Origin of the sequence: Corynebacterium tuberculostearicum (assembly GCF_032821615.1) — a bacterium.
Classification (GTDB): Bacteria; Actinomycetota; Actinomycetes; order Mycobacteriales; family Mycobacteriaceae; genus Corynebacterium; species Corynebacterium tuberculostearicum_H.
The window spans coordinates 1-56,966 of the sequence record NZ_JAVBIF010000010.1 but is presented as its reverse complement, the minus strand read 5'-3'; the positions used below and the strand labels follow the sequence as shown (position 1 = coordinate 56,966).

Annotated in this window: 53 protein-coding genes, 2 rRNA genes and 1 pseudogene (1 of these 56 running past the window's edge); 17 read left to right on the top strand and 39 right to left on the bottom strand. The window is 59.9% G+C overall.

What is annotated here, in order from left to right; genetic code table 11:
- The 12 genes from RAE09_RS08440 to RAE09_RS08385 all read right to left on the bottom strand — a co-directional run.
- Nucleotides 1-2,086 carry the 5' portion of an alpha/beta fold hydrolase gene (locus RAE09_RS08440; RefSeq protein ID WP_316981464.1) on the bottom strand. It extends 2,621 nt beyond the left edge of the window, so only the first 2,086 of its 4,707 coding nucleotides appear in the window; its start codon is at nt 2,084-2,086; its stop codon lies off the left edge, out of view.
- Nucleotides 2,087-2,165: 79 nt separating this feature from the next.
- Nucleotides 2,166-3,878, bottom strand: coding sequence for an AMP-binding protein (locus tag RAE09_RS08435; RefSeq protein WP_200435606.1), 1,713 nt, complete (start codon nt 3,876-3,878; stop codon nt 2,166-2,168).
- Between the two features lie 59 nt (nt 3,879-3,937).
- Nucleotides 3,938-4,852, bottom strand: a complete 915-nt coding sequence (locus RAE09_RS08430; protein WP_316981463.1) for a cutinase family protein — start codon at nt 4,850-4,852, stop codon at nt 3,938-3,940.
- Nucleotides 4,853-4,874: 22 nt separating this feature from the next.
- On the bottom strand, nt 4,875-5,309 hold the full coding sequence (locus RAE09_RS08425; RefSeq protein WP_284821352.1) for a hypothetical protein: 435 nt from the start codon (nt 5,307-5,309) through the stop codon (nt 4,875-4,877).
- 2 nt (nt 5,310-5,311) lie between these two features.
- Nucleotides 5,312-7,258: an alpha/beta hydrolase-fold protein gene (locus RAE09_RS08420; protein WP_316981462.1), complete on the bottom strand. Its 1,947-nt coding sequence runs from the start codon at nt 7,256-7,258 to the stop codon at nt 5,312-5,314.
- A gap of 137 nt (nt 7,259-7,395) precedes the next feature.
- Nucleotides 7,396-8,796, bottom strand: a complete 1,401-nt coding sequence (locus RAE09_RS08415; RefSeq protein ID WP_316981461.1) for an NAD-dependent succinate-semialdehyde dehydrogenase — start codon at nt 8,794-8,796, stop codon at nt 7,396-7,398.
- Nucleotides 8,797-8,817: 21 nt separating this feature from the next.
- On the bottom strand, nt 8,818-9,963 hold the full coding sequence (locus RAE09_RS08410) for an HNH endonuclease signature motif containing protein (RefSeq protein ID WP_316981460.1): 1,146 nt from the start codon (nt 9,961-9,963) through the stop codon (nt 8,818-8,820).
- Between the two features lie 160 nt (nt 9,964-10,123).
- Nucleotides 10,124-11,137: an alpha/beta hydrolase gene (locus RAE09_RS08405; protein WP_150850360.1), complete on the bottom strand. Its 1,014-nt coding sequence runs from the start codon at nt 11,135-11,137 to the stop codon at nt 10,124-10,126.
- Nucleotides 11,138-11,274: 137 nt separating this feature from the next.
- Complete coding sequence (locus RAE09_RS08400; RefSeq protein ID WP_316981459.1) at nt 11,275-12,969, bottom strand: hypothetical protein; 1,695 nt, start codon at nt 12,967-12,969, stop codon at nt 11,275-11,277.
- Between the two features lie 53 nt (nt 12,970-13,022).
- Nucleotides 13,023-14,003 carry a decaprenyl-phosphate phosphoribosyltransferase gene (locus RAE09_RS08395; RefSeq protein ID WP_250409107.1) on the bottom strand — a complete coding sequence of 327 codons (981 nt, stop codon included), beginning with the start codon at nt 14,001-14,003 and terminating at the stop codon, nt 13,023-13,025.
- Nucleotides 13,996-14,511, bottom strand: a complete 516-nt coding sequence (locus RAE09_RS08390) for a phosphatase PAP2 family protein (RefSeq protein ID WP_005325407.1) — start codon at nt 14,509-14,511, stop codon at nt 13,996-13,998. Before RAE09_RS08390 ends, RAE09_RS08395 begins: the two co-directional genes overlap by 8 nt.
- A complete protein-coding gene (locus tag RAE09_RS08385; RefSeq protein ID WP_316981458.1) occupies nt 14,501-16,453 on the bottom strand; it encodes a glycosyltransferase in 1,953 nt (650 codons plus the stop codon). Before RAE09_RS08385 ends, RAE09_RS08390 begins: the two co-directional genes overlap by 11 nt.
- A gap of 106 nt (nt 16,454-16,559) precedes the next feature.
- Between RAE09_RS08385 and RAE09_RS08380 the strand changes: the two genes are divergently transcribed.
- On the top strand, nt 16,560-17,822 hold the full coding sequence (locus RAE09_RS08380; protein WP_239228417.1) for a hypothetical protein: 1,263 nt from the start codon (nt 16,560-16,562) through the stop codon (nt 17,820-17,822).
- Here RAE09_RS08380 and RAE09_RS08375 read toward each other — a convergent pair.
- The 3 genes from RAE09_RS08375 to glf form a co-directional block, all read right to left on the bottom strand.
- A complete protein-coding gene (locus RAE09_RS08375) occupies nt 17,819-18,406 on the bottom strand; it encodes a three-helix bundle dimerization domain-containing protein (protein ID WP_316981457.1) in 588 nt (195 codons plus the stop codon). The two genes, RAE09_RS08380 and RAE09_RS08375, sit on opposite strands and share 4 nt — an antisense overlap.
- Before the next feature lie 76 nt (nt 18,407-18,482).
- Nucleotides 18,483-18,671, bottom strand: a complete 189-nt coding sequence (locus RAE09_RS08370; protein WP_005325400.1) for a hypothetical protein — start codon at nt 18,669-18,671, stop codon at nt 18,483-18,485.
- Between the two features lie 40 nt (nt 18,672-18,711).
- Entirely contained in the window at nt 18,712-19,908 is a 1,197-nt protein-coding gene (gene glf, locus RAE09_RS08365; protein ID WP_040425343.1) for a UDP-galactopyranose mutase, read from the bottom strand.
- 146 nt (nt 19,909-20,054) lie between these two features.
- Here glf and RAE09_RS08360 point away from each other — a divergent pair, with 146 nt between their 5' ends.
- Nucleotides 20,055-22,001, top strand: coding sequence for an N-acetylmuramoyl-L-alanine amidase (locus RAE09_RS08360; RefSeq protein ID WP_316981456.1), 1,947 nt, complete (start codon nt 20,055-20,057; stop codon nt 21,999-22,001).
- Here the strand turns inward: RAE09_RS08360 and RAE09_RS08355 are convergent.
- From RAE09_RS08355 to serS, 6 genes are all read right to left on the bottom strand, one after another.
- Complete coding sequence (locus RAE09_RS08355; RefSeq protein WP_316981455.1) at nt 21,998-22,828, bottom strand: HAD family hydrolase; 831 nt, start codon at nt 22,826-22,828, stop codon at nt 21,998-22,000. The genes RAE09_RS08360 and RAE09_RS08355 overlap by 4 nt on opposite strands.
- A gap of 22 nt (nt 22,829-22,850) precedes the next feature.
- Complete coding sequence (gene glpK, locus RAE09_RS08350) at nt 22,851-24,398, bottom strand: glycerol kinase GlpK (RefSeq protein ID WP_316981454.1); 1,548 nt, start codon at nt 24,396-24,398, stop codon at nt 22,851-22,853.
- Nucleotides 24,399-24,426: 28 nt separating this feature from the next.
- The gene (locus RAE09_RS08345; protein WP_005325393.1) at nt 24,427-25,164 is read right to left on the bottom strand and encodes an MIP/aquaporin family protein; all 738 of its coding nucleotides are present in this window, start codon (nt 25,162-25,164) and stop codon (nt 24,427-24,429) included.
- A 3-nt stretch (nt 25,165-25,167) separates the two neighbouring features.
- Nucleotides 25,168-26,892 carry a glycerol-3-phosphate dehydrogenase/oxidase gene (locus tag RAE09_RS08340; RefSeq protein ID WP_302258747.1) on the bottom strand — a complete coding sequence of 575 codons (1,725 nt, stop codon included), beginning with the start codon at nt 26,890-26,892 and terminating at the stop codon, nt 25,168-25,170.
- Nucleotides 26,893-27,189: 297 nt separating this feature from the next.
- Entirely contained in the window at nt 27,190-28,803 is a 1,614-nt protein-coding gene (locus tag RAE09_RS08335; protein WP_316981453.1) for a lysophospholipid acyltransferase family protein, read from the bottom strand.
- A 23-nt stretch (nt 28,804-28,826) separates the two neighbouring features.
- On the bottom strand, nt 28,827-30,083 hold the full coding sequence (gene serS / locus RAE09_RS08330) for a serine--tRNA ligase (protein ID WP_005325389.1): 1,257 nt from the start codon (nt 30,081-30,083) through the stop codon (nt 28,827-28,829).
- A 65-nt stretch (nt 30,084-30,148) separates the two neighbouring features.
- Here serS and RAE09_RS08325 point away from each other — a divergent pair, with 65 nt between their 5' ends.
- The 3 genes from RAE09_RS08325 to RAE09_RS08315 are packed head-to-tail and all read left to right on the top strand — an operon-like array spanning nt 30,149 to nt 32,355.
- On the top strand, nt 30,149-30,898 hold the full coding sequence (locus RAE09_RS08325) for a GntR family transcriptional regulator (protein ID WP_005325388.1): 750 nt from the start codon (nt 30,149-30,151) through the stop codon (nt 30,896-30,898).
- A gap of 36 nt (nt 30,899-30,934) precedes the next feature.
- A complete protein-coding gene (locus RAE09_RS08320) occupies nt 30,935-32,008 on the top strand; it encodes a septum formation family protein (RefSeq protein ID WP_250413043.1) in 1,074 nt (357 codons plus the stop codon).
- Nucleotides 32,008-32,355 carry a metallopeptidase family protein gene (locus RAE09_RS08315; RefSeq protein WP_005325385.1) on the top strand — a complete coding sequence of 116 codons (348 nt, stop codon included), beginning with the start codon at nt 32,008-32,010 and terminating at the stop codon, nt 32,353-32,355. Before RAE09_RS08320 ends, RAE09_RS08315 begins: the two co-directional genes overlap by 1 nt.
- Here RAE09_RS08315 and RAE09_RS08310 read toward each other — a convergent pair.
- Nucleotides 32,352-33,005, bottom strand: coding sequence for a histidine phosphatase family protein (locus RAE09_RS08310; protein ID WP_316981452.1), 654 nt, complete (start codon nt 33,003-33,005; stop codon nt 32,352-32,354). The genes RAE09_RS08315 and RAE09_RS08310 overlap by 4 nt on opposite strands.
- A 9-nt stretch (nt 33,006-33,014) precedes the next feature.
- Nucleotides 33,015-33,911: pseudogene (pheA, locus tag RAE09_RS08305) on the bottom strand (prephenate dehydratase).
- A gap of 33 nt (nt 33,912-33,944) precedes the next feature.
- On the opposite strand from pheA, the gene RAE09_RS08300 reads away from it, so the two are divergent.
- The 3 genes from RAE09_RS08300 to RAE09_RS08290 all read left to right on the top strand — a co-directional run bounded on the left by RAE09_RS08300 (nt 33,945) and on the right by RAE09_RS08290 (nt 37,077).
- Nucleotides 33,945-35,081 (top strand): amidase, encoded by a 1,137-nt coding sequence (locus tag RAE09_RS08300; RefSeq protein ID WP_316981451.1) that lies wholly within the window; start codon nt 33,945-33,947, stop codon nt 35,079-35,081.
- Complete coding sequence (locus RAE09_RS08295; RefSeq protein WP_316981450.1) at nt 35,078-35,776, top strand: CPBP family intramembrane glutamic endopeptidase; 699 nt, start codon at nt 35,078-35,080, stop codon at nt 35,774-35,776. Before RAE09_RS08300 ends, RAE09_RS08295 begins: the two co-directional genes overlap by 4 nt.
- A gap of 62 nt (nt 35,777-35,838) precedes the next feature.
- Nucleotides 35,839-37,077, top strand: a complete 1,239-nt coding sequence (locus tag RAE09_RS08290; RefSeq protein ID WP_316981449.1) for an LCP family protein — start codon at nt 35,839-35,841, stop codon at nt 37,075-37,077.
- Nucleotides 37,078-37,127: 50 nt separating this feature from the next.
- Here the strand turns inward: RAE09_RS08290 and RAE09_RS08285 are convergent, their stop codons facing one another.
- From RAE09_RS08285 to RAE09_RS08275, 3 genes are read right to left on the bottom strand one after another with little or no spacing between them, the layout of a single operon-like run.
- Nucleotides 37,128-38,048: a DUF5926 family protein gene (locus tag RAE09_RS08285; RefSeq protein WP_316981448.1), complete on the bottom strand. Its 921-nt coding sequence runs from the start codon at nt 38,046-38,048 to the stop codon at nt 37,128-37,130.
- 20 nt (nt 38,049-38,068) lie between these two features.
- A complete protein-coding gene (locus RAE09_RS08280; protein ID WP_005327032.1) occupies nt 38,069-38,773 on the bottom strand; it encodes a glycerophosphodiester phosphodiesterase family protein in 705 nt (234 codons plus the stop codon).
- Nucleotides 38,773-39,720: an L-lactate dehydrogenase gene (locus RAE09_RS08275; protein ID WP_150850386.1), complete on the bottom strand. Its 948-nt coding sequence runs from the start codon at nt 39,718-39,720 to the stop codon at nt 38,773-38,775. The genes RAE09_RS08280 and RAE09_RS08275 overlap by 1 nt, the downstream gene beginning before the upstream one ends.
- A gap of 87 nt (nt 39,721-39,807) precedes the next feature.
- Here RAE09_RS08275 and RAE09_RS08270 point away from each other — a divergent pair, with 87 nt between their 5' ends.
- Nucleotides 39,808-41,550 (top strand): alpha/beta-hydrolase family protein, encoded by a 1,743-nt coding sequence (locus RAE09_RS08270; protein WP_316981447.1) that lies wholly within the window; start codon nt 39,808-39,810, stop codon nt 41,548-41,550.
- Here the strand turns inward: RAE09_RS08270 and msrA are convergent.
- Complete coding sequence (gene msrA, locus RAE09_RS08265; RefSeq protein ID WP_316981446.1) at nt 41,547-42,194, bottom strand: peptide-methionine (S)-S-oxide reductase MsrA; 648 nt, start codon at nt 42,192-42,194, stop codon at nt 41,547-41,549. The genes RAE09_RS08270 and msrA overlap by 4 nt on opposite strands.
- Nucleotides 42,195-42,358: 164 nt before the next feature.
- Here msrA and RAE09_RS08260 point away from each other — a divergent pair, with 164 nt between their 5' ends.
- Entirely contained in the window at nt 42,359-42,961 is a 603-nt protein-coding gene (locus RAE09_RS08260) for a superoxide dismutase (RefSeq protein ID WP_005325362.1), read from the top strand.
- 41 nt (nt 42,962-43,002) lie between these two features.
- Here the strand turns inward: RAE09_RS08260 and RAE09_RS08255 are convergent, their stop codons facing one another.
- Nucleotides 43,003-43,857 (bottom strand): LysR family transcriptional regulator, encoded by an 855-nt coding sequence (locus tag RAE09_RS08255; protein ID WP_200436299.1) that lies wholly within the window; start codon nt 43,855-43,857, stop codon nt 43,003-43,005.
- A 71-nt stretch (nt 43,858-43,928) separates the two neighbouring features.
- On the opposite strand from RAE09_RS08255, the gene RAE09_RS08250 reads away from it, so the two are divergent.
- Both RAE09_RS08250 and RAE09_RS08245 read left to right on the top strand, forming a co-directional pair.
- A complete protein-coding gene (locus RAE09_RS08250) occupies nt 43,929-45,080 on the top strand; it encodes an MFS transporter (RefSeq protein WP_316981445.1) in 1,152 nt (383 codons plus the stop codon).
- 10 nt (nt 45,081-45,090) lie between these two features.
- Nucleotides 45,091-46,389 carry a copper oxidase gene (locus RAE09_RS08245; RefSeq protein ID WP_316981444.1) on the top strand — a complete coding sequence of 433 codons (1,299 nt, stop codon included), beginning with the start codon at nt 45,091-45,093 and terminating at the stop codon, nt 46,387-46,389.
- Here RAE09_RS08245 and RAE09_RS08240 read toward each other — a convergent pair.
- Nucleotides 46,376-47,809: a TM0106 family RecB-like putative nuclease gene (locus RAE09_RS08240; protein WP_316981443.1), complete on the bottom strand. Its 1,434-nt coding sequence runs from the start codon at nt 47,807-47,809 to the stop codon at nt 46,376-46,378. The genes RAE09_RS08245 and RAE09_RS08240 overlap by 14 nt on opposite strands.
- A gap of 69 nt (nt 47,810-47,878) precedes the next feature.
- On the opposite strand from RAE09_RS08240, the gene RAE09_RS08235 reads away from it, so the two are divergent.
- The gene (locus tag RAE09_RS08235; RefSeq protein WP_316981442.1) at nt 47,879-48,511 is read left to right on the top strand and encodes a DUF6474 family protein; all 633 of its coding nucleotides are present in this window, start codon (nt 47,879-47,881) and stop codon (nt 48,509-48,511) included.
- A 189-nt stretch (nt 48,512-48,700) separates the two neighbouring features.
- Complete coding sequence (locus RAE09_RS08230; protein WP_302258765.1) at nt 48,701-49,012, top strand: histone-like nucleoid-structuring protein Lsr2; 312 nt, start codon at nt 48,701-48,703, stop codon at nt 49,010-49,012.
- Here the strand turns inward: RAE09_RS08230 and RAE09_RS08225 are convergent.
- Together RAE09_RS08225 and RAE09_RS08220 are read right to left on the bottom strand one after the other, a co-directional pair.
- Complete coding sequence (locus RAE09_RS08225; RefSeq protein ID WP_023020112.1) at nt 49,009-49,647, bottom strand: LuxR C-terminal-related transcriptional regulator; 639 nt, start codon at nt 49,645-49,647, stop codon at nt 49,009-49,011. The genes RAE09_RS08230 and RAE09_RS08225 overlap by 4 nt on opposite strands.
- A 37-nt stretch (nt 49,648-49,684) precedes the next feature.
- Entirely contained in the window at nt 49,685-50,848 is a 1,164-nt protein-coding gene (locus tag RAE09_RS08220; RefSeq protein WP_239191892.1) for a sensor histidine kinase, read from the bottom strand.
- On the opposite strand from RAE09_RS08220, the gene RAE09_RS08215 reads away from it, so the two are divergent.
- On the top strand, nt 50,847-51,383 hold the full coding sequence (locus tag RAE09_RS08215) for a DUF2020 domain-containing protein (protein WP_316981441.1): 537 nt from the start codon (nt 50,847-50,849) through the stop codon (nt 51,381-51,383). The genes RAE09_RS08220 and RAE09_RS08215 overlap by 2 nt on opposite strands.
- Here RAE09_RS08215 and RAE09_RS08210 read toward each other — a convergent pair.
- Nucleotides 51,380-51,532 (bottom strand): hypothetical protein, encoded by a 153-nt coding sequence (locus tag RAE09_RS08210; RefSeq protein WP_049377502.1) that lies wholly within the window; start codon nt 51,530-51,532, stop codon nt 51,380-51,382. The two genes, RAE09_RS08215 and RAE09_RS08210, sit on opposite strands and share 4 nt — an antisense overlap.
- Nucleotides 51,532-52,194: a class E sortase gene (locus tag RAE09_RS08205; protein WP_005327018.1), complete on the bottom strand. Its 663-nt coding sequence runs from the start codon at nt 52,192-52,194 to the stop codon at nt 51,532-51,534. Before RAE09_RS08205 ends, RAE09_RS08210 begins: the two co-directional genes overlap by 1 nt.
- Before the next feature lie 33 nt (nt 52,195-52,227).
- Between RAE09_RS08205 and yidC the strand changes: the two genes are divergently transcribed.
- Entirely contained in the window at nt 52,228-53,172 is a 945-nt protein-coding gene (gene yidC, locus RAE09_RS08200) for a membrane protein insertase YidC (RefSeq protein WP_005325343.1), read from the top strand.
- On the opposite strand, the gene RAE09_RS08195 is transcribed toward yidC, so the two are convergent.
- The 4 genes from RAE09_RS08195 to RAE09_RS08180 form a co-directional block, all read right to left on the bottom strand.
- Nucleotides 53,129-53,737 carry a TetR/AcrR family transcriptional regulator gene (locus tag RAE09_RS08195; protein ID WP_179387150.1) on the bottom strand — a complete coding sequence of 203 codons (609 nt, stop codon included), beginning with the start codon at nt 53,735-53,737 and terminating at the stop codon, nt 53,129-53,131. The two genes, yidC and RAE09_RS08195, sit on opposite strands and share 44 nt — an antisense overlap.
- Nucleotides 53,738-53,815: 78 nt before the next feature.
- Nucleotides 53,816-54,064 (bottom strand): GlsB/YeaQ/YmgE family stress response membrane protein, encoded by a 249-nt coding sequence (locus RAE09_RS08190; RefSeq protein ID WP_179387149.1) that lies wholly within the window; start codon nt 54,062-54,064, stop codon nt 53,816-53,818.
- Between the two features lie 119 nt (nt 54,065-54,183).
- Nucleotides 54,184-55,083 carry a universal stress protein gene (locus RAE09_RS08185; protein ID WP_179387148.1) on the bottom strand — a complete coding sequence of 300 codons (900 nt, stop codon included), beginning with the start codon at nt 55,081-55,083 and terminating at the stop codon, nt 54,184-54,186.
- Nucleotides 55,084-55,124: 41 nt separating this feature from the next.
- On the bottom strand, nt 55,125-55,268 hold the full coding sequence (locus tag RAE09_RS08180) for a hypothetical protein (protein WP_005325337.1): 144 nt from the start codon (nt 55,266-55,268) through the stop codon (nt 55,125-55,127).
- On the opposite strand from RAE09_RS08180, the gene RAE09_RS08175 reads away from it, so the two are divergent.
- The gene (locus RAE09_RS08175) at nt 55,249-56,259 is read left to right on the top strand and encodes a pseudouridine synthase (RefSeq protein ID WP_394372004.1); all 1,011 of its coding nucleotides are present in this window, start codon (nt 55,249-55,251) and stop codon (nt 56,257-56,259) included. The two genes, RAE09_RS08180 and RAE09_RS08175, sit on opposite strands and share 20 nt — an antisense overlap.
- A gap of 340 nt (nt 56,260-56,599) precedes the next feature.
- Here the strand turns inward: RAE09_RS08175 and rrf are convergent.
- Nucleotides 56,600-56,717: ribosomal RNA gene (gene rrf / locus RAE09_RS08170) — 5S ribosomal RNA — on the bottom strand.
- Between the two features lie 131 nt (nt 56,718-56,848).
- Nucleotides 56,849-56,966, bottom strand: a 23S ribosomal RNA gene (locus tag RAE09_RS08165); the annotation flags it as partial.

Here is a 56,966-nt window from a genome sequence, read left to right as displayed (position 1 = left end):
CAAAGGAAGCGAACAGGTCCGTCAATGCAATCTGAATGGCGGTAATGGCCACCTGGGCGGTCTCGGTGTCATAGGTTTGGGCATCGTCGTTGACGATATCCAGGATGGACCAGCCGGACTCAAAGTCCACGATGGCATCCAGCTCTTCCAAGCGGGCCTTGAACTGCGGCGAGAGCGCAATCATGTCCTTCGCCATCTTGCGGTGCTGGGATCCGAAACCGGAGTAAACAAATACCGGGCCCGGAACCTGCGGGGAATCCGCAGCGGCGATGCCAACGGAAACCTTGCCCTCCGCTACCTGGCGCAGGCGCTTGACTGCTTCCTCGGTGGAGCTAGCCGTCACGACGGCACGGGAACGGGAGTGGTTGCGGCGGGCGACGGTGCGGGCGACGTCGACAAGCGCGGGCTTTTCCGCCTCAATGAAGTCTGCCAACAGGGCCGCAGCGCGTGCCCGGCGCGAAGGCAAGAGGCCAGAGACCGGCAACGCCACCGTGTCGGTGGAAAGCTGCGGCGCGCGTTCAGCCGGGGTGCCGCGGTAATCGGTGAGCACGACGTGCGCATTGGTGCCACCGAAACCAAAGCCGGATACGCCAGCGACCTTATGGCCGGAGTACTCGGGCCACTCGCGCGGATCCTCGACTACCTCGAGGTGCTCGGCCTCGAAATCGATATAGCGATTCGGCGCCGAATAGTTGATATTCGCCGGAATCACGTCATTGCGCATGGCCTGAATGACCTTGATGAGGCCGACCACGCCCGCGGCGGATTCAGAGTGGCCGATATTGGTCTTGGCAGAGCCGAGCAAAATTGGAGTTTCGACCCCGCGGCCCGCACCGAGCACGCGGCCCAGGGCGGAGGCCTCGATCGGATCGCCCAAGATGGTGCCGGTGCCGTGGGCCTCGATATAGTCCACGTCCTGCGGATTTACACCCGCATCAGCATAGGCGCGGCGCAGCACATCCTCCTGCGCTTCCGGGTTCGGGGCGGTCAGGCCATTGGAGTGGCCATCGGAGTTAACGGCCGAGCCCTTGATGACGGCGAGGATATCGTCGCCGTCCGCTTCCGCGTCTTCCAAGCGCTTAAGCACGAGGACGCCGGCGGCGTCGGCACGCACGATGCCATCGGCGTCGTCAGAAAAGGCGTGAATGGCGCTCGTCGGAGAGGTAACGCCCAACTCCGAGAACGCCGTGGACGCATGCGGGGCGGACAGAATATTCACGCCGCCTGCCAGCGCCACGTCCGCGCTACCCGTGCGCAAATCCTTCATCGCCTGGTTCACCGCCACGAGGGAGGAGGAGCAAGCCGTATCCACGTTGATGGAAGGGCCGCGGAAATCCAGGGCGTAGGAAATGCGATTAGCCACTACGGCGGAAGAAATGCCGGTCAGCGCATACGGGTGCATCTCGGCGGAATCAGCACCGATGAGCATGCCGTAGTCATTATTGGTCGAGCCCATGTACACACCGGTCTGCGTTCCCCGCAGCTCATTAGCGGGAACACCAGCGTTTTCTAGCGCTTCCCACACCAACTCCAACAGGATGCGCTGCTGCGGATCCATATTGGCAGCCTCAAGTGGGGACAGGCCAAAAAATTCCGCATCAAAGGACGCGATGTCTTCGATATAGCCGCCGTCGGTATTCTGCTGAGCGATCTTCTCGCTCATGACCGGATCGGCGGAGTACTCGGACCACCGGCCCACTGGCAACGGGCCGGTGCCCGCGCGGGATTCCGCCAACATAGACCAGAACTCTTGGGCGTTCTTGGCGCCCGGGAAGCGTCCGGAAAGACCAATGACCGCAATGTCGGATCCCTGCGCGATCCGCGGGGCGCGCTCTTCCGGCTGGGGCGCCGCCGGTGCGTTCAGCAGGCGGTCCGCCAGCAGCTCGATGGTGGGATACTCATATGCCACGGTGGCATCGAGGCGGGTGCCCAGAAGGTTTTCCAGCTCGCCGGATAGCACTACAGCATCCCGCGAGGAGAGGCCATAATTTTCCAAAGGCTTGGAATCTAGGATCTCTTCGGCGGAAACACCGGTGGCCTGGGCGACCCAGTCACGCAGCCATGCTCGCAGTTGCTCGATGGTCATAAAAAGGTCTTTCGTTACGGAAAAATACTAAACGGCATAGGGGTATATCGCTATATTTTGTCACTTTGTTAGCGATATATCAGAATCCCACATAATTCTTCTTGGCTACGCGGCGCGCAATCTTGCCGGAGGACGTGCGGTTAATTTCGCCAGGTGCCTTCCACACGATGTCATCCGGAGTGATGCCGTGGTGGGCAGTGACCGCGGTGCGAATGGCCTCGGCTGCCTCGGCATCGCCGGACGGCTGCGCATCATCGGCGCGCTCCACCAGCAAAACGAGGGACTCAGAGTCATTGCCTTCCACGGAGAAGGCAGCAACGGAATCCGGGCGAACCTGCGCGGAAGCTGCTTGCACCGTGCCCTCAATATCCTGCGGATAATGGTTGCGCCCAGCAATGACGATGAGATCCTTCAGGCGGCCGGTGATATACAATTCCCCATCCACGATGGTTGCCAAATCTCCGGTGGCCATCCAGTAATCGTCTTCCGGCAGGCCATCTTGTTGACGCTCACCCAGTGTATTGCGGAAGGTCGCAGCAGTTTCCTCTGGGCGGTTGAGGTAACCGGTGGCCATATTGGGACCGTGGACCCAGATTTCTCCGATAACGCCGTCCTTCACCTCGGCGCGAGTTTCCGGATCCACAATGGCGAGGTGCTGATGCGGCACGCACTGTCCATTGGAGGCGTAGGCAACGGTGTCTTCGGATTTATCCTCGATGACGGCGCGACCTGCAGCTAGCTCCGCGCGGTTAAAGTGCGCGATGACCGGGCGCTTGTCAGTTTGCGGGGTAGACACAATAAGCGCCGCTTCTGCCAGCCCATAGGACGGACGCAGTACGGAACGATCCACGCTGAAGGCATCGAGGAAGGAGTCCACGGCCGATTCGGTCACCGGCTCGGAACCGATAATGATGCCGGCCACGTGCGAGAAATCTGCATCCTTGGCATGGCGCGCAGCGAGTTCCAAGGCAAAGTTCGGGATGGCGGTATAGGTGGCCTGCTTGCCCGCGGTGAGGCGCCGGACCCAGCGATCCGGGTGCTGGATAAAATCGCGCGGGGTCATCACCTCGAAGTCGAGGCCCAAAATGGTGACAAATACGGCCAGGATGATGCCCATATCGTGGTGCATCGGCAGCCAAGAAACGATGCGGGCAGGCATCTGCAGCTGCAGGGCCTGGAAGATCTGCGCCACGTTGGTAATAATCGCGCGATTGGTGAGCTCCACACCGGCCGGGGTGCGGGTGGAACCGGAGGTATACTGCAGAAAGGCAGTGTCCTCTGCGGTTCCCTCCACAGGAGTCCAGGAGGACGCCAAAGAATTAGGAAGGGCGTCGAGGGAAATGATGCGCGGGCGCTCGCGTTGAGCGGAAAAGTACGTGCGCACTGCCGCCGCCGATACGCGGTTAGTCACCACAATGGACGGTTCGCAGTCACCAAATACGGCCTTTAGGTGGTCCGAGTGCCCCGGTTCGTTGGGGTCATATAGCGGAATCGGCACCATGCCCGCATAAAGAGCACCCAAGAAGCCGAAGACATATTCCGGTGAATTACCAGCCAAGATGGCCACGCGGGTACCAGGCTCTGCCACCTGCTGCAGGCGCGCCGCCACCACCTTGATGCGGTTATTGACCTGTGCGCGGGTAAGCTCCCGGCAGGTTTCTTCCTCCCCGTAGATCCACTGGCGCATCACCACGCGGTCTGGGTCGGTCTCCGCTTGGAAGAGATTCTCTGCCAACTGAGCCAAGGTGAACTCGGGCGCTAGAAACTGCCCCATCTGCGCTTTCAGATCCATCGATTCTCCTTAGGTAAATGGTTTCGGTAATAAAACTATCGGAGTTGGGGGAATGGTTGTTACGCGGCGTCGATAAGCTGGCGGGCCCAGCCCACTACCCACTGGTTGGCAGTCGTGCCATCGATAACGCCACTATTGGAGGCGTATTGCGCATGCACGCCATTCGCGGCAATCAAACCCTGCGCCCGCTCAAGTGCATTGGTCACGTTTGGCGGGGCATCACAAACCGAATCATTGGGCGCGCAAATCTGGAAGGTGCGATCCGCGAGGCTACCGAACCCATTCTGGCGCGCACCACGCATGGAGGCACCTGGCACGATGGGCTGAACCAGTCCGGATACCGGCTGAAGGGCAATTTCCGCACCGACACCACCAACCTTGCGACCCGGGTTTTGCCCGACGCCATTTTGACGGCGACCGTCCGCGATAAGGGCCACACCTGCAATGCTTTCCGCCGGCACCACACTTTGGCCGCCACCAATCTCATCGGCAACGTCGCCAGCAATCACCGCACCCTGAGAAAAGCCGCTCAAAATAAATTTGGTAGCTGGGCAGCTTTGGTGAACGCTACGTAGCTCGTCATTCATCTTGGCGGTTCCCTCAGTGCGGGAATCGTCGTAGCTCATTTCGTGCTGCGCATTAATATTTTTGAATTGCGCGGTATAGGGAAGGGTCCAAACCTTCACGTCATCCCCGTAAGCCTCCTGCAACGGCTTCGTAATAGACAGCATGAACGAGCGCGGGTTGGCAGAAGGATTGATGGGGTCGTCGTCAGCCGCGGACTCCCAAGTACCCGGGGCAGAAATGAACTCCACACGGGGGCACCACTCGGGCTGCTGCGGTTGCGGCGGCGCGGCCTGCTCCGTGGTATGCGGAGCCGGGGAATCAGTGCCTTGGTTGAAGTAACGCGACGCGCCCACGCCAATGACAGCTAATACGACGAGGGCCGCGACAACGGTAATAGTTTTTCGCATGGATTAGTTGTACCAGGTAAACCTAGCAAATCCCTGAACGTGCAGAATCCTTGATGAGCTGGGAAAGCTCCTCAAAACTCTGCGTGGTGCGCTGCTGCTCGATGAGCTGGCCGGCAACCGCAGAAATGGTGACCTCATTCTCGTCGCAGGCCGCTTTGCCGGCTCCGAGAAGCTGATCCTCTACGCCATCGACGTTAACGCCGGCGTCCTTGAGCTTGTCCAAGTACTTGGCGTCCGGTTCCGGCACCTCAGCGGACGGGATTTCAGAGATCTCGCGCGCACCGCGATCTTCTTGCGACTTAGAGGTGGCACTCTCCGAAGAAGAGGAAGGAGCATCGGACTCGCGCTCGAGGGGCGCGACCTCGGTCTCTTGCGGCGGTTCGCTATCCACCGTGGCGGAATCGCAGCCCGCAAGACCCAAGCACAGCGCCGCGCCCACAACTACTAGCTTGCGCATAGCTACTTCTTCTCGGTCCGAACCTGGCCGAGGACCTCGCTGATCTTGCCGTGCTGGAATTCCTGGCTCAGGCCGCCAGCGGCAATCTCGGAGTAGTCAGAAGTAGGCCAGCCGAACTCGCCCTGCTCCCAGCCAGCCTGGCCCCAGCGGTCCATGATCTTGCTCTTCAGAATGTAGTGCGCGCCAGTCTTCGGGGACCAGTAGATGCTGCCCTTCTCAAAGGTCTGGAAGAAGCCGCCATCGACGGCGTTCTCACCGGACGTCGGGAAGCCGAGCGCAGATTCAGCGCCGCCCATGTCCTTGTACTTGGCGCCGATAGCACCGTGGACTACCTGGTTGGAGCCATCCGAGTTACGGGTCAGGATGCCATCCTGGAATTCCTGCATGTAGCCCTCGCCGACCTTCTTGACCGGGCCGGTCGGGTACTTCAGGTCGCCCTTTTCGTAGCCATTCTTGCCCCAGGCCTGGAACATATCGCCGGTAATCTCCCAAGCGCCGGTCTCCGGGGACCAGTAGATGGAGCCGTGCTCAAAGTGCACGAAGCGACCCTTGCCGTCCGGGGTCTTAGACTCGCCGGTCTTAGGGAAGCCCAGCCAGGAGGTAGGCCCGCCGATTTCGGCGTAGCGGGCACCAATGCGGCCGAAGAGGGCGTGCGCACCGGTATCCGGGGACCAGTAAGCGGTACCGGACTCGAAGTCCTGGGCCTTGCCCTTCTTGGCGACGTCGTACTCGTTATTCAAGCAAGAGCCAATGACGCCGCTCTTGGTTTCCTTGGCGATGGCACCAATGGCCTCACAGTCCGCACCGCGATCAGCCTTGTCCATCTCGAGGGCATCTGCGATGTAGGGCCATGCCTGCTGCATCTCAAACTGCCAGTATTCCCAGCTGTGCACGCCGGATGGGCGGAACTTAATCACTGGGTTAATCTTGGCGCGCTTTGCGTAGTCCACATAGGTCTGGGTGGACATGCGGGAAATGACCTCCAAGCCCATACCGGCAAGGTTGGCCTGACCCTTGGCTACGGAGTTGGCGTTACCAAAGTCATCCTTGCCCGAACCTGCAGAGACATACACCTTCATGTCCTTCAGGTTTTCAATGCCCAGCTTCGGATCGTGGTCGATCCAGTTTTGGGAACCTGGCTCGCCCCACATCTTGCGGGAATCATAGCCGCCGGCATCTCGTTGCGCCGCCATGATGGCTTCCGGCATGCCGCGTGTAGTGGTGTCCAGGTAGCCGGAGAAGGAGCCCACGAAGTTAAACAGGTGCGGGTTACGCTCAGCCAAGTTCATCGCGGCGGTGCCGCCCATGGACAGGCCGGTGACCGCACGCTTGTGGTTCGAGCGGTACTCATTGTCCAAGATGGGGATCAATTCCTTGGTCAGGAAGGTCTCCCACATGTAGCGCTGACCGCGGTCTGCCTGCTCCCAGTCCGAATAGAAGGAAGATTCGCCGCCTACCGGCATAACTAGGTTGACGTTACGGTCAGCGTACTGGTTCAAAATATTGGTCTCGATGGTCCAGCCGGACTCATCGTCACGGGCACGTAGGCCGTCGAGCGCCCATACCTCTGGGAACTTCTTCTCCGGGTGGGAGTACCAGTCACGAGCAAGCTGGATTTGTACCTTCTGCTCTTTATCCGGCATAGCCGCGGACTTGATGTAGACCATCAGGTGGCGGTTGGTCAGGTACTCCACACGGTTGATCTTCACGCCCTCCGGCAGGCCCTTAACATCCGGGTATTCGGTGTTCAGCGGGGTGCGGGCGGGCGGTTCCTTCGGTGCGAAGTGATCGGACAGGCTGGAATCGCCGCCGATGGCGGAAGAGAGATCGCCTACGGAAGATTGTGCGGTGGCGTTTGGCAGCAGAGCCAAACCCACGGCAATAGCGGTAGGTACTGCGGCCACTGCAAGGCCCTTGCGAGCTTTGCTCGGGGAAGTGCTTTTGCGCATAGGTAAACGTCCTTGAAGATTTGCCGCGGTACCTTTCCGAGGGTTCCCCTCCCCCGGACCGATGCCTGCGGCGTGAGCTGTCTATCGTGTGCTCAAGTTTAAGTTGAACTTGAGACTTACGCTAGACTGACACGCCGCTACATTGCCGGGGAGTTGCCCGGGTTATCCTGTCCGCTCACGCGGTACAGGTGCTCGTTAACAAACTCGCCGACGCCCCAGCGTGCCAGCTCCCGGCCGTAGCCGGAGCGGTTCACGCCACCGAATGGCAGGCCTGCTGCGGTTACCGACGCCTCGTTGACGAACGTCATGCCATCGTTGAGCTGGTTTGCCACCTCAAACGCGGCATCCAGGTCGGTGCCCCACACGGAGCTGGACAGACCATACTCCGAGTTATTGGCAATTCCGATGGCCTCTTCAACGTCCTTGGCCTTGTAGACAATAGCCACAGGGCCGAAAATCTCGTTGCAGCCAACGTCGGTGGATGGGTCGACGTCGGTAAGCAGCGCAGGCTCCATGTAGGCGCCCTCGCGGTCAATCTTCTTGCCGCCTACACGGATCTTGGCATCACCATTGGCCGCAGCCTTTTCCAGGCGCTCCACGATCTCATCGCGAGCACCGATGGAGGACAGCGGACCAATGTCGGCATTCTCGTCGTCATAAGTGCCGACCTTCATGTCCCCAATCTTCTTCTCCAGGTACTCCACGGTGCGGTCGTAGAAGTCCTCCAAAACGATGAGGCGCTTTGGCGCGTTGCAGGCCTGGCCGGTGTTGTACATGCGGATTAGGTTGTACTGATCCAGTACCCACTCTAGGTTCTCATCATCAATAACCAGGAACGGGTCGTTGCCGCCCAGCTCCAGCACGGACTTCTTGTAATTTTCACCGGCGGTCTTGGCCACGGCAGAGCCTGCACCCTCCGAACCGGTCAGCGAAACACCCTTGATGCGCTTATCCGCTACAAAGGCATCCATCTGGGAACCGGAAGCGTAGATGTTGATGTACGCATCCTTCGGCAGACCAGCCTCTTCCAGGATGTCCTGGCACGCCTGGGAAGACAACGGGCAGATGGAAGCGTGCTTGAGCACAATGGTGTTACCCAGCAGCAGGTTAGGCGCCGCGAAGCGGGCCACCTGGTAGTACGGGAAGTTCCACGGCATGATGCCGAGCAACGGGCCGATCGGCTCCTTGCGCACTACGGTCTTGTCGGCATTCTGTGCCGGCAGGTACTCGTCGGCAAGCAGCTCGTGCGCGTGCTCGGAGTAATAACGGTAAATATCGGCAACAATCTGTACCTCGGCCTTGGCCCAACGGGTCAGCTTGCCCATCTCGCGGCCGATGTGATCCGCTAACTCATCAATGCGCTCTTCATAAAGATCAGCTGCGCGGGACAAAACCGCAGCACGCTCCTCGATGCGAGTGCTACGCCATGCATCGTAGGCCGCGGTGGAACGGTCTAGGATGTCATCGCGCTGCGAATCATCGATACGTTCAAACTGGTCTTCACTCTTGCCTGTGTTTGGATTCTCAATAGCGAACATGCGCCCCTGTATAGTCCCAACTCACAAACCTTGCAATGGCCCCCTCCTGAGCTTGAGGAATCGCTCCCACGTCAGCTTCCAATGAATATTCCGGGGCGCCAGAGGACCTGCCGCTCGGTCCACCTCATAGGTGCCATCCTCAAACATCCAGACAATATCTCCGGTAAACGGGTCCATGATGTATCGCACCCGACCATCCGTCTTCACGTTATGGTGATGCTGACACAAGCTCACCAGATTTCCCACACTGGTAGGCCCTTTGTCGCCGTACTCCACTCGGTGATCCAATTGACAATAGTGTGCTGGCATCGAGCACCCTGGCCACCGGCAGGTCGCGTCCCGTCCCTGCACCCAGGCACGGATTTCTTCTGAGGGGACATACTTTTTGACGTCCTCGGCGGTTAGAGTTCGCACCGCAGAGTCATGTGCTAAGTCCTCCCCCAGATCGCACCATCCCGCGCTAGGAATGAAGACGCGGGAAGGATCCTCCCCGGTGCGATAGGTGTTAATCACCACCTTGGTACTAGTGCGGTTGAAGATCAGACTTTCCAGCGCTTCTGCCTTTGACACCCCGTCTTGTGCTGCCGCTTTATCAACATGCCTGAAGATTGCCGCCGCAGTGGCCTTATCCGTCTTCAATACAATCGTGGCTTGTCCACCCGAATAGGACACCGACACTGCGCGCTCGATCTGCGCCGACAAATCTGGCTTCAGCAGCCCATCAATGAATCCACGCAGGAAATTTCGGATTTCCGGTTCCGTCGGCACGTGCTGTCCTGGGTCTTTGGGCGTGAGGAAATCTGCCAAGGCCGCATCAACCAGTTGGATCTGCGCTTCATCCTCGCCGAGGGGACGCAATTCCACGTCAATGACCTGGAGTCGCGGAAGGTCCAAAATCCAGTGTTCCGTTTGTACCGCGGTAGTAAGCGGCAGCTCGCGCATCCGAAAGTGGGCTTGGATCGCACTTGATACCCGCCATCGCGAAAGACCGAGCCTCTTAGACAATATGGCCAGTGTGCAATCAACGTCGTCTTCTAACTGTGGCAGCACTGCCTGGAACAGTTGCCATGATTGAATTCTTTGCACCATGGCCATGACACACACGGTGTCTTCCATGTCATTGGTAGAAAAATACGCCTGTTTTGGTGGTGCGGTAGCAGTAGTCACGAAAGCTCCCCCTCTAAATAGATTCGCACACCCAATCGAACTGACACCCATAGATTAACGCAACGCCGAGACACCCGCAATAGTTAGACGCATATTTGTTCGATACCCGCCGCAAAAGAAAATCCCCCTTCCATCAGGAAGGAGGATCAGGCCGCGAGAATTACCAAGCGTTCATAACGTTAAGTACCTGTGGCTTAGAGCGGTTGAGCTGGTAGCCGAACTGTTCCCAGTTGTGCAGACCCTGTGCTGGGTAGTCCACGGTCGGGTTCAGGCCCTGCAGGCGAGCGGCGCCCTCCCACACGCGGGTGGTGATATTGGAGCCGAACTCGAGTGCAGCACCTGCCGCTTGGTGCTCCGGCAGGTAGTGGCTATCGCCGGCGCCTGGGACACCAGAAGCTGCGGAGATGTACAGGTTGGTATTGCGCAACTGCGGAATAAGCAGCAGCGGATCGTTCTGGAAACGCTTCGGGTTAAACAGGGAACCGTACATAGCGTTGATGTTGAATCCGCCCGCATCCAGCATGGCAAAGCGCATCATGGTCTGAGCGCCCGGAACCGTGGTGGTCAGGAAGCCGGAGTAGGACAGCGCCTGACGGAACTGGTTCGGGTGCTTAGCAGCCAGGGTCAGAGCGGCACCGGCGCCCATGGACAGGCCAGCAATGGAGTTATTGTTGCGGGCAACACCGAAGTTACGCTCCAAGTAGCCAGGGAGCTCGCTGGTCAGGAAGGTTTCCCACTTGTAGTTGACCGGATTTTCCAGGTCGTAGGTAGCAGGACCCTGCCAGTCAGCGTAGAAGGAAGCGGCACCACCGACGGGCATAGCGAGGGTGATGTTGTGCGGCTCGTAGGTCTTGGCAGCATTAACGTCATTTACCCATGCGTTAGTGCGATCGGTGGCACGCAGGCCATCTAGCAGGTAGAGGGCAGCATTGCCGCCGCGCTTTGCCGGCTGAACCTGCACCGGAATGGTGCGGCCCATAGCCTGGGACCAAACGTCGCAACGCTGGACCCACCAGCCAACCTTGTCCCACTCACACGTACCAGTGGCGTCACGGCGCAGCCAGTCGCGGTTGGCTGCCTCTGCCGGCTGGGAACCCGCCACGACGGCCAGGCCCAAAGCTACGGCAACTGCCATGATGACTGAAAGGACGCGACCCTTGATGGATGCAGTCATCTTTCTCCTTCAAACTACTCGGTGATTGTCACTAAGTTCTATCGTCCGGAACCTGTATACCGTTAACGTCACGGATCGATAACAATGTCACAGAATAGTGTAACTTAGGTTCTCCCTAAAGTCTGCATTTAAAGGGATTAATGCAGGTAGTCAGAGGGATCAGAAGAAAAAGTGAGGGTCCGGCCATCGGTCAGGGAGAATTTAATATTTTTCCAGAAACGGTCCCAAGTTAGGGGTTCCCTGTATGTGGCGAAGAGTTTCTGAAAATCGGCGTCGGCAAGCGCGGCGCGAGCCTTGGCTGCCTCGTACTTATCAATCCACGCCGGGATCTCGTCAATATCGGCCGCGGAATCTGCCACCTGCCACGACATATCCAAGCTCTTGTCGTGCCCAATGCGTCCGCCCTCGATGCGCGGCTGGCGCGCCGCCAAGGGGTTGCTAAGGCCGATATTGTCCAGCACGCGAATATCCAGCGGCGCATTCATGGAAGACAGGCCCAAATTGAGCAGGTAAACGGTCGGCGGATCGGTGCGCGAAGGATCCGCAGGCGTGGCCGTCCACGAGAACCGATCTTCGCCCTTGATATAGCGGAAGGTCATGGCGTCGCCGGCCTCTAGCTCGTCGATGCCCTCTTGGTAGTCCTCCATAAACTTGGCGCCGAGGAATTCTTCAGCGCGCATGGGCGGATCCTGGCGCTGGGTGGCATAGGTCCAGAAATCACGCTCGTCCACGATGGAAATCTCATCCGCATAGATGCTGCGATCCACCGGATGGCCGCGCAGAACGATAACCAGCGCCCACACCGCGCAGAGGACGGAGACGATCCACATGCGTACGCTAACGACAAAGATCGGAAGCAGAAACGCAAAGAGCGGCAGCAGCAGCATGCGGCCGTGCATAAAGTCTCCGCCCACGCGCAAGACGTAAAGCGTATGGATGAGCGCCGCGCCCACAAAAAGATACGTGGCAGTGGCGGTGGATCGCAGAGCCGTGGGGCGCAGGTCCACCTTCCATAGACCGGCAATGGCCAGCACGATGAGCGGCAGGAAGAGCCAGTACGGCCCGGCAAAGTCCGCCAGGTAGGTAAAGCCCTTGCCCCATTCGGAACCAGCCGCGGACTTAGCCACGGCCGTGTGCGGGGTCAGCAGGCCGTAGTAGCCCATGCGGAAAATCTCATAGGCCAACGGCAGCGGCACTGCGACGGCAAGAATCTTCCACCAGCGGTGGGATACGAGCAGCACGATTCCCACCAGGCCGCCGTACAGAGCGAGCTCTGGGCGCACCAGCCAGGACAGCCCGGCCCAGAAGGCGAGCCAATAGGCGTCGCTATTGCTCCCGGAGTGGCGGCGCGGGCGCGACCACCGCAACAACAGCCACCACAGCACCGCAAGGTAGAAGATGCACAGGCCCCATTCCAGGCCGGAGGTAAAGAAGTCGCGGGCCGGTGGCAGGGCCAAATACACAAGTGCGCCGGCCGGAAGGACGGCTCCAGAGCGCATGCTTGCCGACGCCCCCGTGCCCACAACCATTGCCGCTACAGCCAAGAAGAGGCCGAAATAAATGGCGATGCCTTCCAGGTTTGCGTGGGACACCCAGCGCACAAGGAAGATAAGGTACTGCCATAGCGTGGAGGTATTGGCCTCCACGCGCTCGCCCATATTGAACACGGGCCCGTTACCGGCTTCGAGGTTGCGCACGGTGCGCAGGACGATGAGGCCGTCATCAGAAATCCAGCGGCGAGCGAAGCCGCCCCAGAAAGATAAAACACCGATCACAAGAATGACCGCTGGGGTACTCCAGCGGGCGATACTCTTGTGGTCGGTGTTAAGCACGGGGAGAAAGTTTATCAGCCCCGCAGAAAATTTCTATATCGATTCCGCTGTGTCTAGAACAACGGCATGATATAAACCGCCATGGCAATGCAGGCGAGCCAGGCCAAGGCGAGAACCTGCAAAGTGCGGTCCTCGAGTGCAATCTCGTCCGGTGCGCCGCCCTGGCCGCGGTCCACATCGGCCGCGTAGCGCAGGATGGCGATAGTAAACGGCACCATGGAAATCTGGTACCACACGCCACCGGTCTGAGCGTCGTTAGCGAGCTCGAAGCCCCACAGGGTGTAGCAGATGACCACCGCGGTGGCGGCTAGGGTCCACACGAAGCGCAGGTAAGTGGGCGTATACCCCTCCAGGGACTTGCGGATTTTCGCGCCGGTCTGTTCTACCAACAGGATCTCCGAGTAGCGCTTGCCGGAGGCCATAAACAGCGAGCCGAAGGCCGCCACCAGCAGGAACCACTGGGATAGCTCGATGCCTGCGGCTACGCCACCGGCCATGGTGCGCAGCATGAAGCCAGAGGAAACCAGGGCAATATCGATCACCGGCATATGCTTCCAGCCAAAGCAATAGCCCAACTGCAACGCGATATAAATCGCCATCACGATAGCCAGCTGCGGCCCAGCGGTGGCAAGGAAAGACAGGCCGATGGACAGGCCGATGAGCACCACGGCCATGACATAGGCGAGCTTAATCGGCAGCACGCCCGAGGCAATCGGGCGGAAGCGCTTGGTCGGATGCTCTTGGTCCTCTCGCCAATCCTTCGCATCGTTAATCAGGTAAATGGAGGAAGCACCGAGGCAGAAGACGACGAAGGCCAAGAGGACGTCGAGAAGCACGCGGCCATGGAACAGCGCATCGGCGCCGGCCGCGGCGGGGGCAGCCAGCACCAGGACGTTTTTGACCCACTGCTTGGGGCGCAGGGCCTTAATCATGCCATCGACAAGATTCTTCGGCGGCTTGCGCTTGCGGCCGGTATCTACGCCGGAGGTGTGCGGTTCCGAATGGAAAAAGTGCTGGTTTCCATCATCACTCATGCTTCATTCCTTTCATCACGACCTCCGCGGTAGCAGCGCCGATGGCCGCACCCACGGCCGTGTCTGTTGGATAGTGCACTCCGAGCACCATACGCGATGCCATCATTACCGGCACGCCGAGAAGGGGCGCCTTGCGGCCGGTCAGGCGGCTTACCGCCACCAGGAATGCGGTGGTCGAAGTCGCGTGCGAGCTAGGGAAAGACAATGTGGAGGGCGTCTTTACCCCCACGCGCACGTACGGATAATCCGGGCGCTTGCGGCGCACGATGCGCTTGAGCACCACACTGGCGGCGTGCGCGAGGAAGGCGGCGGCCCCAACACGGACCCAGCCTTCGCGGCGGCGCTTGTCGATGCCCGCCCCTACCGCAGCGCTGCCCATCCAACCTAAGGCATGCTCGCCCCAGTGGCTAAGCCCGCGGGCGGTGGGAAGTACGCCGGGCACGTCGAAAGCCGCACCCTGGATGGACTCGAGGACGCGCGATTCGGCTACGGAAAGCTTATTGGGCATCGAAGACCTTCTTCCACGACTCGCGCGAGGTCAGCTCCGGCTGGGCCGCGCGGTATTCGGCGCGCAGGTCGTCGAAGTTCTCTTCGATTTCCTTCAGTAATTCGCGGGTCTGGGCCACGAGGTCCTTGGCTAGGTCGCGGTCACGCTTGCGGAAGGCGACGCCGGTGCCACCGGCGGTGGACACGGTGGCCGAATCTACGCGGGACAAGGTGAACCAGCGGGCCTCGTCCGGGGTGAGGTTGAGCTGCGGCGCCTCATGGTGCGCAGCATCTTCCTTGCTGACGAGATGCTTGAGGCCCTTGATGGCCCACGGGATCTTCTTGATCTTGGCCAGGCGGCCGCCGATATTGCGGGTGGGCACGCCCGGCGCGCCGGTGGGAGCTGGCAGCTCATCGGCGGATTCCAGGATGACGGCATCGGAGTAGTTCTTGCGGATCTGCGCGATGCGCGGCAGCGAAGACTCCAGGATGTCGAAGAGATGGTCCGGCCCGGCCAGGAAGTCTCGCATAGCCTCAATCTGGATGGCCATGGTGGAGTATTCCATGCACATGGTGTGCTTGAGAGTGGACTTAAAGATGGACTTGGTAATGCCCTTGGCCGGCCCCTCGTGGTACATCGCGGCCACGATGAGGCGGTTGCGCAGGTGGAAGTAGGCCTGCCAGTCAATGGCATCGTCCTTATCCGCCCAGGCCATGTGCCAGATAGCGGCGCCCGGCCAGGTCACCGTGGGGAATCCGTTGCGCGCCGCGCGCAGGGAGTACTCGGTATCGTCCCACTTGATAAACAGCGGCAGCGGCTGGCCGTTGGTTTCTGCCACGATGCGCGGGAAGAGGCACATCCACCAGCCGTTGTACTCCACGTCAACGCGGCGATGCAGCGCGCGGGAATCGTACTTCTTGGGATCCAGGTGAGTCTCGCGGGTGCCGATGGCGCGCAGCGGGTACTTGGCAAAGTCGTGGTCGTAGACGGCGTGCGGCGCCGCGCCCCACATGAAATCGGCACGGTTGACCTGCTCGCCGGTGGTGCGCAGCTGGGAGCGCTCCTGCAGGTTGAGCATCTGGCCGCCGACGATGATGGGCTTGGCCGCGTAGCGGGCCGCCTGAACCGCACGCAGCACGGAGTCCGGCTCGATGGCGATGTCATCGTCCATGTACAGGATGAAGGGCGAATCGGTATTTTCCAGCGCCTCGTACATGATGCGGGAGTAGCCGCCGGAGCCGCCCAGGTTGCCCTGGCGGAATTCGCGGAAGCGCTCACCAAAGTGGGCCACCGCCTCGTCGTAACCCGGCTCATCGGCGGGGTGCTGGTTGCCTTGATCCGGCATGAGGACGAAGTCGATGATCTCATCTACCACCGGGTCCTCGGCCAGCGCTTGAAGCGCTGCCACGGCATCGGTGGGGCGGTTAAAGGTGGGAATGCCAACCGCCACGCGCTTGTCCTGCGCCGGCTGCTCGGTGCCGTCCGGCAAAAGCTGTGGGCCGGGGGCGTGGGGGGAGCACCAGGCGGCGTCGGCAAGCGTGGTTTCCTGCTCGGCGGTGATATCGAACCACAGCCAGCCGCCATCCTCGAAGTTTTTAAGCGGCAGCTCAAACTCGTGGTGGCCGGTGCCTACCAGGTGGTTGGCCACGGAAATGCGCTGGCCATCCTGCTTGGAGCGGTAGAGGGAAATATTTGCTTGACCCTCAATGTCCAGGCTGAGGATTACGGAGCGCAGCTGGGACCAGCGGCGCCAGTAGGAGGCTGGGAAGGCATTGAAGTAGGTTTCAAAAGATGCTTCCTCGCCGGCCGGGATGGTGACGGAGGTGCGGTTAAACCAGCTGAGGCGTTCGCGGTTTTGCTCGGCCTCGATGAGGTAAAGCATCCGCACATCAAAGGGCTCGCCGCGCTTAGGCAGCAGGATGCGCTGCAGGGGCTCATGGGCCTGGGTGTTGTTGGCAGTCACGATAGCTTCGATTCTCCAAACGGTATAAACAGTAGTCAGCGATTTAGCGTAGTTGCTTTTGCATAAGTACTACGGTTTACACGCGGAGCCCGTAATATGGAACATCATGAGATGGGTTCCTTGCGCGGCAGCAGTAGGTCTTCTCGCTGTAGCCAGCGCGCCCGCCGCTATCGCAGAGGAAAAGCCCGCGGTGGAGTTTCTGGACCACGCCCAAATCCTTAGCACTTCGGACGAAGAGGCCATCAAATCGCAAGCCCAGTCCATGCATTTGCCGGATTCCGTGCACGAGGTCCTCTACGCTACGTACCCGAATTCGGGCGAGGAATTTTCCCGCACCCTGTTCCATGACTTGGAACGCGAGCATCCACAGTTCATCAGCGGAAGTGGGCTACAGAAAAATGTGCTCGTCATCGCGGTAGGTTTTGAGCCCAATAGTATGGCCGTGCACTGCGGCACAGAGGTGTGCCAGGACATCAAGATTTATGACGAGGGCCGCGTGGACGGCATCTTGGACCAGATGCGGTCGGCGTTGGCGGACGATGACTATACCATCGGCATGATCTTGGCCACTCGCGCCGCCGCGGATACCACCGTGCGCCGGCAATATACGCAGGATATGCCCACGTGGTCCGTATTCATCGCGGCCACTATGGTGCTCGTGGTTCTGGGCGCGGTTGGCCTCATTACCTACTTGTTCATCCGCCGCGCCCGAGTGCGCAAGCGCTTCGATTATATTAAGGGCGCTCGCGACGGGGCTGAGGAACTCATCAAGCGCACGGAAGCACGGATTGACGCCCTGCATTCCCCCTTAGCGGGCGACTACCTGAAGGTACAGTGGCGCTCTCTGGTCAATCAGTACACCGATGCGCGGCCGACGCTCAAGGCGCTGGAGGACATCCAAGACTATTCGCTTCACGCTGCCTCCATCAAGGAGGCGTACAAAGCGCTCAAGCAGATCAATACGGCCGCAGCGCAGATAGATTCCCTGGAAAATTTCTGCGCCGGCGATACTGCGGTGCGCGCGGGCGAGGTGCAATGGCTGCTTGGCGACGCCCAAGCGGCCCTCTCCCGCCAGCCCGACAACGCCAGCTTGCGCCAGATAACGCAGCGCATTAGCGACCTGTCCCAGGATTTGTCGCGGGAAGACTTCGATTCCGCCTTCGCTCGCGTCCTCGAGGACTATCACCCCATGGTGGGCGCGCTGCCAGAACGGCTATATCCGCAGCGCGACCGCAAAACTCCCCCACTGTTGGGCACGCCGGAATGGCGCCCCGGCATGGGCACGCACTACATGCCCTATAGGTTTGCGGGCTTCTGGGTGGCCAATAATAACGTCTCCTCCCAGCTGCCCAACCCGTATCGCTTCTAGGCGTTGACCGGCTCGGTTACCGGATCGATGCCCAGCTTATTGAGCATGTAGAGTACGCGGGCTTCGAGGTCATCAGCCAATTCGCGCGCCTCCTCCACGGTATCCGCGGCAGGAATATCCCAAATCTTGATGTCCTTGCCCGCCTCATCGCGTTCTACCTCGCGGCCCAAGAACACGATGTAATCCGGCATCGCTACCGTGCGCACCTCATCGAGGTACTTATTCGGGGCCTCGCCCATGCCGCGCTCGTTCATGACGTGGGCAAGGTGGCCTTCCGCTTCGTTTTCTGGGTGAGCAACGGCGGTATCTACAAAGAGGGCTTCGCCGGCATGCTTGCGGGTCAGTTCCGCTGCGGCTTGGGCCAGCGCATTATTGGTACCGGCGGCAAAACGTACGTGCAGGCGGTGAGCACCGAAGTAATCGCGCACCTCACGCTCCACCAAAAGCGGCACGAATTCATCGAGCTCCGCCTTCTTGGTGTGCTTGGCAATAACCTCATCGAGCCTGGCATCGATTTCCACGGCCGTGTACTCGTGGCCGTAGTTCTCGTGCAGATCCTGGCGCAGGGTTTCAAACTGGTTCATTGTTATCCCCTTTCTCGGATTATTGTCCCGTTTGCTAATTGTTAACCTGTCGTTAACTTTAATGGTTAACGTTGGGTTAAGTCAAACGGTTGGGTATAACCCAATAGTTTTCTGCACCGAAAAGCGGAAAGGCCCGCCGGGAGTTCCGGCAGGCCTTCTTGGACTGTTCTTTCTTTTTATCGGGAATGCGCGATGCGCGGCTACGTAATTTCAGATGTTCCTGCAGCCGCTCCGGCGACATTTTCCACATGCGGCGGTCAGCCATGCCGTCACCTCCTTTCCTCAGAGGTGATCAAGCATAGCGCTTAGTGGCCACGCTCCTGCTCAATGGCCTTGCCTTCGTTCCAGAAGGGCGCGAGCTTATTATCAAACATGGACAGCGCCGAACCGATAGCCATGTGCATATCCAGGTACTGGTAGGTGCCCAGGCGGCCACCGAAGAGAACCTTATTATCCTTCGACTCCTGGGCGGCGAGCTTACGGTAAGCCTCCAGCTTGGTGCGGTCCTCTGGGGTATTGATGGGGTAATACGGCTCATCGCCCTTATCAGCGAAGCGCGAATACTCCTTCATGATGACCGTCTTATCCTTCGGGTACTTATCCTTGCGCTCCGGGTGGAAGTGGCGGAACTCATGGATGCGGGTGTAGTCCACGTCCGCATCGTTGTAGTTCATCACCGGAGTGCCCTGGAAGTCGCCGGTATCCAGCACCTCCAAGTCAAAGTCGAGGGTGCGCCAGCCCAGCTCGCCCTCAGCAAAATCAAAATAGCGATCCAATGGGCCGGTGTAGACAACGGGTGCATCAGGGGACTCGGCGCGCAGCTCTTCGCGCACCTCGAACCAATCGGTATCCAGGCGGACCTCAATATTGTCGTGGTCAGCCATGTTTTCTAGCCATGCCGCGTAGCCGTCGACGGGCAGACCCTCATAGGTATCGTTGAAGTAGCGGTTATTGAAGGTATAGCGCACCGGGAGGCGGGTAATATTCGCGGCCGGCAGCTCCTTCGGATCGGTCTGCCACTGCTTTGCGGTGTAATCGCGGATGAAGGCCTCATACAGCGGGCGACCGATGAGCGAGATGGCCTTCTCCTCCAGGTTTTGCGCCTCTTCCGGGGAGAATTCGCCGGCCTGGTCCTTAATGAGCTGGCGGGCCTCATCCGGGGAGTAGTAGCGGCCGAAGAACTGGTTGATAAGACCCAGACCCATCGGGAATTGGTAGGCGGTGCCATCGTGCATGGCAAACACGCGGTGCTGGTAGTCGGTGAAATCGGTGAACTTATTGCAGTAATCCCACACGCGCTTATTAGAGGTGTGGAAGAGGTGCGCACCGTACTTGTGCACCTCGATTCCGGTGGTGGGTTCGGCCTCGGAGTAGGCATTGCCGCCGAGGTGATTGCGGCGCTCCACAATGAGCACCTTCTTATCCAGCTGGCTAGCGGCGCGCTCGGCAACCGTTAGACCAAAAAATCCAGAGCCAACAACGATGAGGTCATAAGAAGTCATGGCCTCCACTTTATTGCACTACGGCAGCCGACACGGCGCATCGGCGTGTCGCAACAGGTTTCACAGAAGCCACAAACGTACCATCACTATCAACTCTTAACTTTTGGCAACCGTTTTTACAGCTGCACAACCCCAGGGAGATAACAGTGCAACAACGACGTCGACTAGTACCCACCAGGTCCAAGTGGTCCACCCCGGTCATCGCGGCAGTCACCTCTATCGCGCTCGCCGCGACCGCCGCATTCGGCGGCCAGCAGGTGCTTAAGACCCAGGACTCCAACAATGGCGGGCCCATTGAGGTCAAAAACGCCTCCGCTAGCTTCAGCGATGGTGAATCCATCGTCGTCGATGACCCCGCCGTAGCCGCGCAGGGCGACGGCGAAGGCCGCCGCGCGGTCAAGCAGTTCCACCGCGACGAAACCTTCAACATGTTCGCCGTTACTTGGGAGGGCAAGCGAGATATCAACTCCTTTGTGCGCTCCAAGCAGCAGGACGGTTCCTGGAGCGAGTGGCTGCCCATGGATGCAATGAATTACACCGAGGGCAAGAACGGCACCGAACTCATCTTCGTGGGCGATACCAACGATGTGCAGGTTTCCATGGCCAACGTTGACCTCGTGACCGGTTCCAACCTCGACAAGAAGGAAGACTCCCTCCTAGACAAGGCCGCCAAGGGCGCTGATGCCAACCGCCCCGCGCCACTTGCGTACAACGTCGGCGATATCTCCCCCGTGGCCGATGAGCGCACCCAGGTTGCGGATCTCGACGCCGTGTTTATCGACGGCAACGCTCAAGAAGGCGAAGCCATCGAGCCCACCGCGGAGACCGCGGGCATGCCTAAGGTAGTCACCCGCGCCGGCTGGGGAGCAGACGAATCTAAGCGCTGCCAGGAGCCAACCTACGACGATGGCCTCAAGGCCATGACCCTGCACCACACCGCGGGTACCAATAACTACACCCGCGCACAGGCAGCGGCACAGGTACGCGGTGCCTACGACTACCATGCGCAGACCCTGGGTTGGTGCGATATCGGCTATAACGTGCTGGTGGATAAATTCGGCACCATCTACGAAGGCCGCTACGGCGGCTTGGACAAGGCCGTACAGGGTGCCCACGTGGGTGGCTTCAACTCTAATAACTGGGGCATTTCCATGATTGGCAACTACGAGGAAACCGAGCCTTCCCGCGAGATGCTCAACTCCGTGGCGGAGATTGCCGGCTGGAAGGCCGCTATTTCTGGCATCGATCCAATGGGCAAGGCCAGCTTGTACTCCGGCGGATTCAACGGCTCCAAGTTCCCTGCAGGAACCACGGCCACCGTGCCGGCCTTCGCGGGCCACAACGATTTCCACTACACGGCTTGCCCGGGCCAGTACACCACGCGCCACTGGGACGAGATTCGAAAGAATACCAAGCGCAAGGCGGATGCCATCAAGTCCGGCAAGAACAGCACGGACCTGAACTGGCAAGAGTCTCCACAGCCAAATACCCCCAAGACCCCGCAACCAAATACCCCCAAGACCCCGCAACCAAATACCCCCAAGACCCCGCAACAGGTGGGCGGAGAAATCATGTCCTCGCTTGGCGAGGTCGAGGTACCGGTCTCCACTATCTCCGCCCTTGCCGGCATCGCTGCCGCCGTCTTCGGCGTGCTCATCGCCAATGAGCGCCTGCAGAAGCCTGATACCGATCGGAAGGTGACGGGCAACTTGACCACCGGGGATATCCCGGAGATTGTCAATAAGGTTGTCCAGGTCTCCAACAACGAGGGCTTGAAGGAATCCTGGACCTCCGTCCTCAACGCTTTCGGCCCAGTCCTAGGCTTGGCAGTCGGCGGCCCGGATACTACCGACGGCGGCAAGATCCTCTACCAGCTCTTCCAAAATGGCGTGGTGCTCTCCTCCAAGGAGTCCGGCACCAAGGCGCTGACGGGCGAGATTGCCAAGAAGTGGTCCGAGGGCGATAATGCCTCCAAGCTCGGCCTGCCGACCTCCAACGAGGAAAAGAATGGCAAGGAAATCCGCGTGAAGTTCCAGGGTGGCGAGATTGTCTACAACACCGAAACGGAAAAGGTAGACATCTTCACCGACTAGAACCAGCGCTCTAGCACCTTAGCGACGCCCGCCTGGTGGTTAGCCACGGTGACCGCATCCGCGGCCGCCTTAACCTCCGGGTGGGCGTTTTCCATGGCCACACCACAGCCGGCCCACGCCAGCATCTCTATATCGTTGGGCATATCCCCAAAGGCAATAGTCTCCTGCTGGGCGACGCCGGTGTGCTGCGCCAGCCATTCCACCCCGCGGCGCTTAGTCACATCGGGCGCGGCAACCTCCAAGATTCCTTCCTGCATGGAATAGGTCAGGTGCGCGAGCTCCGGATCGATGTGCGGCGCAATGAGCTCATAGAGCTCTGGGGCGGAGTAGTCCGTGTTGCGGATGAGGAACTTCACCGCCGGCTGCCCCACTAGCTCACCCATGCTGACCACGCCGAAGCCCTCAAACAGGGCGTTTTCGGAGTAGTGGCGCTCGACTACGAAGAGGTCCTCGACGGCGTCGGCAAGCGAGCCTCCAGCCCGCTCCGCGCCAAAGCCCACGGTGCCCAGTACGGTCTGGGCCACGTCCACCACTTCCGCCAACGCGGCGGGCGAAAGCTCATGGGCGGACATCACCCGATCCTCCGCGGAGTCATACAACACAGCGCCGTTCGAAGTCACGCATACCGGCCGCACGGGCAGCTGCTCCAGCACCGGGGCAATCCAGCGGAACGGACGGCCGGTAGAAAGCGCAAAATAGGCACCCTGTTGGACTGCCCGCGCCACGACGTCGCGGTTGCGACGCGGGACGCGGTGGTTGCGGTCCAGCAGGGTGCCGTCAATATCGCTCGCGATGAGGCGAGGCGCGTGGGCTGGGAAATTCTCCATACCCGCGAGTTTACGTCAGGACTTAGATGTTCAGGTCCTCGTCCTCATTATCCTCCCACTCCAGGGAACGCTTAATTGCGCGCTTCCAGTCGCGGTAGAGCCCCTCTACCTCTTCCTTATCGCGCTTCGGCTTGAATACCTTCATGTCTCCGGTCTGGCTGCCCAGGACGCTGAGATCATCCCAGAAGCCATGGTCCAAGCCTGCCGCGAAGGCAGCACCGGTAGCGGTGGTCTCGATATTCTTCGGGCGGTGTACTTCCACGCCGAGGATATCGGACTGGAACTGCATCAGCAGTTCATTCATGGTCATGCCACCATCCACGCGCAGCTCGGTAATCTCCACGCCGGAGTCCGCCACCATAGCGTCTGCAACATCGCGTGTCTGGTACGCGGTGGATTCGAGCACGGCGCGAGCCAAGTGCTTGCGGTTAGCAAAGCGGGTCAGGCCCACGATGACGCCGCGAGCATCCGGGCGCCAGTACGGAGCGAAGAGTCCGGAGAAGGCCGGCACGATATAAACGCCGCCGTTGTCCTTAACTTCGCGCGCGAGGTTTTCGATGGACGCAGCGTTGGGGATGAGCTGCAGGTTATCGCGCAGCCACTGCACCAGGGAACCGCCCATAGATACAGAACCCTCGAGGGCATACACGGGGCGCTCGCCTTCGCGCTGGAAGCAGACGGTGGTCAGCAGGCCGTTCTCGGAGAACTTCGGGGTGGTACCCGTATTCAGCAGGAGGAACAGGCCGGTGCCGTAAGTATTCTTTGCGGAACCTGCGCGGAAGCAACCCTGGCCGAACATCGCGGACTGCTGGTCACCCAGGATGGCCCGGATAGGCACGCCGGAAAGCGAGCCGCGCTCACGCACGGTACGGAAATCGCCCAGGGACGGGCGAATCTCCGGCAGCATGGACATCGGGATGCCCATTTCCTTACACAGTTCCTCATCCCACTCCAGCTTTTCGATGTCCATCAGCAAGGTGCGGGAGGCGTTGGTGACGTCGGTGGCGTGCAACGCTTCGTGGCCGGCATCGCCCTCGGCGCCGCCGGTGAGGTTCCACAGCAGCCAGCTATCAATGGTGCCGAAGAGCAGGTCGCCTGCCTCAGCACGCTCGCGAGCACCTTCGACGTTATCGAGGATCCACTTCACCTTTGGACCAGCCGGGTAGGAGTTGATGAAAAGTCCGGTGCGGCGGCGCCACTTTTCTGGTCCTTCCTCACCCGAGAGTTCCTTACAAATGGCGGTGGTACGGGTATCTTGCCAGACAATGGCGTTGTAGACCGGCTTACCGGTGTGCTTATCCCACACCACGGTCGTCTCACGCTGGTTGGTGATACCCACCGAGTCAATGTCTTCCACGGTGATGTCGCCATTGGCAAGCGCTTCACCGACGGCGCGACGGGTATTGCTCCAGATTTCTTCTGGGTCGTGTTCTACCCAGCCCTTTTCCGGGAAGATCTGCTCGTGCTCGAGCTGGCCAACGGCAGCCTGCTCGCCGTTGTGGTCAAAGATGATGCAGCGCGTCGACGTGGTTCCCTGGTCGATAGCGGCGACGTATTTCTTGTTAGTCATGTGTCTAGTCTCCTATACGAAGATGAAATTAGAGCGCAACGGACAACAGTCCAACGGCTACGGCTGCGACCAATGGGGCCACGATGGGGACCCAAGCATAGCCCCAGTTCGCGCTGCCTTTGTCCTGGATGGGCAAGATGAATGCATAAGCAATTCGCGGGCCCAGGTCGCGGACCGGATTGATGGCATAACCCGTAGGGGTACCAAGGGACAGGCCGACCGCCACCACAACGAAAGCAACAGCGAAGTAGCTCATTGGGCCAAGCTCGCCGCCGGTGGGGCCGAAGGCGATGAACATCAACAGCACGCAGGTGGCGATGAACTCCGTCACCGCATTCCAGCCGTTCTTAGGATGTGCCGGCTTGGTAAAGAAGATACCGTTGGTGTCCTTATTGGCGCCGGTGACGTTTCCGGCGTCGTCGTAATTATTGGCGTCGAAAAGCTGCTTGAAGGCAGCCCATGCCAGGATGGCACCGAGGATAGCGCCGAGGATCTGGCCCAGGAAGTAGTACGGGACCAGGGACCACTCAAGCGAGCCATTGACGGCCAACATTACGGTGACGGCGGGGTTGAGGTGCCCGCCCGTGGGATCGGCCACGCTCGCGCCGACAAAGACCGCCATGCCCCAGCCCAGGGCGATAACGATCCAATCGGAGCCGCGTGCGCCAGAGGTGCGCAGGTTAACCAGCGCACATACGCCGTTACCTAGAAGGAGCAGCAACGCAGTGCCGATAAACTCCCACAGGAATGCATCAAATCCGGTCATAACTTATACCTCGTTTTGGGTGGGTCGGGCGGATCCTGCGCGTACCAAAATGTCATTGGCCTCACGGTCAGTTACCGCAGCTTCTGCTTCAAGTTCGGCCTGCGTGTGGGCCTTGAATTGGGATACCTCGCGCTCCTTGTCGGCGTCGCTCCAGCCCAGCAGCGGTGCTACAAAATCAGCAACGGCCGGGGCGGCATTCACACCGCGGTCGCCGTACTCGATGGCGATGCGCAGGCGGCGGGACAAGATGTCTTCCAAGTGCAATGCACCCTCGTGGGTGACGGCGTAGCGGACCTCGGCCCACAGGTAGGACTCGGCACCAGGAACTGGCTCGAGCAGGGAGGCATCCTCTGCTGCTGGTGCCAAAACCTCACCCAGCAGGGAGCCATAGCGGCCAAGCAGGTGCTCAATGAACTTCTCGCTCAGGTTATAGCGACGAGCCAAGGATGGGACCTGGTTGGCCAAGGCGTGGTAGCCGGCGGCGCCCAGGATCGGGGTTTGCTCGGTGATGGACTCCGGGACCTTGGTATCCAGCTCCTCCACTGCCAGGTCCACGGCATCCTTACCGATGACGCGGTACGTGGTGTACTTACCACCGGCGACAGAGACCATGCCTGGGGCCACGCGTGCGACGGCGTGGTTGCGGGAAAGGTTGGTGGTGGAATCGGACTTGCCGGACAGCAGCGGGCGCAGGCCGGAGTAAACGCCCACGATGTCATCGCGGGTGATCTTGCGGCGAACGCGCTGGTTAACCTGATCCAAGATGTAGTCAATATCGGACTTGGTCGGTGCCGGATCTGGCAAGGAGAGACCCTTTTCCCAATCGGTATCGGTGGTACCGATAATCCAGTACTCGCCCCACGGGATAACGAAGAGGACGGACTTTTCGGTGACGAAGCACAGGGCTGCCTCTGCATCGAGCGCATCCTTCGGCACGACGATGTGCACGCCCTTCGAGGCGTGAACGGTGAACTTGCCCTCCACGCCGGCCATCTCTTGAATCTTGTCATTCCACACGCCGGTGGCGTTGATGAAGACCTTGCCGCGCACGGTGGTCTCGCGGCCGGTGGCGGTATCGCGAACCTTCGCGCCTACGATGCGGCCGCCGCGGTCCTTGTCAAAGCCAATGACCTCGGTATTGGTACGTACATCGGCACCATACTCGGCGGCGGTACGCAGCACGGTCATGGTGTGACGGGCGTCATCAACCAAAGTGTCGTAGTAGCGCACGCCGCCCACAATGGCATCGTCCTTCAGACCCGGGGTCACCTTCAGCACGCCCTTGCGGGTGAGGTGCTTTTGCATTGGCACGCTCTTCGAGCCGCCCATGAGGTCATAAAGAGTAAAGCCACCGAACATCATCACGCGCTCCCATACGTGGTGGGTCAGCGGGAAGATGAACTTCAGCGGCTTCACCAGGTGGGGTGCCAGGGTAGACATGTTCAGCTCGCGCTCCTTGAGGGACTCCGCCACCAGGCGGAAGTCAAACATGGCCAGGTAGCGCAGGCCACCGTGGAACATCTTGGAGGAGCGAGAAGAGGTACCTGCGGCGAAGTCGCGCGCCTCAATGACGGCGGTCTTGAGGCCGCGGGTAGCGGCGTCCGCTGCCGCACCAGCGCCTACGGAACCGCCACCGATGATGACTACGTCGTAGTCCTCATCCGCGTACCCATTCCATAGATTTTCAAAGTATTCGGGGTTAAAGGATTGGTTGCTTTGCTGGGTCATTACTGACCGCATCTCCTTCCTTGGTGCTTGCATGTGCCTGCGCCATAAATCCATGAATGAGATGGCAAAAGCACAGCCAAAAGCAGTGAATTGTGGTTTCGGTGGAAAGTATCACACCGCGGCTGCAGAGACTTTATCTCCTGAAATCTATGTTAGGAGTCACGGACGCGAGTTACACATGTGGTTACTCACACGTAAGTTTCAGGCCCGTAAGCAGTCAGTTTTCTTAAAATACTTAGACATTCAAAAAGAAAAACCACCCCCTCGCGGGGGTGCAAAGCGGACGAAAATCCTTCGCTATTTCTGCGCTAACCGCGCCATTGCTTCAAGCACTTCGGACATTCCGGCTTTCTCGGCAGAATAAGTGACCGCCTGAGCGCCTTTGACCACCTCGATAGGGGCAGTTTCCAAAGCCACCACCGGCATCCGGTCAAGGAAATCCTCATCTCCTGGCTCGTTAGCAAAAACCCGGGTCTCCTCCGGTTTAGCTTGCAGATCCTCAAGGATGCGCTCCACGCCTTGTACCGCAGTCGCGGCAGTGACGGACAGTGCATCGGTATCGAGTCGCGGCTGCACAGCGTCCTCATCAACGACAACGCTCCACACGGCTTGCGGAACTTCCACTTCACCGGCGGGTGATATCACGATCAGGACTTCGGCCGCCGGGTAGATATCTGCCAAAGCCTTGTGCAATCGCGGAGTTAGCGCGCCATCTTCCCAATTCAGCGCGCTGCTCTGCGCCACTACCACGCGGGGGATGGAAGAAAATTGCGCCTTCATGCGGTGTGGCAAGCGCGAAACGATAAGCCGGGATTGGGTGGCTGCCGCCAACAGGCCCTGCTCCGCTACGGAACCAGCCCATATCTCCTTACTGCTGGCCGTGATGGACGCTTGGGTTTGCGCCACATCCGACTTCAGCTGCGCCATGATATCCGCGACCTTATCGCGACCTTCATCTACGCCGCGGGTTGCCTCTTCTACCACGGCGTTGAGGTTGTTCTTGATCCACTCCAGGGTCTCCGGGGCGGTCCGCGCCTTATTCTTTGGCTCCTCCCCGTCCGCTCCCTTGGCGGCGGCCATGTGGTTGCGCACCAAGTCAACCGTAGTAACCGAGACGCGTTCTTTGAGGCCCACTAGATCGTCGCGCAACCGGCGTACGCGGTGGCGCTCGGTTTCTACTTCAGCATCTCGAGCTTCTGCCTCTTCAAGGGTAGGAGCCCCTCCACCTTTACGGGCGGGCACCCAGTATTCACCGGCAGGCATGGGTCCAAATTCGGCTTCGTACTGTTCCCATAGCCCTTCCAATGCCTCTTGCATGCGGCGTCGAATCTCCGCGGTATCAGCCTCCGCATCGCCGGTGGGATAGTACGGTTCGAGGGCGGTAATAAAGACAGGGGTCTTGGTCCGTCCCAGGTTCTTTTTGTGTCCCTTGGTCCACAGGCGCTGCGAACCAAAAATGACCTGTGGGACTACCGGCACCCCCGCCTCATAGGCAATGCGGGAGGCGCCACTTTTCATGCTGCGGATTTCAAAGCTGCGGGAAATTGTGCCTTCAGAAAACACGCCCACGAGTTCGCCGTCCTTGGCCAGCTGTACCGCTTGGCGGAAGGAGGCGCTGCCATCTATACGGTCAACTGGCACGTGATGCATGGCCTTCAACAACGGACCCGCCACCGGTGCTTTGAAGATTCCAGCCTTAGCCAAGAAGCGCACCAGACGCTTCTTGCGATAGGCCAAAAAGGCGCCGAAGAGGAAATCCATGTAGCCGGTGTGGTTGCAGACCAACACCGCGCCGCCCTTATCGGGGATATTTTCTTCCCCCGAAAGGCGCATTTTTAATCCCTGTGCCAGAGTCACCCCCCTGCCAATGTGGGTGATCTGGCGGTACAGGAAATTCGTCGCAGCGTTCATAACTCTCCAGGACGACGGCGGACTTACTGCGGGGTCAGGACATCCTTGCCCACGAACGGGCGCAGGGCCTCAGGGACAACGACGGAGCCGTCGGCCTGCTGGTGGTTTTCCAGAATGGCGACGAGCCAGCGGGTAGTCGCCAGCGTGCCGTTCAGGGTAGCTGCGGTCTGGGTCTTGCCGTTCTCGTCGCGGTAGCGGGTGGACAGGCGGCGAGCCTGGAAGGTGGTGCAGTTCGAGGTGGAGGTCAGCTCACGGTAGGTGCCTTGGGTAGGAACCCAAGCCTCATTGTCGAACTTGCGGGCCGCCGAAGAACCGAGGTCGCCACCGGCAATGTCGATGGTGCGGTAAGGCAGTTCCATGGCTGCAAGCATGTCCTTTTCCATGGACAGAAGGCGCTGGTGCATTTCTTCCGCGTCCTCCGGCTTGCAGTAGACAAACATCTCCAGCTTGTCGAATTGGTGGACGCGCAGGATGCCGCGAGTGTCCTTACCATGGGAGCCAGCCTCACGGCGGAAGCAGGAGGACCAGCCGGCATACTGCAGCGGGCCATTGGAGAGGTCGATGATCTCATCCTTGTGGTAACCAGCAAGGGCCACCTCAGAGGTACCGACCAGGTACATATCGTCGGCCGGCAGGTAGTAAATCTCATCGGAGTGCTGGCCCAAGAAACCAGTGCCGGACATAATGTCTGGGCGAACCAGAACTGGCGGGATCATCAGCTTGAAACCGGCTTCGCGCGCCTTCTGCGCCGCGAGCATCAGCATTCCCAGCTGCAGGAAGGCGCCATCGCCAGTGAGGTAGTAGAAACGAGCGCCGCCTACCTTGGCACCACGCTTGACGTCGATAAGGCCGAGGGACTCGCCCAACTCAAGGTGATCCTTTGGCTCGAAGTCGAACTCAGGAATCTGGCCTACTTCTTCAATCACTACGAAGTCATCTTCGCCGCCGGCCGGGGCACCTTCGACCACGTTATCGAGCTTGTACTGCAGCTCTTCCACCTTGGCCTCAGCGGCAGACTGTGCCTCTTCCGCCTCCTTGACCTTGGCCTTCAGTTCATTAGAGCCCTCCAGCAGTGCCGGACGCTCCTCTGGGGAGGCTTGGCCAATCTTCTTGCCAAAAGCCTTCTGCTCAGAGCGCAGTTCGTCGGCCTTTTGGATAGCAGCGCGGCGCTGCTCATCAGCTTCCAAGAGCTGGTCTACGAGGGAGGGATCCTCACCTCGGTTCACCTGGGAAGCACGGACAACGTCAGGGTTTTCGCGGAGTAGCTTGAGATCAATCACGAATGTAAGTTTAGCGTATTGACAACATCTTGCGGTGGTAATAACCAGCGAATTATGATGGCTTTATGTCCGCCGTTCAGCTCCCCGCCCGCACAATTACGGACGGTCCCGTTCCAAAACACACCCAATTGCACGATATCCTCGAAGAATTGTGCCGCACGACCCTCAAACCCGGCGATATCCTGCCCGGCGAGAGGCTTCTTGAAGAAACCTATGGCGTGTCACGAATCACGGTCCGCCGCGCCATCGGGGATCTTGTCGCGGCCGGAAAATTGCGCCGCGTCCGCGGTAAGGGCACCTTCGTAGCGCCCAATCCCCTTGTCTCCCGGCTCCACCTGGCCTCATTCTCCGATGAGATGGGCGCACAAGACGTCACCGCCTCCTCCAAAATCCTTACCAGCGGACGCAGCAGCGCCCCGGAGGATGCCGCCCTCTTTTTTGATACGCCTGCCCAAACCGAACATATTCACCTGCGCCGCCTGCGCTTGGGCGATGGCGAGCCCTACTCCATTGATGACGGCTGGTATAACTCCACGTATGCGCCCAGCCTGCTAGAAAATGACACCTACAATTCGGTCTACGCCATACTCGACTCTGTCTTTAACGTCCCCATTACCGATGCGGATCAAACGGTATCGGCGATTTCCGCCGATGCGGACACTGCTCCGCTTCTCGACGTCCCCGTGGGCACCCCGCTGCTACACATCGTGCGCTACTCCCGCTCGGGCGATAGGCCGGTGGAGTGGTGTTCCTCCGTCTACCGCACCGACCGCTACCGGCTGACTACCCGGGTGGCTAGGGAGAACAGTATCTAGCCAGCACCCTGCTTAAAAGGTAAGATTAAAGGCCTTATGAAGAAATCACCTGCGTGGCGTTCCGCTGTGGCCGTCCAGATTGTCTTGATTGCGGCAATCGCGGCGGCCGTTTTCATGGGCATCTATGGCGTTATCAGCTCCCACAAATCGGGCGGCGAAGACACTACCGCTGCCCAGCAGCACAATAGCGGGGATACTTCAGAAACCGCCGCTCCTAAACCGGAGCCCTTCACCGCTGCGGCCGCCGGCGCTTGCTTGACGTGGGACATCGCCCAGGATGGCTCCGCCACCGGGTTCAAGGAAGTACCGTGCTCCGAACAGCACCGCTTCGAAGTTTCCAAGACCGAAGACCTGAGCGTCTACCCCACCAGCGAATTCGGCCCTGATGCCACCCGCCCAGCGCTTACCCGCCAACACCAATTGCGCGATGAGCTGTGCGAATCCGCCACTGTGGGCTACCTGCACGGTAAGTGGGATCCGAATGGCAAGTACGATGTGGCGTCCATTCTGCCGCCGCAGTCCGCCTGGGATCGCGGCGACCGCACCTTGCTATGCGGCCTGCAAACCACCGATGATCACGGTGTACCGCAGCTTACTACCGGCAACGTCGAGGCCTCCGAGCAGGCAAACCTCGCCAAGCCGGGCGAGTGCTTGGCCATCGATGACAAGCAGGTTCCGCACGTCGTTGACTGCGCTAAGCCCCACCAGATGGAGACCGTTTCCGTCATCGATGTGGGCAAGCAGTTCCCTGACGGCTACCCGGACGGCAAGGATATGGACAAGTTCTTATCCGATACGTGTACCGCCGCTACTGAGGACTACCTTGGCGGCGAGGAGCAGCTCTACCAGTCCACGCTGCAACCATTCTGGGGCTCTATCACCGAGGCCTCGTGGAATGGCGGCACCAAGTCCGTCAATTGCTCCCTTGTGCATGCCCGCGAAGGCGGCGGTTTCTCTGCCATCACCGGTTCCGCTACCGGTGGTCGCCAGGCGCTGACTATCGACGGCCAACCGCCGGAGGAACGCCCCGAGCGCAATCCACTGCGTGAGGACAAGGACAAGAGCCCGGCACCCGAGTCTGCCGCCCCCGCCCCGGCCCCAGCGCCCTAATGGTCGAGGTATCAGAAGAGCGCTTCGATGAGATGGTCAACGAGGCGCTGGATCAAGTCCCCGAGGAATTCGTGCGCCGCATGCGCAACCTCGTCATTTTGGTCGAAGATGAAAATCCCGATAACCCTATGTTGCTAGGGCTCTACGAGGGCGTAGCACTGCCCCGCCGCACCTTCGATCACACCGGTTTCCTGCCCGATGCGATCTTCATTTACCGCAACACACTGCAGCGCTGGTCCGGCAGCGAGGAAGAATTAGCAGAGCAGGTCAAAGTCACCGTATTCCACGAACTCGGCCATTACTTTGGCCTCGAGGAAGAGGAGCTGCACCGCCTGGGCTGGGGCTAGAGCTCCGTATCCGCCCACCGGGTTAACGTCCACTCACCAAAGACCTTGCCGCGCGGTTCCATCACCATAAAGCGGCAATTGGCCAGGTAGCCGGTATAGGCAAAGTCGGAGTCAACGCCCGTGGCATGTTTGGTGACCACGCGGATGGCGGCGCCGTGGCTGACAAGGATGACATCGTGGTCGTCGGCAAGCTGCTCCGCAATGCCCTCCAGCACCGGCTGGTAGCGCGCCAGCACATCATCCAAGGTCTCGCCGCCTTCCATCCCGGCGCCGCGCTCGCCATCGCACCAGCCACGCATGGCCACCATGTGCGAACGATGGGCATCCTCGCTGCCGTCCATCTCCCAGTCACCGGCGAAAATTTCGTGCACGCCGTCGATTACATCAACGCGCTGGGAAAATTCCGGCATTCCGCGCTCCTGCTCAAAGGCGCGCGCCGCCAGCATCGCGGTCTGCTGAGCGCGCAGGGCAATGGAGCATTTAAATTCCACCTCGCGCTCGCCTACCAACTGCGCTAGCTCACGGCCTACCTCCGTAGCTTGGTCGCGCCCGCGCTCGGTAAGCTCTGCCCCGGGCGGGCGGGTATCGAGGAAGCGGGAAATATTGGAATAGGTCTGGCCGTGGCGCAGCAGGATAATTCTTCCGGGCATGCTTCTAGATTATTGGCCCCTGCGTGCCCGCGCTACCCAATCATCCGCCGCTGCCAGATCGCGCGGTGGCTTGCCCGCAGGGGTTGCAGCCGGCCAGGAGCCGAGGAAAAGCAGGTCCTCTGCCCGCAACCACAAGGCCCGCAGCGCCTCCGCCACGGGCTGATCGTCAATGTGCCCGATAAGGTCCACGTAGAAGCGGTACGTGCCAAAGGCCTCCCGCGTGGGGCGCGACTCAATCCGGGACAGGTCCACGCCGCGGTGCGCAAAGTCCTGCAACGCCCCCACCAGGCTGCCCGGTTCATTCGGCAGGGTGAAGATGACGCTGGTGCGGTCCTGGCCAGTCCTTGCAGTGGGTTTTCCCGGACGCCCCACCAGGACAAAGCGCGTTGCGGCGCCCTCGACATCTGCCACGCCCTGGGCGATGGTCTCCAGCCCAAAGATCTCGGCGGCCCGCGCCGGTGCTGCGGCCGCATCCGCTTCCCCACGGGCTACAGCCTCGGCCGCGGCGGCATTGGAGCTGGCCGGCACGAACTCTGCCTCCGGCAGATTGTCTTTTACCCAGCCGCGGATTTGCTGGAACGCCACCGGGTGGGTGCTCAGCCGCGCAATGTCGCCCGCGCCTTGCCGGGTCATGATGCTAAAAGCCACGGGGATATCCACCTCGCGGTAAATCTGCACCGGTTCGGCTTCAACCAGCGCATCAAAGGTGGTGGTGACCGCGCCATCGACGGAATTTTCAATGGCTACGCAGGCGTACTCGGCTTGCCCGGCGCGCACGGCGGCCACGGCCTCCGAAGGCGAGCCAACCGGCATGGTCTCTACCTACGGCAGGTGCGCGGCAAACTTATGCACGGCCGCTTCCGTAAAGGTTCCGGCTGGCCCCAGGAAGGCGATGGTGGTAGTCATGCACGTCACCTTAGCCCACTAGACTGGTGCCCCATGGACTTTTCCGTAGAACAACTCCGCGCGGATCTGCACGGCCTTACCCCCGAGGAGCACGGTTTCACCTACCTGGATGTGGACCGCGAGCCCTCCGGCCGCGGCCGGCTGAGCGGCTGGGTCCTCTCCGCCAAGGACCTCTGCGATGTCTGCGGCATGCCTACTACCTTCGGAAATATAGATCGCACCTACTACCCCGAGCACAGCGATGCTTTCATCGAGGCCTTGGAGAAGCAAGGTGCGCGCATCATCGGTAAGTCCTCCACCCCGGAGTTGGGCCTGCGCGTGGATACGGAACCGGTGGGCCTGCCCCATCCCGATAATCCCCTTTATCCCGGCTGCACCCCTGGTGGTTCCTCGGGTGGTGCGGCGGTACAAGTCGCGCGGGGGTTGCTGCGCGCGGCGCACGCCAGCGATGGCGGCGGTTCCATCCGAGTGCCGGCCGCGGCCTGCGGCGTGGTGGGCTTTAAACCGGCGGGAAAAGAACTGGGTGTGCAGGGCTTTATCACCCGGACCGTGGCCGATAATGCCTTTCTGCATGGCCACCGCATGATCACCCCGCGGGCCCGCATCGGCCTGCTGGTAGAGCCGCTGTTTTGTGATGCCAACGTCGATGCCCACCATCTGCGCGCCGCCCGCGAGGCCGCCCAACGCCTACAGGCAGCCGGCTTCACCGTGGTGCCCATTTCCCCGTATCCGCAGGCCCGAGCCACCTTTGCGCATTTCCGCACGACCTTTACCTCCCGCTTGGCGGGGCTCAACCCAGCGGCAGGCTACGCCGAGTGGATTGCTCGGCAGGGCCGGCGCGTGAGCTCCGCTGAGCTGGCCGCGGCGCGGGCGCATGTCCGGCAGCTCCCCGGCTTGCTGGCCCAGGAATGGGGCGTCGATGCCATCCTTACGCCGATGCTCACCGCGGATCCGCCGCGTATTGGTTCTTTCCTGTCCCTGCCCCATGCGGAGAATTTCGCGGCCCAGACCCGGTGGTCACCGTGGGGTTCCCTGTTCAACATGGCCCGTCTGCCAGCCATTTCCGTGCCATGGGCCGTCCCCAATCACCCGCCGGTGGGCGTACACCTGGGAGGCATTACGCTTTCCGACGCCGCCCTCCTCGGCCTCGCCCACATCCTGCACCCATGACCAAGTCCTTACGCGCCGAGCTGCTCATCGTCCTCACCCTCACCTTTGGCATTTCCGGGGTGCGGGCGGTGTTGAACCTCATCAATTCCCTGGCCTCCCCGCAGCGGCTCGACGAACAATCGGTCACGCTCAATTCCAGCCAATCCTCTCTTGCCTGGGTGGATATGGGCCTGCAGCTGTGCTCGGCCGCCGTGCTCTTTTCTTATGGAGCCTTAGTGCTTTTCCTGCTGGCCAAGGATCACATAGTGCCCCGGCCCCACCGCGCCCGCGACTGGTTAGAAGGCGCAGGGCTTGCCGCCCTCATTGGCATCCCGGGGCTCGCCCTGTATTTCGCGGCGGTGCAATTGGGGTGGAGCAAGGAGGTCATCCCCGGCGACTTCGCCAATGCTTGGGTGGAAATTCCCGTTTCCCTCCTCAAGGCCGCTGCCAACGCCTTCGCGGAGGAAACCGTGGTGGTGATGTGGCTGATGACGCGTTTGCGCCAGGCGCGCTGGTCGCTGCCAGCCACGCTGGCCGCAAGCTCCATTCTCCGCGGTTCCTACCACCTCTACCAGGGAGTTTCCGCTGGCTTTGGCAATATCATCATGGGGTTAATCTACGGCTATTACTACCACCGCACGGGGCGGGTATGGCCGCTGGTCATAGCGCATTTTCTTATCGACGCCGTCGCATTCGTGGGTTATTCCTTCCTGTGAAAATGCCTGTAGGGGACGTCGCGAAGCAGGCGTTGCTCCCTGCTCCTTGTAAGGTATAGCGCATGACTGAATCAGGACGAGATCCGCATAGGGAGGCCCGCCGCGCCGGCGACGACTCCTCCACTGAATTCGTCCTTGGGGCCGATGGACGTCCCCTCAAGGATCGATACGGCCGCCCCATTCGACGCCGTTCCTCCGCCCGCCCGGCACCGCGGCGCGTGGAACCCGAGCAACAATCCTTTCGCGCTCCGCAGCCACAGCAACAGCCCCCGCGCCGCACTCCGCCGCCAACACCGAGCCGCTACCCCAGCCAGTACCGCGCGCAGCAACGCCCGCCTCGTCGCACCACGCCGCGCCCCGCACCCCGGCAGCGCCCGCACAGCCGGCGCAAAAAGGTCAATCCAGCCAAGCGCGCCCTCGGGTGCGTTGGCTTGGCGCTCGTCGTCCTGCTGGTATTCAACCTCGTCTTCATGTTCTGGACCGATGCCCGCCTCACCCGCGTCGAGGCGCTACCAGAAGAACAGGTGTCTAATACCGCCGGCACCAATTGGTTGCTCGTCGGCTCTGATTCCCGCCAAGGACTCAGCGAGGAGCAGCAGGCTGAGCTCGGCACCGGTGGTGATGTGGGCGAGGGCCGCACCGATACCATCATGCTGCTGCACATCCCTCGCACCGGTAAGGCCAAGCTCGTTTCCATCCCACGCGATAGCTACGTGGAAATTCCCGGTTTTGGCATGGAAAAGATCAATGCCGCCTTTACCTACGGTGGACCGCAGCTCCTTGCCCAAACCGTCGAAGGCACGACCGGTTTGCACATCGACCACTATGCCGAGATCGGCATGGGTGGCCTAGCCAATGTGGTCGACTCCGTCGGCGGCGTAGACGTGTGCGTGAAAGAAGCCATCAATGACCCGCTGGCCGGCATTGATCTCCAAGACGGCTGCCAAAAGCTCAAGGGGCGCGACGCCCTCGGGTACGTGCGCACCCGCGCCACCGCTATGGGTGACCTCGACCGCGTGCAGCGCCAGCGCGAATTCTTCTCCGCCCTATTGGATAAGGTTACTTCCCCAGCCACCCTGATTAACCCATTCCGCGCCTTCTCCTTGGTCAACCACACCGCCTCCTCGTTCATCGTGGACGAGGGCGACCACGTCTGGCACCTCGCCCGCGTGGCACTGGCCATGGGCTCCGGTGTGGACACTGAAACCGTCCCCATCGGCGGTTTCCAAGACACCGAGGTAGGCAACGTCGTCCTCTGGGACGATGAAGCAGCCGCCGAGTTGTGGGATTCTCTCAAATAGCGATCAAAAAATGGCCCTTCCTCTACCGGGGAAGGGCCACTTTCTTGTCTTTAGCGCAGGGTCACCTGGCGGGACTTGATGTTTTCTAGCTGCTTGCGCTCATCGGCGCTCAGCTGGGCATCATTAGAGATTTCTTCCTCCAAGGCCTTGTCCACGCGGGTGAGGTGATCCTCATAGGAAGCATGGTCAACCTCTGGATCCAAGTCGAAGACTGGAGCGATGAGACCGTGGGTGCGGAAAACACCGGCGAACTTGGTGCCCTCGCCCAAGTTCAGCTCGCCGCGGGCGGCGACGCGCGCCAAAGCGTTGAGGAATGCGGATTCATCGTCATTCGGGCGGACCCAGCGGATGTGGGCCTTGCCGCCGCCGGCATTTGCCCAGAAGGCCGCACCGGTGATGTTCTCGCCCACCTGGTAGGACTCAATGACGGAATCATTAGCGGCGCGTAGCGACTGCGCAATCTGCGGGGTGACCTGTGCGCCCTCCGGGATCCACCATTCGAAGTCCTGGTGAACCTGCACGTCGAGGGTAGCGGAGGCGTCGATAAGCTCCTCCAGCTTCGGCTCCGAGCCATCAGCCGCGGTGGATTCCAGGGTGGCACCGGGCTCGTTATTCTTCACCCAGTTAAGGGCAAAGGCGAGGTCGCGGCCCGGGTTGTGGGTGTGGGACTGTACCTGCAGGCCCACGAAGGCATCGCCGCCAAATTCGGTGTCACGAATGAGCGCGGCAGACGCACCCGGCAAGACGGTGGCTACGTACACGTTCTTATCGCAGCCTTTAACGTCAAGCTTGGCAAAAGCGGAGGGGACGAACTCCTGCATGGCGACCAGGGAGGCCTCCGCAGCAAGTCCGCCGTAGGGGCGGGGATCCTTTTCCAGGGCGGCGCGCTCTTTGGCGCGGGCAGCGAGCTTTGCCTGGCGGCGGGACATGCCCTCAGGCAGCTGTTCCTTGTTCTTTTTCTTCTTGGCCATGCCTCCAAGATACCTGCTTACTAGAGCTCAATGGCATGTAGGGCCACTTCGGGTTGATTGGTGGCGAGCATATCTACCCCGTTAGCCCACGCCCACTTCATATCCTCCGGCTTGTCTACGGTCCACAGGTAGGTAGGCAATCCCTGCGCGCCGATAATTGCCGGCTGCAGCTTCGCGCGCAACAACGATACGCCAAGCGCGGTGGGCCTGGACAGCATTACATCGGGACGGTTGACGTGGCGTTCCCAATCGCGGCGAAGATAGATCCGGTCCATGTGCGGCGCCAAATTCTGCATGCGGCGGATGGCGTGGTGGGAAAAGGAAATGACGTGGATCCGGGGGTCATCGAAAAGCCCCGCATAACGCAGGCGCAGCACCGTTTGCTCCTCCAGGATGTCGCCCTGCCCGGAGGGGTGCTTAGTCTCGATATAAAGGTGGTGCGGTTTGCCCTCGAGCAGTTCCAAGAGTTCGTCGAGAAGCATCATGCGCTGGCCCGAACCGATGTCAACGCCGCGCAATTCTTCCCAGTCCATCTTGGAAATGCGGCCGGGGCGCCCCGCGGTGCGGTCCAACGTGGGATCGTGCTGGACCACTACTTTTCCATCGCGCGTCAAGCGCACATCGCACTCGACGCCGTGAATTGGCAAATCTAGGGCTTTTTCAAAAGCTAGAGGGGATAGCTCCGGATATTTTCCGGAGTATCCCCTATGAGCGACAATCTTCACTAGCCGAAGAACTCTTCCTTGATGTCATTCAGGGTCTTGGCAGAAGCATCGAAACGCTCCTTTTCGTGCTCATTGAGCTGCAGCTCAATCGCGCGCACGATGCCGGAACGGTTGATGACGGCAGCGGTGCCGATGTAGAGATCCTCTACACCGTACTCACCCTGCAGGTAAGCAGATACTGGCAGCGCCACGTCCTGGTTCTGGATGACGGCGGCGGTGATGCGGGCCAGGCCCATGCCGATGCCGAAGGAAGTGGAGCCCTTAGCGTCAATGATGGAGTAGGCGGCATCGCGGGTGTCTTCGAAGATCTTCTCGATGCGCTCTGCATACTCCGGATCCGAGTCCAGCTTCTTGGACATCGGGACACCAGCGATATTCGCGGTGGAGACGGCCGGCAGCTCGGAATCGCCGTGCTCGCCCACGATGTAGGCGTGTACGGACTTCGGTGCAACATCTTCCAGCTCGCCCAGCATGTAGCGGAAACGAGCGGAGTCCAGCACGGTGCCGGAGCCGATGACACGCTTGTGATCCAGACCGGAAGCCTTCCATACGGCGTAGGTCAGGATGTCCACCGGGTTGGAGGCAACCAAGAAGATGCCATCAAAGTCATTCGCCATGACATCGGAGACGATGCTGTTCATGATTTTGACGTTCTTGCCCACCAGGTCCAGGCGGGTCTCGCCCGGCTTCTGTGCGGCACCAGCGCAGATGACGACCATATCGGCGTCTGCGCAATCGGCGTAGGTGCCCTTGGTGACGCGGGTGCGGGTCGGGGCCCACACAACACCGTGGTTAAGGTCCATGACGTTGCCTTCTAGCTTCTTTTCATCGATGTCGATGATTGCCAGGTGGTCAACGATGCTTTGGTTGATGAGAGCGAAGGCGTAAGCGACTCCCACATCGCCGGCGCCAATGAGAACTACTTTGTTTCCTACATGATTTGCCATGACCCCATTGTGCAACTTTGTGGAGATTTTTGCACGGGCTAAGTCTCACACTGAAATTCCCACCGAAATCTGGGAGAATCGGGCATTATGAAACGCGCACTCCGCCGCGCTGCACTAATCGCTCTTGGCGTAGCCGCGGATCTCACGCCCATCGTCCGTATGACCAGCCGGCAAACCTTACCGCCCAATATGTCGGCTGGAATTTTGGGTGCGGAATTAGCTACGTGGGCTGCTGTTTCGCCCTCCTTACTTCCCCGCCCGTGGTGGGTGACCGCTGCCAATGTGGCAATCGGGCAGGGCATTGGGCATCTAGGGGCGGCGTCAACAAGCTTCGTGCTCAATAGCCTTGGCAAGCGCCCACAGGACCGCCTCGGACCACAACATCGACAAATTGTGCACCTTGCTATTGGCGCCGGGACTGCATTTAATGCCGTGCTTTCGCTGCGCAACCAGAAGAAGCAGGCGGAGTTGGTCAATAAGCAGCTCGTGCGCGGGCCCGTCACGGCGGCCATCGGCCTGGCCGCGGGCACCGCGGGCTACGGCACTCTCCTACTCATCGGGGAGGCCACGCAGCTTGCGGTCACCAAACTGTCACGCCAGCTAGGCCGCTGGGTGCCGGCGCTCATTGCTTGGCCGGTGGTGACCGCGGGACTGAGCTTTACGGCGTTTGCCCTTTCTGACCGCGTGGTCTTTCGCCGCTGGCTGCGCTCGCTATCGCACCAAGCGCAGCGAATAAATAAGCAGATTTTCCCCGGCACCTCCATGCCGTGGGAGCCGGAGCGCTCCGGCAGTCCGTGGTCGCTCGAGCCGTGGTCGGCATTGGGACAACAGGGACGCCGCTTTGTCTCCAATGGCCCCCGCGCCCGCGATATCCGCACAGTGACGGGAACCGATGCAAAGGAACCGATCCGCATCTACGCCGGATACATTCCAGGGCGCTCCTTCCAACAATCCGCGGAAAAGATCCGCGCCGAACTCGAACGCACCGGTGCCTTGCGGCGAGAGACTATTGTTATCCAGATGCCCGCCGGCTCGGGATGGATCAATAACTGGGGTGCGTGCTCCTATGAGTTTTTGACCGGTGGTGATTGCGTCACCGTCACCATGCAGTACTCCTACCTGCCTTCGGTTTTTTCCTACCTCGTGGATAAGAATGCGCCAAAGCAGGCGGCCCGCGAATTGATTCGGGTGATACACGAAGAGATAGATAGGCTGCCGGAAGAAAACCGCCCACGGCTATATTTCGCAGGTGAATCGCTTGGCGCCTACGCCATTATGGATAACTACCATAATGTGGAGGACCTACTTTCCGCCTGCAATGGCGCGGTCTTTTCTGGGCCTCCGCGCATGACGCACTTTACCCAGCGCCTGCGCCGGGATATTGGTTCACTAGAACGCCTGCCCGTTATCGATGGCGGCAAGCATGTGCGCTACGCCGCGGCCCCTGACCATACGCTGCACGATGCCTTTGGCAATGACTACGCCCATACCTGGCGCCGGCCCCGCATGCTCATTGCTCAGCATGCTTCCGACGCCATCGTGTGGTGGGATCTCAACCTCCTCGTGCGCAGGCCCACCTGGATTCATGAACCGCAGCCGGAAGCGCTGCACGCGGATACCTTCCGGCAGCTGCATTGGGTTCCGTTTATTACCTGGTGGCAAATTGGCTTGGACCAGATCAATTCCCTCAACGTCCCCGGCGGGCACGGACACAACTATTTTGAGGAAATGCTCTGGTACTGGGATGAGGTCTTAGGGTCCCAATCCCGCCAATCGCTCACGCCGAAGTTGGCCAAGAAGATTGCCCGCTTTATCCGGCGCGACGCTTAGTCGCATTTCACCCCAGTACTGTGATGCGGGCAGTACCCATTGGGCACCTTATATAGGTACTGCTGATGCTCATCCTCAGCCAGGTAGTACTCCCCAGAATCAGTATCGGAGAGGAGTTTGACCTCCGTAGTGGTATCCCCGAATCCGAATTCCTTGAGTTTTTCTGCATAGGAATCCACGATGCCCTGGATTTCTGCCCGCTCTTCCTCCGTGCGTGGGTAGAAAGCAGAGCGGTATTGCGTTCCTACATCGTTGCCCTGGCGGAAACCCTGCGTGGGATCGTGCGCTTCTAGGGCTTGTACGACAAGATCGCGCAGGCTGATGCGCTGCGGGTCATAGACCACCTCCACCGCCTCGGCGTGGTTGGTTAACCCACGGCATACCTCGTAGTACGTGGGATTCGGGGTGGTACCGCCTGCATAGCCCACCGAGGTGGATTCCACGCCTTCGGTCTCCCAAAACATCTTCTCCGCACCCCAGAAACATCCCAACGCAATGAGAATGGAGCGCTGCCCGTCCTTCCACGGTCCGGTAATCGGTGTCCCTAAAACGGCGTGCGGGGCGGGGTCTAGGATTGGCTCGGATCGACCCGGCAGAGCCTCGTCTGCAGCAACGAGCTTGGGCTCCGGCTTAAACATCCACATGAGGTATAGCTCCTTCCTTATTCCTTCTTCCCAACGTTGTACTGCGAAAAGCTATTCCGCGGCCAGTTAATATTCGCGCTAGTTCCACAATTCGAATTAATCATGGCGAAATCTTTCCACCGTGCCTATCATCGGGACACGTACCCGAAGAAAGGATTTAACAAATGGCTGTTTACGAACTTCCTGACCTCCCATACGCATTCGACGCACTGGAGCCACACATCTCCGCAGAGATCATGGAGCTCCACCACGATAAGCACCACGCAACCTACGTTGCTGGCGCTAACGCTGCACTCGAGGCACTCGAGGAAGAGCGCAACGGCGAGGCTAACCCGGATCGCATCCGCGCCCTCTCCAAGAACTTGGCATTTAACCTGGGTGGCCACACCAACCACTCCATCTTCTGGAAGAACCTGTCCCCGAACGGTGGCGGCGAGCCTACCGGCGAGCTGGCAGAGGCCATCAACCGCGACTTCGGCTCCTTTGAGAAGTTCAAGGCTCACTTCTCCGCCGCTGCTACCTCCCTGCAGGGCTCCGGCTGGGCCGTTCTGGGCTACGACCACATTGCTGGCCGCCTGATCATCGAGCAGCTGACTGACCAGCAGGGTAATACCTCCATCAACTTCACCCCGCTGCTGATGCTGGATATGTGGGAGCACGCTTTCTACCTGCAGTACAAGAACGTTAAGGCTGACTACGTTAAGGCCGTATGGAACGTCTTCAACTGGGATGACGTTGCTGAGCGTTTCGCTGCAGCCACCAAGTAACTCTTTGTAGTTACTTCGGCCGCCCTCCGGGGCGGCTTTTTCTATGCCCGGATAAATTCCCGGAATTGCCGCACTGGGGGCGCATCGTCCCCGGCGCGCCACACCAAACCGAGCTCGCGGTACGCTGGCGGCGTGAGGGGGATCAGGCTCCCCACCTGCAGATAGGGATCATCCAGCGGCAAGAGCGCCACCCCGAGTCCTGCCGCTACCAGCCCCGCAACGGTAGTAAGCTCCATTGACTCGAAGACGAGGTGGGGGCTAAAGCCGGCGTCGTCCGCGAGGGCATCGAGAAGCATGCGCGTGCCATAGCCCGGCAGCATGCCGATGAACGGTTCTGCAGCGAATTCCGCTAGTTTCACCTCCCGCCGGTTCGCTGCCCAGTGGCCTTCCGGCACCGCAAGGCCTAGTCGCTGCACCTTTATCTGGTGCCAGCCCAGGGCTGCATCAGGCCGTGGGCCCACGAGGGCAAGGTCGGATTCGCCGTTTTCCACCCTGCTCACCAGCTCCTGCGCCGCGCCTTGATGCAGGCGAATATCCACGTGCGGGTGCTGCGCGCGATAGCTCTTGAGCAGGTCCGGAACCAGCCAGGTGCCCAGCGAGTGCATGAAATCTAGGCGCACGGTGCCGCGCTCTGGATCCATGAGCCGGGCAACATCGTCTCGCCCTATTTGGTAGGCGCGGAGCATGTCCCGCCCAGCCACAGCGAAGGCCCTCCCGCGCGAGTTCACGTGCAGTGTGCGCCCAGTGCGCTCGAAAAGGCGGGCGCCAAGACTAGCTTCTACGCGCTGTACGCGGCGGGTCAGCGCGGATTGGGAGATCCCCAGTTCATCGGCCGCAGCGCCCACGCGACCATGATCCACCACGGCGAGGAAGCCGCGGACATCCTCCACATTCATGCATACTCCGCATCGATTAGTGTAATTTTCCACATTTTACACATGCTGCATGTCCGGGCAGGCTAAATGCTATGACTCGAACGCGGCGCGCCACGGTAGCCATGCTCCTTGTGGGCTTGGCTATTTTCTCCAGCCTGTATTCCACCCAAGCCATTCTTCCCACGCTGGTACGCAACATGGGCCTTTCTTCCACCAAGGCGGCCATGACCGTATCGGCCGCCACGGGCGCGCTGGCCCTATGCGTGGTGCCCGCATCGATCCTCTCCGAGCGTTTCGGTCGCGGACGTATCCTGCTGATTTCGGCCGTTGCCGCGACCGGCGTGGGGCTCATTGTTCCCTTCGCCCAAGAGGGGTGGCAGCTCATCCTGGTACGCGGCCTGCAGGGTGCGCTGCTGTCCGGCGCCCCCGCCACGGCAATGGCATGGCTTTCTGAAGAACTCGATGACAAAGCCCTGCCGCGGGCAATGGGCCTCTACATTGCAGGCACCTCCATCGGTGGCCTTACCGGCCGTCTCATTCCCACCGGGCTGGTGGAGATTTCCACCTGGCGCTGGGCGCTCTTCGGCTCAGCGCTGGTCTCACTCGCCTTTGCCATTACGGCTTGGCTACTGCTTCCCGCCCAACGCAATTTCCGGCCTAAATCCATCCATCTCAAAACCGAAAGCCGGGCGCTCTTGGGCCATTGGGCCAACCGGGATTTGGCTTTGCTCTTTCTCACCGCATTCCTGTCCATGGGCACGTTTGTCTCCATGTATAACTTCTTAACCTTCCGGCTCATCGATGATTTTGGGCTGGCCCCTTCGCTCGCCGGCTTGGCTTTCCTCTTCTACCTTTCTGGCACCTGGTCCTCGGCTCGGGCTGGAGCGCTAGTGGCCCGAATCGGCCACGGGAAGACCCTGTGCGGCTCGGCCGCGCTTTTTACTGTGGGCATCGCGTTGTGTGCCGGGAACCTTCCGCTGACGCTTCTCGGAATGATCGCCTTTACCGTGGGCTTTTTCGCCGTACACTCCACCGCCTCCGGGTGGGTGGGCCAGATCGCCACCCACGACCGCGCGGAGGCCTCCTCGATGTACGTGTTCTGCTATTACTTTGGCTCTTCTGTGGTGGGCGCGTGTGCCGGCCTGCTTTTCGACGCCCTGTCGTGGCCCCTCTTCATTGCCTTCTTCACCGCCGTAGCCCTCGCCCTTACTGCGCTGACTTGGACCAAGATTAAAACCGACTAAAATCGGTTTTATGCCTGAGAATAAGTGGTCGGCGCGGACATGGCACCGGAAGGCCTCCCGCCCCGTATCCCTGTGGATGATGGTCTTCATCCTCGTGGGTGCAACGCATACCTTGGTTCCGAACTACCGGTGGGTGCTCATCCACCTATTCACCCTCGGACTGGTGAGCAATAGCATCATCGTGTGGTCCCAGCACCTCACGGAGAAATTCACCCAACAGCGCCTCCCCGAATCCACTCGACCTACCCAATTGACCCGCATCTATGGCCTCAATGCCGGAATCATCCTCGCGTTAATCGGCCAAATCCTCATGGAGTTCTGGTCCCAGCACTGGATTGTCACCCAGGTGGGCGCCACACTCATTGCACTGATGATGCTCTGGCATGCGGTATCGCTCTTCCAGCAATGGCGCAGTGCCAAAGATAAGCGCTTCCGCCCCGTGGTGGGCGCCTATGTACTTTCCGCCCTGTGCCTGCCGGTGGGTGCCATCTTTGGCGGCCTGCTGGCCGTCTCCCCTGGCCACCCCACGCTGCTGCTCGCCCATATCGCCGCCAATATCGGCGGATTCATCGGCTTGGCCGCAGCCGGTTCTCTCACCATCCTTTTCCCCTCCATCTGGCGCACTCAAGGCATCAATCGCCACATGCGGCCCTCCTTTGCGCTGCTCGCAGTCGGTGTAGTTGCCACCATCGTGGGCGCTTTCCTCGGCTTCCCCGAGTTGGGACTTATCGCCTACTGCTGCGGTTGGGCGCTGAGCTTGCAGCAGTGGCTCGCTAATGTGCTGACGGTGGCTAAGGACCCGCGCGATCGCATCACCTTTGCCTCGGTCTCCGTGCTCATGGCCTCGTTATGGCTGGTGCTGTCTTTGGTGTACTACACGGTGCAGCATTTCTTTATGCCCGAGCCGGCGCTGCCCACCCTCGCCTTGCTGGTGGGGTTTGCCGGTCAACTGCTCATCGGCGTGATGAGCTACCTCTTGCCCAGCACCATGGGTGGCGGCCCCGCTGCCGTCCGGGCGGGCTTGCAGCAGCTGGACAAACTCGGCCTCCTGCGCGCCACCCTCGTCAACGGTGGGCTGCTCATCTGGATCGGCACCGATATTTCCCTGCTTAAGGTGGTCGCCTCCCTCTTGTGCATCCTGCCCCTAGCGGTCTACCCCGTGCTCATCACCCGGGCGGTCAAGGCCCAGAAGCAGGTCTTGATGAAGAAGGCGGAGGGCCCGGATCCGAAGCCCGGACCAGAATGGAACCAGGTCTACGCGGGCATCGCGATCCTCGCGGTCATCTACGCCCTCTTTACAGCGCTGTAGTACCCAGCGCGCCGGCATCCATCCACTCGCGGACCGCGCGGGTGGCCTGGACATCGCCGGAGTTATAGTCCAGCAAGCGCTGCCGCGCCACGAGGTCACCGGCTAGCGCCTCGCGGCGCGCGTTCACGGATTCTTCGCCGTCGAAGTCTTCTTCTGGCCAGGTAAAACCCGCTTCCGGGGCGACTACCTTCAGGCCTAGGCCGAAGGGGCCGGCGAAGGATCGTTTGACGTGGGCGAACATATCCACCCACTCCGGTGAGGAGATAAACTCTTCTACTTCCCGCTCATCCACCTCGCGGAAGCGCTGCGCGGACATCCGCATCCAGTGGTTCTCGCCGTGGGCCGAGTAGCAATATGCAGCAAAGGTTTTGCCCTCCGCATGGGCCTTAGCACGCACATCCATCAACCAGCGCCAGAACGCCGCAAAGTTTTCCGCCTCGGCACGCCCGCCCAACGGCTCCCACGTAACGAACGGGACGTAGTTGCCGTCGTGCCAGGCTCCCCATAGGTACGCGCCCTGGTCCAGGTAGGCTTCCATATCCACGTCCACCTCCACGTCTGCGCGCGGAACGTGCACGTCGCCGCGGCGCAGCAACACTTCCCCGGCGCGCCAAGCAGCAGCAAGGCGGGAGGGCTCGCCCAGGTCGGCGTCGATAAGCGCCTGCACGGTAGTAATCCCGCGCTCGCGGTAAGGCTTAGCGCGGTCGCCGGATAGGAAAAGCGAAATATCATCCGCCGCCACCAGCTCCTGCTCGCACAAAGACCAAAAGCGGCAGCTCGCGCACTCCTTGACCCGCACCGGGGCGGTAGGAAGCGGCTGATTCCAGGCGCGTTCCAGATCAAACTTGGCTGTTTCCGTAAAAAATGCCCGGGTGCGGTCCTGGCCGATGGCCCCACCCCGGCCGGAATCGAGCCCTAGATCCCGCAGGGCACGAGCGGCAAACGCTAAACGGTAACCATCTACCGCATGATGGCGCAGCTTATACGGCGCCTCGAGCGGCTCACTCAGGCCCAAGCGGTGGGTGGGCACCGCCGGCGTCGTCTTGGTGTCATTCTTGCGGGCCACACGGTGATTGGACACGATAATTGGGGTGTACTTATCGCCCTCGCGCAGCAGCAAATCTACGCGCACCATCCACTCCTCGGTGGCGAAGACCGCGTTGGTGATGTGCGTATACCCGGAAGCTAACGCCTCAAGGGTGCGCATGGAGCGCTCCCACTCATCGCCTTCCAGATCGATGCGGCGGAACCGGCCAGAGCCCTTGCGGGGAAACATCTCCATGACCGCCTCCACTGCGGCCGCGTGGCGTTCTGCTCGGGCAATCGAGGCATGGGTACGCGGCATCTCGGGGTGCGCGCGCCGCTGTACTAAGCGGTAGCGGCACCCCACAAGGTCCGAAGCAACAACCACATCCTCCACACCGGGTGAGCTTAATAGAACGGCAAGGTAAAGTTGAATCCAGACTCGATCAAACGTGAGGGAAATTTAATGAGCATTCTGAAGAAAGTTAAAAAGGCCCGCCAAGAAGCACGCGCACAGGCAAAGGCCGCCAAGACCCGTGCCAAGGCAGAGGTAAAGGCCCAGTCTAAGGACCGTCGCCGCCAGCAAAAGCTCCTGGCCAAGCAGGAAAAGCACCTCATTAAGTCGGAGGAAAAGGGCCTCAAGAAGCGCCGCAAGCACGAGGAGAAGATGGCCATGAACGAGCTAGCCAAGCTCAAGGCCGGCCGCTTTAACTCCGATAATGTCAAGCGTTATGCCGGTGCACTGCGCACCGCAGCACCCCTACTGCTGCCGCTCCTCTACCGCGGCTACGTGGGCTTGAAGACTGAGGGCGAAAAGCGCAAGGCCGCTAAGGCGGGCGTGAGCTCGGATCAGATGGCTTCCTTCTCCGGCTACGGTGCGCCGCTCAAGGCCCGCACCGCCGGCATCCGCAACTCCCTCGATAACACGGACGTTCCGGCCGGCTTCAAGCGCGATGTGCGTGACCGCCTGCAAGAAGTAGACTCCGCCATCGATAATGCCGAGTTCATGACCGAGCAGCAGCGCCGCCGCGCTCACAAGACCATTAGCTCGGAAATTGACTCCATTACTGCGGAAATCCAGCAGCGCCTGGCCCAGTAAAAGAGATACACGCCGCCACCGCCTCCTATTCGGTGGTGGCGTTTAATTATTTTCTATAGAGATCCGGGATTTTTCGGGAAAAGTATTTTCAGCCAGAAAAAGTTGCTGATAATCTTCTAACCGCTCTACCCCTTAAACACCGTTTATGCTCTCAGTGCTTGGTGTGCAATTTCTAAAATTGGAGGAAATATGTCCCGCCGTGAAGTAACCCAATTTTACGACGACTTGGACCACACCCTAATCCCTGAAGACCAGCTAGAAGTCGTTCGCTTCAGCGTAAACGGTCAAAATTACCTTATCGATCTCTCCACGGATAACGCGCGGCACTTCCATAATCTGCTCGCCCCCTACGTGGACGCCGCCCGGATTGCCCCCGCCCTCGATGCGCAGCGGGCAGACCCCAGCCAAATCCGCGAATGGGCGCGCACCCAAGGCCTGCCAGTGGCGTACCGCGGAAAGATCCCACAAGACGTCATTGAGGCCTATAACGCCGCTAACTAAAGCACGCCTTGCTCGCGCGCTGCCGCCACGGCGGAGGTGCGCGAGCGCACACCCAACTTGTCATAAATGTGCACAAGGTGGGATTTCACCGTGGCCTCAGACAGCATGAGGTCCTGGCCAATCTGGCGGTTCGACGCGCCCGCCGCAACCAGCTGCAGGACCTCCAGCTCGCGCGGCGTGAGCGAGGTGCGTGGCGTGCGCACGCGGGTCATCAGCCTGTCGGCCACGATGGGAGATAGCGCCGAATCGCCCTCCGCAGTCGAACGCACTGCGGCCAGCAGCTCCTGGGGTGGTGCATCCTTGAGCAAATAGCCCACGGCGCCGGCTTCGATAGCGCCGAGGATATCCGCATCAGTGTCATAGTTAGTAACCACGAGGACCTTGGGCGGGGTGGCCATCGCGGAGCGAATCTGCGCGGTTGCCTCCGCGCCGCCCATAACGCGGGTCCCTTCCACGCCCGCGCCGAAGCGCAGGTCCATCAAAATGACATCGATGCCGCCCGCCTGCGCTGCCGACACCGCAGCTTCGGCCGTAGCGACCTCCCCTACGACGTCGATATCCTCTGCGCCTTCGAGCACGGAGCGCAGACCCAGGCGGACGATTTCGTGGTCATCTGCCAATAGGACCCGAATCACGACATTCCTCCTATCGATGTCATTGTCAACCAAAAGTTTAATCTACCCGGTTGCCTAAGGGCATACTAACTGACACGGCAGTGCCCTCCCCCGGCGCGGATTCAATAATGACCTCCCCACCTAGCTCCTGTGCCCGGCGCCTAATTGCGGCCAGCCCAATATGCCCCAGCCCAGCCGGGGTACTTTCCACCGCGGCCGGATCAAAGCCCTTGCCGTTATCCACCACGTCCAGGCGCACCTCATCGCCCTCATAGGTCACCGTGATCCGGGCGCGGCTTGCCTCTGCATGCTTGACGACGTTCCCCACAGCGCCCTGCGCAATCCGCAGCAGCGCCGCCTCTACCTTCATGGGCAGCTGCTGTACCTCTCCTTCGGATTCCACCTCGACGTGGATATCTCCGGTAGCGCCGAAGTTTTCCGCCATACGGGTCAACGCGGCCTCAAGTGATGCCTCATTGAGCGTCGGCGGCTGCAAAGCGGCAATCATTGCCCGCGCTTCGTGCAAATTATCCGCGGCCGTCCTGCGGGCCAGCTCGATGCGCTCTCGCGCTTTGCCCGCGTCCTGCTTATCCAGATCACGGTCCGCCGAATGCAGGAGCATTTGAATGGAAGACAGTCCCTGGGCAAGGGTGTCATGAATCTCGTGCGCAATGCGCTGACGTTCGGCCACCATGCCGGCATCGCGCTCCGTGGCTGCTAGCTGCGAACGGGTTTCAATCAACTCTTTATTCATCCGCGACAGCGTCCGGAAGGCGTAGGTGATCGCTATCGTCACCAGCGCCGAGACCGCCGGCCCCATGACACCGCCAAAGGTCAGACCCTGCGGAATCTGCACCACCACGGTGATAATCGAGGCGACGATGACGCACGCGATACCCGCCGCCATGTCCAGCACCGTGAGGTACAAAAAGAACATGGCGAAAACCAAATAGATTGCCGCTGGGGCCACGAACAGGTCCGCGACCCACAGCACCGAGAGGATGCACAGCCACAGGTAGCGCACAGGCCGGGCCCAATATTCCCCGTATACCGAGCCTGCGAAGTACACGGCCGCAAAGCCCACCAAGAGCAGCAGGTTGATGATCGCCTGCGAAAGCGGCATTCGCGCGGAGGTAAAAATGCCTACCACCAGCAGGCCAGCAGTCAGGATATGGATGCCGGTGCGCAACGCATCGGTATCCCGGTCTATTGTGGGGCTCATGCGCAAAAGCCTACTTCCCCTACTCGCCCTAGCCACCTTTGGGATCGCCGGCTGCAATTCATCCGCACCCGCCCCTGCACCAACAACTACGGTCACTCCGGAGGCTTCGGAGGCACCGGAAGTTAATGTCGCCCAAACCGCGGAAGTCAATGACTGGAGCGATTGCCCCTACATCGGCCCCGGCTGGCTCGAAGAAACCAACGGCCAGCGCCTGACCAAGCAGGGCATCGACACGCGCTTTCCCACCCCGGCCTGCGTCTTTTGGTCCTACCAGGACGAGCCACAGGCCACCGTCATCGTGCGCGATATGCCCACGGTCGATGACGCCCGCGCCGCAGTGGATTGGGCCGCGCCTATCGACGCCACCGAACCCGCCTCCTTCGACGGCTGGGAAGGCGGCCGGGGCGTGGTCAATGAGCATGCCGTGTACGCGGTGCAAAAGGACACGCACGCGGTGCTGGTGTGGAGCAACCAGCAACAAACCGTGAAGTCGGAGCAGATCGCCCACGAAGCGATCGCCAACTTGGGACTTTAAACCGCGACGTCGTTATACGGCATCATCGGCGACAGCCACGGGAATACAACCTCCATTAGGAGGAAGAAGACTCCCACCGCAATAGCAATGGCCAAGATGACCTTCACCGGTGTGGGCCCCGGCAAGAGATTCCACAAAGCGCGATACATTATTTCTCCTCTTTTTCTACTTCCATAGCGTGCACAATCATGCGCTCCGCGTTGGAAAACTGCGGGTGACACGTGGTCAAGGTCAAGATCTCGCGGCTCGGTTCGGCGTCCGACTCTGGCACGGGGTTGGTCACCGAGACGTCGCCAGGCGTCGTAATATGCCGGCCAGCTACGTGCGAATACTCCGGCGGAATTCCATTGAAACAGTCCGCCTGCTCGCCATCGATGGGCAATACGCGATAGGTAATTCGCTCCTTCTGCGTCTCCACCACGATGTCATCGCAGGTCTCTAGCTTGCCCAAGTCATTAAAGGGAGCTCCCTTGCCCACGCGGTGGCCCGCAACCGCAAAATTGCCCATCTCTCCCGGCATCTGGGAATCCAGGTAGCGCCCCGGGCCGCGCAGCAGATCATCTTCATTGGTGCCCTCAATGATGGCGAAGCGGTAGTCAGAACCGAACGTGGGAATATAAAGCTGCGCGAACGCCTCACCCAACTCCGGCTCCAACTTCTGCCGCGGATTGCGCCATTGCTCGTCGAGGTGGGCGCTCGCCTCCTCCTGCAGCTGGCCGGATTCTACATTTGTCCAATAGGCTTCATAGAATGCAAAGAGTAAAAGAACCACGCCAATGGTTAGCATGAGTTCCCCTAGAACTTTAGTCATGCCTTAAACCATACTGCCCATGAAAGGTTGAGCATGTACGAAGTCTTCATGTACCCAGTTTCCGGAATCATGAAATTCTGGCACTGGCTCATCAGCAGCTTCGTCGGTGAATCTACGGCCTGGCTGATTTCCATCATCCTGCTGGTTATCACCGTGCGCGGCGTCGTTGTTCCCTTGAACTGGATATCCGTACGCTCCGCCCGCATCGGCGCACTCATCCGCCCGGAGAATAACCGCATCAAAAAGCAGATGAATAACGCCACCACCACCGAGGAAATGGCGGAGCTCATGCAAGAGGAAAAGAACCTCATGAAGAGCTATAACTACAACCCCGCAGCTGGTTGTGTTCCCCCGCTCATCATGATTCCGGCCTTCATCGGCCTCTATCAAGTGCTCCTGCGCATGTCCAATATTGAGCGCGGCTCCACCACCGTGGGCATGTTGAATGCCTCCGACGTCTCGGCCTTCCGCGAAACCACCTTTTACGGCGCTCCGCTGACGGATTTCGCCCGCGAGCACGGCGACCTCATCAATCCCATCCTCATTGCCGCCATCGCCTTTACCATGGCTAATTCCGTCATTTCCCTCGTGCGCAGTTTCCGCACCACTCAATTTGATCAGAAGGTCAACCGCCGCGTCTTCATTCTCATGGGCTTTTTGCTCCTGGTGATCCCATTCTTCCTATGGCACCTGGCCCAAACCGGACCTATCCCGGTGGCCATCATTCTTTACTGGGGCTGCGCCTATCTCTTCATGCTGATCCAAACCGCTATCTTTGAGATCATTTTGCACCGCGACTACCCGCTTACTGAGGATGTCCACGCTATGCGCCGCGAAAGCATTCGCCGCTGGCGCAAGCGCGAAAAAGAACCCGCCCTCTCCAAGGAGGAGAAGAAGCGGGTCAGCCAGCTACGTATGGAGGCCCGAAAGTACCTTAAATCGAATAATCAGCAGGGGGAGCAGAAAGCATCTGAGTAGCCAGGTCGCGGGCCGTCTGCAGCGGCCCAATCTCCTTGGTGAGGCGAGCACCCGCACGGCCGCCATCCAAGAAAATCAACAGCTGGCTCGCCTGCGAGGACGATGGGTAACCATTGCGCTCGGTTAGCAAGGCCGTCAGGGTGGAATGCACCCATTTGCGGTGTTCAACGCAGGCAGCCACGATACCGTGTTCCGCCTCGGTTTCTGGGCGCGGATACTCTCCGGCCGCATTCAAGAAGTGGGAGCCGCGGAATTCCTGCTGGGGTTCTTCTTCGATCGCCTTATCAAAAAAGGCCAGGATCTTTTGATCCGGATCCGACATCTCCGCGGTACGCTGTTCCCAATCTTGGCGGAACTTCTCGTCCAAAGCTTCTACATAAGCGATAACGAGCGCGTCTTTGGAACCAAATAAAGAGTACAAAGAAGCTTTAGCCACATCCGCCTCGCGCAGGATGCGGTCAATTCCGATGACACGAATGCCTTCGGTGGTAAAAAGCTTGGTCGCCGATTCCAGCAGCCGGCTGCGCGGGCTGGGCCGATTACGGCGCGACTTCTTCTCTGCCATGGGTTCCTCTCTAAAACGACAAAGCCGGTTCATCTATACTTTATAGACAAACCGGTTTGTACGCGAATTAAATTCGGGCTACTTCTTGATGAGCCCCACGATCCACAACAGGATACAAGCACCACCCGTAGCGGCAATCAAGGAGAAGATCCATCCACCTTCCTCAATGTTCAGGAAGTGGATAATCATGCCACCGATGATGCCACCCAGCACACCAACAATAAGGTTGGTCAGCAGGCCGTGGTCGCGCTTCATAATCTTCTCTGCCAGCCAGCCGGCAATGATACCGATGATAATCGAGCTAAAAAGCCCCAGACCCAAATTCATGCAATCCTCCTAAATTAGCGGTCATACCTTAGCGTACACGAGCGCACACTACCTAAGGCGGCCCCACACAACAAGAGCGCTCCGCCCTTGTGGGCGAAGCGCTCTATGAACAGCAGCTTTTAGCTTTCCTCATCCGGACGGACAACCATCATCGGGCACGGTGCGGACTGCAACAGTGCGCGAGAGGTCGAGCCCAAGAGCATACCTTTAAAGCCGCCACGACCGTGCGAACCTACAACCAAAAGCTGCGCGCCTTCTGCAGCCTCGGTCAAAGCGCTCACTGGACGGTCACGGGTAATGAGCTTCTTTACCTCAACCTCTGGGTATTCCTCACGCGGCTCCTTCAGATTCTCAGTCAGAAGCTCGCTCTGCTCCTTTTCAATATCAGCCCACTCGGACTGGGCGGCCGACAGACCCGCCAAGGAAGCCTGCACCTGCATATCCATCCAAGTATGCACGGCGATCAAAGCAGCACCGCGGGCCTGTGCCTCACGGAACGCATAAGCCGTGGCCTTCTGCGAAACCTCAGAACCATCCACGCCAACAACGACAGGGCCGTACTTGGTGGAGTCCGTGACATGATTATCCTCGCGAACGACGACGACCGGGCAAGAGGCGTGGGACACAACCGAAGCGGAGACAGAACCCATCACCATGCCGGACAGGCCACCCATGCCGCGGGAGCCCATGACGATCATGGTGACATCGTGCGACATTTCTAGCAGCATGTCGATCGGGGAGCCCTCGGCCACAGTGTGACCAATCTTCAGCTCTGGGGCTACCTCATGAGCGATGGCGCGAGCTTCCTCGATCTTCTCGAGGGTCTCGGCCTGCAAGTCGTCGAAAAGCTCCTTAGGCGGAACCATGCCTTCTGCGTACAGGAACTGTGGCATGGTGTAGCTAGATGCGATTCGCAGTGGAATCCCGCGCTTCATAGCCGTATTTGCGGCCCAACGAACTGCATTCTTCGATGCATCCGAACCGTCAACGGCAACGACTACAATGTCTTCCTTAGCCATGATGTGTCCTTTCGGTGGTTATACCTTAATTGTAGTACGGATTAGGCTTGAGGGTTGACGGTTGCAGCCTCGGAATTCGACGGGAACATAACGGTGTACACAAACTCCAGGACGGTGCGAATTACGGCACCAATACCTTCAGAGAAAAAGGCAACAACCGGTTCAATGAGAGAATTAAAATCCATGGACAAAACATTAATACATCGCCGAAAAGGTTTCACGCCTTTGCCGATTAAAGACGGCTTGAATCCAACCCGCGTGCGCACTTCCGAGGCAGGCATAACGGCCTGGGATTTTCTTAGTGCAGTAATTTCGGCACAACGCCATCGACACCCCGACGACGACGCCTCGGCGCTCCAGGCGCGCTTCGACTCTGGCGAGGTTGTCCTACGCAATCAGACCAGGCTTCGGCCGGACTCAATATTAGGCAACGACGAGGACGTCTTTTTCTACCGCATTCCGGCACCCGAAACACCGGTACCTTACGACGTCCCCATTCTCTTCGAGGATGAACATATCCTCGTCGCCGATAAGCCGCCGTTTATGGCAACCATGCCACGCGCACGCCACATCGTACAGACAGCTACAGTCCAGCTCCGACGAATGACAGGAAACGACGAGCTCGCACCGGCGCACCGCCTAGACAGACTTACCTCCGGAATTTTGCTATTCACCAAACACCGGGATGTTCGCGGCGCCTACCAAACGCTGTTTGCGGAAAAGAAGGTACAGAAGACCTATCAGGCGATCGCCGAATACCGCCGCTTTCCGACGCCCCTCCAGTGGGCCTCCCACCTCACCAAGACCCCCGGCGAAATCCAAGGCCGCATAGGCGATGGCACCCCCAACGCATTTACTACTCTGACTGCAGTAGAACTAATAGATAACGCCCCGTATGAAAAGATCCACGGAGAACTGCCACAATTAGGCAAATACACGCTCAAACCCACCACGGGCAAGACCCATCAATTGCGTCTCCACATGTGGCAGGCTGGAATACCCATCCTGGGTGATCCTGTCTATCCAGAAATCTATCCCGAGGATGCTGAGGATATGCGGATCCCTATGCATCTCACCGCAACCCACATCGAATTTACTGACCCCCTCAGCGGGAAGTACCGGGAGTTCGAGTCCGCCCTTCCTCTCTACACGCACCGGCTAATCGATCACACATAGCCGTCATACTATATAGGCCGTGATACTGTCACGTGACCAAACCTAGAACCAAAGCGGGCTATCTGCGAGTGAACAAAGGAAAACCACCGAGCCATTTCTAGTTCGTAGATCCCCGGCAATAAGCACAGTTGGGTGCGGGAACACAACCAGTCGCCTGAAGTGTTCTCCTGGGGAGCCTAATAGCTATATACTTCAGCGACGAAGAAAGACCGCAGCATGCAGCTCGCCCCGAGCTCCGTCGCGTAACACCGGCTTCCGCAAAAAGTGGAAAAAGGGAAGAGGACGGTGGTGTTCCGTCCTCTTCCCTTTCTTGGGCTATTGAGTTGTTTTTGTTGTTTGGTGTCGGCGGTGACTTACTCTCCCACAACCTCCCGGTTGCAGTACCATCAGCGTGTGCAGGCTTAGCTTCCGGGTTCGGAATGGGACCGGGCGTTTCCCTGCAGCTATTGACCACCGACAAACATACGAAGCAAAAATACCCTCTTTTAAGGTGCCCTTGCTTGGGTGTTGTGTCAGATACTGCATAGTGGACGCGGTCACGACAGTGACTGTTTCTTCTCTTTTACTGTTTTTGTTTGTTCACCTGGTGTTGGTGTTTGTTGTGGTCAATTAGTACCAGTAGCCTTCACACCTTACAGTGCTTCCAGGTCTGGCCTATCTACCCTATCGTCTTTAGGGGACCTTAACGAAACCTCATCTTAAAACAG

Coding starts and splice junctions, on each gene's coding strand:
- RAE09_RS08435 (WP_200435606.1), bottom strand. CDS start 3,878: ATGGATCTGAAAGCGCAGATGGGGCAGTTTCTAGCGCCCGAGTTCACC.
- RAE09_RS08430 (WP_316981463.1), bottom strand. CDS start 4,852: ATGCGAAAAACTATTACCGTTGTCGCGGCCCTCGTCGTATTAGCTGTC.
- RAE09_RS08425 (WP_284821352.1), bottom strand. CDS start 5,309: ATGCGCAAGCTAGTAGTTGTGGGCGCGGCGCTGTGCTTGGGTCTTGCG.
- RAE09_RS08420 (WP_316981462.1), bottom strand. CDS start 7,258: ATGCGCAAAAGCACTTCCCCGAGCAAAGCTCGCAAGGGCCTTGCAGTG.
- RAE09_RS08415 (WP_316981461.1), bottom strand. CDS start 8,796: ATGTTCGCTATTGAGAATCCAAACACAGGCAAGAGTGAAGACCAGTTT.
- RAE09_RS08405 (WP_150850360.1), bottom strand. CDS start 11,137: ATGACTGCATCCATCAAGGGTCGCGTCCTTTCAGTCATCATGGCAGTT.
- RAE09_RS08395 (WP_250409107.1), bottom strand. CDS start 14,003: ATGAGTGATGATGGAAACCAGCACTTTTTCCATTCGGAACCGCACACC.
- RAE09_RS08390 (WP_005325407.1), bottom strand. CDS start 14,511: ATGCCCAATAAGCTTTCCGTAGCCGAATCGCGCGTCCTCGAGTCCATC.
- RAE09_RS08380 (WP_239228417.1), top strand. CDS start 16,560: ATGAGATGGGTTCCTTGCGCGGCAGCAGTAGGTCTTCTCGCTGTAGCC.
- RAE09_RS08375 (WP_316981457.1), bottom strand. CDS start 18,406: ATGAACCAGTTTGAAACCCTGCGCCAGGATCTGCACGAGAACTACGGC.
- RAE09_RS08370 (WP_005325400.1), bottom strand. CDS start 18,671: ATGGCTGACCGCCGCATGTGGAAAATGTCGCCGGAGCGGCTGCAGGAA.
- glf (WP_040425343.1), bottom strand. CDS start 19,908: ATGACTTCTTATGACCTCATCGTTGTTGGCTCTGGATTTTTTGGTCTA.
- RAE09_RS08355 (WP_316981455.1), bottom strand. CDS start 22,828: ATGGAGAATTTCCCAGCCCACGCGCCTCGCCTCATCGCGAGCGATATT.
- glpK (WP_316981454.1), bottom strand. CDS start 24,398: ATGACTAACAAGAAATACGTCGCCGCTATCGACCAGGGAACCACGTCG.
- RAE09_RS08345 (WP_005325393.1), bottom strand. CDS start 25,164: ATGACCGGATTTGATGCATTCCTGTGGGAGTTTATCGGCACTGCGTTG.
- RAE09_RS08340 (WP_302258747.1), bottom strand. CDS start 26,892: ATGACCCAGCAAAGCAACCAATCCTTTAACCCCGAATACTTTGAAAAT.
- RAE09_RS08335 (WP_316981453.1), bottom strand. CDS start 28,803: ATGAACGCTGCGACGAATTTCCTGTACCGCCAGATCACCCACATTGGC.
- RAE09_RS08325 (WP_005325388.1), top strand. CDS start 30,149: ATGTCCGCCGTTCAGCTCCCCGCCCGCACAATTACGGACGGTCCCGTT.
- RAE09_RS08320 (WP_250413043.1), top strand. CDS start 30,935: ATGAAGAAATCACCTGCGTGGCGTTCCGCTGTGGCCGTCCAGATTGTC.
- RAE09_RS08315 (WP_005325385.1), top strand. CDS start 32,008: ATGGTCGAGGTATCAGAAGAGCGCTTCGATGAGATGGTCAACGAGGCG.
- RAE09_RS08310 (WP_316981452.1), bottom strand. CDS start 33,005: ATGCCCGGAAGAATTATCCTGCTGCGCCACGGCCAGACCTATTCCAAT.
- RAE09_RS08300 (WP_316981451.1), top strand. CDS start 33,945: ATGGACTTTTCCGTAGAACAACTCCGCGCGGATCTGCACGGCCTTACC.
- RAE09_RS08295 (WP_316981450.1), top strand. CDS start 35,078: ATGACCAAGTCCTTACGCGCCGAGCTGCTCATCGTCCTCACCCTCACC.
- RAE09_RS08290 (WP_316981449.1), top strand. CDS start 35,839: ATGACTGAATCAGGACGAGATCCGCATAGGGAGGCCCGCCGCGCCGGC.
- RAE09_RS08285 (WP_316981448.1), bottom strand. CDS start 38,048: ATGGCCAAGAAGAAAAAGAACAAGGAACAGCTGCCTGAGGGCATGTCC.
- RAE09_RS08275 (WP_150850386.1), bottom strand. CDS start 39,720: ATGGCAAATCATGTAGGAAACAAAGTAGTTCTCATTGGCGCCGGCGAT.
- RAE09_RS08270 (WP_316981447.1), top strand. CDS start 39,808: ATGAAACGCGCACTCCGCCGCGCTGCACTAATCGCTCTTGGCGTAGCC.
- msrA (WP_316981446.1), bottom strand. CDS start 42,194: ATGTGGATGTTTAAGCCGGAGCCCAAGCTCGTTGCTGCAGACGAGGCT.
- RAE09_RS08260 (WP_005325362.1), top strand. CDS start 42,359: ATGGCTGTTTACGAACTTCCTGACCTCCCATACGCATTCGACGCACTG.
- RAE09_RS08255 (WP_200436299.1), bottom strand. CDS start 43,857: ATGAATGTGGAGGATGTCCGCGGCTTCCTCGCCGTGGTGGATCATGGT.
- RAE09_RS08250 (WP_316981445.1), top strand. CDS start 43,929: ATGACTCGAACGCGGCGCGCCACGGTAGCCATGCTCCTTGTGGGCTTG.
- RAE09_RS08245 (WP_316981444.1), top strand. CDS start 45,091: ATGCCTGAGAATAAGTGGTCGGCGCGGACATGGCACCGGAAGGCCTCC.
- RAE09_RS08235 (WP_316981442.1), top strand. CDS start 47,879: ATGAGCATTCTGAAGAAAGTTAAAAAGGCCCGCCAAGAAGCACGCGCA.
- RAE09_RS08230 (WP_302258765.1), top strand. CDS start 48,701: ATGTCCCGCCGTGAAGTAACCCAATTTTACGACGACTTGGACCACACC.
- RAE09_RS08215 (WP_316981441.1), top strand. CDS start 50,847: ATGCGCAAAAGCCTACTTCCCCTACTCGCCCTAGCCACCTTTGGGATC.
- RAE09_RS08220 (WP_239191892.1), bottom strand. CDS start 50,848: ATGAGCCCCACAATAGACCGGGATACCGATGCGTTGCGCACCGGCATC.
- RAE09_RS08210 (WP_049377502.1), bottom strand. CDS start 51,532: ATGTATCGCGCTTTGTGGAATCTCTTGCCGGGGCCCACACCGGTGAAG.
- RAE09_RS08205 (WP_005327018.1), bottom strand. CDS start 52,194: ATGACTAAAGTTCTAGGGGAACTCATGCTAACCATTGGCGTGGTTCTT.
- yidC (WP_005325343.1), top strand. CDS start 52,228: ATGTACGAAGTCTTCATGTACCCAGTTTCCGGAATCATGAAATTCTGG.
- RAE09_RS08195 (WP_179387150.1), bottom strand. CDS start 53,737: ATGGCAGAGAAGAAGTCGCGCCGTAATCGGCCCAGCCCGCGCAGCCGG.
- RAE09_RS08190 (WP_179387149.1), bottom strand. CDS start 54,064: ATGAATTTGGGTCTGGGGCTTTTTAGCTCGATTATCATCGGTATCATT.
- RAE09_RS08185 (WP_179387148.1), bottom strand. CDS start 55,083: ATGGCTAAGGAAGACATTGTAGTCGTTGCCGTTGACGGTTCGGATGCA.
- RAE09_RS08175 (WP_394372004.1), top strand. CDS start 55,249: ATGAGAGAATTAAAATCCATGGACAAAACATTAATACATCGCCGAAAA.
- RAE09_RS08180 (WP_005325337.1), bottom strand. CDS start 55,268: ATGGATTTTAATTCTCTCATTGAACCGGTTGTTGCCTTTTTCTCTGAA.